Genomic DNA, 52,696 nt, shown 5'->3' with positions numbered 1-52,696 from the left:
GAGCGCGGCGTAAGTCCGATCCTGATAGGCCGCGAGGCGCCGGATGCCCTCTTCCACCGCGTCGAGGCTGGTGGTCGGATAGGCCCGACGTGCCCGCTCGATCAGATCCTCGACGCCCTGCCCCGCGGCCTGGCGCTTGCGATGCTCGCGCACCGCCTGCTCCAATTCGCCGCGTGCGTGGCCGCGGCCGAAGGCGAAGGCGGCGAGATTGGTATCGACGGACTTGCCGGCATGGCGGATCGCCGCCTCGAAGGCCGCGTCGGGAATCGGCAGCCGGCCCGAACCCGCCAGCGCGCCCAGCAGCACGGCGTTGATGACGCCGCCGGATTCCTCGGCCGCCTGGTCCATGTCGAACAGGATCTGCGCCTTGCTGCGTTCCTTCACCGCCCGCAGCAGGCGGCCGACGTCGAAGCTGCCGTCGCCCATCGCCATGCGCTCACCGATGGCCAGCACGCGGTGGGTCGAGGCGATCAGGGTCGTGCGCTCAGGCGTCACGAAACCGTTGAAGATCATGCGGCCGGCTTCCAGCAACTCGGTGGCCAGCGCCACATCGACTTCGCCGATCGCCGGATTGAGCGCCAGCACCGAGGCCTGCGGACCCGGGGCAGGCATGACTTCAAGATAATAGGTCGTGGCGCCGGTACGCTGCGCCACACCCGGGATCTGCGTCGCCTGCACGCCTAGTCCCTGGCTCTGGGCCGCGGCCACGATCCAGTCGCACAGCACGCCGCCGCCATCGCCGCCCAGTGCGCCGATGAGGATCGTGACGGGCCGGCTCATGCGGCTTTCTCCAGTCGAATATCGACCTCGCGCTCGACGAAACGCCATTCCGCGGAGGCACGAAGCTTGGCCAGCAGTTCGTCGAACAGCACCTCGTCTGTTGCCGCGAACTCGAACCAAGTGAGAAAATCGAAGATCGCGCCGGGCTGATCGCGACAATGCACGAGCTGACGCGAGATGGCAGCGAGATACTCGCTGCCGATCGCAATATGCCGGGACTGTTCCTCCAGAACAGCGCGACGCTCGTCCTGCGCCAGCGCCCACCACGCCGCCGACTTGGTGATCGGAATCAGCGCCGCCCGCCTGGCCGAAGGACGCCCGAGAACCGACGGCGTGGCATCTAGCACCCGCTTTTCGGTCGAATGCGTATAACGAAGATTGCTTGTCACGCCCGCCAGCACCCACACCGCGTCGGCGGCCGGTCGCGTACTCTTGTCGACCCGCGCAACGGACTCGAGCGGTGCGCCGCGCTCGGCAGTCTGCCGCACGACGTTCCAAGCGCCCGCAACACCGCCACAGAAGACGATCGGATCAGGCACCCGCCATCGCTCCGATGACTCTCGTGCGCACGCGCCATTTCAGGCGGTCCCACCAGGTCGCGTTCTGCACGATGTCGGCCTTGTAGAAGGACGGACAAAGCACGGCGGCATCGGCAACCTCGCCACAGAGGCCGCAGCCGACGCAGCCGTTGTTGACGTGCGCCACCGGATCGGAGCGCAACGGATCGGGACTGGGCTTCACCACCAGCGAGGGACAACCGGAAAGACGGATGCAGGAATGGTCGCCGGTACAGACCTCGTCGTCGACGCCGTAGCGTGTACGCACCACCCGCTCGCCGCGCTTGAGCTGGGCCGCGATCTCAGGCCGGATGCGGCGCTGGCGCGCCAGCTGGCATTCGCCGTCGGCGACGATGACCTTGAGGCCTTTGTCGCTAGTGTTCATCGCCTCGCGCAGGGTGCCGAGCATGGTGGCGACATTGTAGGTGCGGATGGTGCGTAGCCATTTTACGCCCATGGCCTTGAGTGTGGCCGCGATATCAGACGTCGTCTCGCCGTCGCGGCGGTTACCCGCCGTATTGGGAATGAACTGCGCGCCGGTGGCCGAGGTGTAGCCGTTCTGCATGATGACCAGGACGCGATCGCCGCGGTTGAACATCGCCGAGGCGACGCCGCTCAGGAGACCGTTGTGCCAGAACCCGCCATCACCCATGACCGAAATGGTGCGACGTTCCATGATCGGCGCCACCGCGCCGGCGGCAGCGAGCGACATGCCGAATCCCAGGATGGAATTGCCGAGGTTGAACGGCGCCAGGGTCGCGAAGGAGTGGCAGCCGATGTCGCTCGACATGTGGACCTTGCCCACTTCGCGCTCGAGCAGCTTGATCGCCGAGAATACCGGCCTTTCCGGGCAGCCAACGCAGAAGCCAGGCGGCCTGAGCGGCAGCGGCCCGCCCAGCAGGCGCTGGGCCTCGGCGCGCCCGGCCCGCGCCGCCTCGAAGCGCTCGCGCGGTTTGCTGAGATCGATGTCGTTGGCCGACAGGGCAAAGAACTTCAGCAGGCCTTCCGTTACCACCTCGGCGGTATACTCGCCGGCCATCGGCAGTACGTCCTTGCCGTAGAGTTTGGTGTCGATGTCGCGCTTGCGCAGGATGGCGTGTATCGCCTGCTCGATATAGTCGGGCGCGCCCTCCTCGACGATCAGCACGGCCCGCTTACCGCGGCAGAAATCGGCGATCTGGTCGGGCACCAGCGGATGGGTGACGTTCAGCACCAGGGTCGGTACCCGGCTTTCGAGCTCCAGCCGGTCGAGGCCGCGCACCAGAACGTTGGTGATACCGCCCTGCACGATGATTCCGAGATCGGAGCGCTCGCCGGGCAGGAATTCGTTGAGCCCATGCTCGACGATGAAGCGCTCGGCGGCGGGCTGGCGGACCTCGACCTTGATCTTCTCGTGCGCATAGGTCGACGGCGGATGAGAAATGCGGTCGTAATTGTGTGCGGCCGGATCGGCGAGGCGATGGTTGCGCGAGATGGCCGGCGGCTTGTTGTCCTTGGCCACGAACTCGCCCGTGACGTGGCAGGCGCGGATACGCAGCTCCATCATCACCGGCGTATTGGTGGCTTCCGACAATTCGAACGCCATCTCCGTGCAGCGCACGATGGTCGGCAGCGACGGCCGGGGATCCATGAGCCAGAGCGACGATTTCAGCGCGTAGGCATGGGCGCGTTCCTGGATGACCGACGCCCCCTCGCCATAGTCCTCGCCGACCACGATCAACGCACCGCCGATCACGCCGGGCGAGGCAAGATTGGAGAGCGCATCGGCGGCCACGTTGGTGCCGACGATCGACTTCCAGGTGACGCAGCCGCGGATCGGGTAGTTGATCGAGGCGCCCAAGAGCGCCGCTGCCGAGGATTCGTTGGTGCAGGTTTCCAGATGGACACCAAGCTCGTCGAGCAGGTCCTGCGATTCGACCAGCACGTCGACCAGATGCGACACCGGCGCCCCCTGGTAGCCGCCGACATAGGCAACGCCCGCCTGCAGGATCGCCTTTGTGACGGCCAGGATCCCCTCGCCGCGGAAAATATCGCCCTGTCCCAGCCGTAGCGACCGCACCTCCTCGGTGAAGGAGCGTTCCGGGTTGGTGCGTTGGGCGACGGGAAGCTGCGGCTGATCCAACATGCCGGGATTATAGGGGCTAACGACGCCGCCGACGATCCCGTTTGCCGCCCTGGATGCCGGCGGCGCGGGCCTTTGTGATCAGTTCACGGAACGGCGCCAGGAGACGTTCGCGTATCGTCTTGTCCGTCTCGACCGCCGACAAGGCGAGGGCCACCGCCTCGAGCGTCGAGACGGCGTCCGGCCGCGCCTCCTTGCGCAGATTGCCGTAAAGCGACGGCCCATCGGGCACGACCACGAAGCGGCGGAGCTTGGTCAGCCAGGCGTTGCGCCACCACAGAGCCTTGGCCTGCGCCCAGTTGCCATCGAGCACGACCAGGCCCTTCAGACCTGCAAGCGCCGCGTCCTGGTCGGGCAGCATTTCGCCCTTGCGATCGACCGCCACGAGCGGCCTCTGCCCAGCGGCATGAGCGGAGCCGAGATAGAGCACGCCCCAGTCCCGCACCTCCGCCGGCTCTCCCAGCGCATGACCGAGGTTGCGCCACGACAGGCCGACAGCGAGCCGGGCATGGGCAAGCGTCGCCGCGAGCAGGCCCGCCGTGCCCAGCGCGTGATCCTGTTCCTGCGGGTGCTGCAGGATCAGCACCCTCACCTTGTTTTCGACAGTCGGTACAGCATCCAGCATGGCCGGACATATAGACCGTTTGGCGATAAGCTGTCGCCATGAGCATTGGCCTCGTCGTCGTCCCCAGCGTTACCAAGCTCCCGCCTGAAACGGACGGTGCCGTCCTGGTGGGTGGCTCACATGGCGCAGTCTATGCCGCCTATCTTTCCGCCAAGGCCGGCGCCCGCGCCGCCATCCACAACGATGCCGGGATCGGCCTCGATGAGGCCGGCGTGAGCGGGCTAGCCTGGGCCGACCGGCACGGCATGGCCATGGCCGCCGTCGCCGCCTCGAGCGCTCGCATCGGCGACGGCGAGAGCATGTTGCGTCGTGGGGTCATCAGTCGCGCCAACAAGCAGGCCGCAGCGTGCGGCGTCGAGGCCGGCCAGAGTGTCGCCGAAGCGGTGGAACGGCTGAAGGCGGCCCCGTGGCCGCACCGCAAGCCGGAGCCGCTGGCCGAGGGCCGCGCCCTATCGGACCGTATCATGTGCGTCGATTCCATCTCTCTTGCCGATGCCCGCGACCGTGGCCTGGTGGTGGCCAGCGGCAGCCATGGCGGCGTGCCCGCGGGCGAAACGGCGGCGGCATTCCGGCCGGCGTTGGCGCTGTTCAACGATGCCGGCTTCGGCTTCGAACAGGCGGGCGTGGCTGGCCTCGCGATCCTCGACAAGGGCGGCATCGCGGGCGCCACCGTGGGCGCATTGACGGCCCGTATCGGCGACGGCCACTCGACCCTCACGCAGGGGATGCTTTCCGAGGTGAACGAAGCCGCATACCGGCTCGGCGCCCGTGTCGGTATGTCGGCGCTTGCCTTGGCGCTCTCCATGGCGGAAAAAGCTCGGTGAGCGTCATTGGGGAGAAGACCGGGGCATGGCCGTCGTCAATGTAAAATCCGAGATCGCGGGCAATGTGTGGAAGATCCAGACCAAGCCCGGCGACCGCATCGAGGTCGACGGCGAGATCATGATCCTCGAATCGATGAAGATGGAAATCCCGGTGCTCTCCCCCAAGGCAGGAACCATCAAGGAAATCAAGGTCAGCGAAGGTGAAGCGGTCGGCGAAGGCCAGCTCGTCGCCATTCTCGATGCGTAGCAGCGCCGTCGCCGTCGACCTCGCCCGCCTGTGGGCGCCGGACAATCTGCGTCGGGCGGCCCCCGGCGTCGCGCTGTGCGCCGCCATTGCGGCGGTGGCCTTCATCGCCGATACGCGGAGCCTGTTCCGCTTCGGTGCGGTCTGGGTGCCGCCGCTCATCCTCACCCTGGTCATCGGCATGGCGCTGCAGCCGCTGTCGGCACGGCCGATCCTGAAGCCCGGCCTGGAATTCGCCGGCCGCACGCTGCTGCGCGTCGGCGTCGCCCTGTTCGGTGCCCGGCTGACGTTCGGCCAGCTCATCGACGACGGCGCGATGCCGGTCCTGATCGCCCTGGCAGCCGTTGGCTGCACGATCGCTTTCGGCGCCTGGGCGGCCCGCTTCTTCGGCCTCAGCCGCGATTTTGGCCTGCTGACCGGCTGCGCCACCGGCGTGTGTGGCGCCGCGGCGGCGATGGCCGCTTCCGCCGTCCTGCCCAAGCACGAGAATTCCGACCGCGACCTCGCCTTCACCGTGATGGGCGTCAACTTCCTCAGCACGGTGGTGATGGTTCTCTATCCGCCACTGCAGCAGGCGCTGGGCTACTCCTTGTTCGAGATGGGCGTGTTCCTGGGCGGCGCGATCCACGACGTGGCGCAGGTGGCCGGCGCCGGCCAGACGATGGGCGAAAAGGTGCTGAGCGATGCCATCATCACCAAGCTCCTGCGCGTGGCGTTCCTGCTGCCGGCGATCGCCGGCATCGCCTGGTGGGTGTCGAGGAGCGGCGGGCCGGTGAGCGATGCGCGTCCGGCGCCGCCTATCTTCCTGTTCGGCTTCCTGGCGCTCGCCGCGCTCAATTCGCTGGGCGTCGTGCCGCCGGCCGTCCAGGCGGCGGTGACGCAGGTCTCGTCCTTCCTGATCATCACCGCCATCGCGGCGCTCGGCATGAAGACATCGCTGCTGGCGCTGGCGCGGATCGGCATGGGCCCGGTGCTGCTGCTGATCGCCGAGACCGCCTTCATCGGCCTGCTGGTGATCGGCCTGATCTACGGCTTGCGCGCGCTGGGCCTCTAAAGTCGTTCGAATCGACGATCGCTCAGGTGCCGGGTTTTGTTCCCGTCGCCCGCACGACCTCGCCCCAGGTGTCGATTTCCTTCTTGATGAATTCGGCGAACTGGATCGGCGAACCCGGCGCCGGGACGGCGGCACGCTGCTCGATCTGACGGATCACCGCCGGATCGTTGAGCAGGGTTTGCATGTCCCTGTTCACCTTAGCCACGATCTCGAGTGGCGTGCGCGCCGGCGCGGCAAGCCCGGACCAGCCGGCGGCATCGAAACCCGGCAACGTCTGGGCAATGGTCGGAATCTTGTCGAGCGGCGGCGGCGCGGGCTTCGCGGTGGTAACGGCCAGTGCTTTGATACGCCCTTCCTTGATGTGGTTCAGCGCAGCGGCCGTGCTGTCCATCATCAGCATGACGTGACCGCCCAGCAGATCGGCCATGGCGGGTCCGCTGCCCTTGTAGGGCACATGCACGATGTCGAGCTTCGCCCGGAGCTTGAACAGCTCCATGCTGAGATGCTGCGACGTGCCTGGCCCGGCCGAGGCATAGGAGAGCTTGCCGGGCTCCTTGCGGGCCAGCTCGATGAGCTCGCCCAGCGTGTTCGCGGGGAAGCGCGGGTTGGCCACGATGACCAGGGGCACCAGGAAAATGTTGGAGATGGGCAGGAAGTCGACCAGCGGCTTGTAAGGCAGGTCGGGAAACAGGCTGGGATTGACGCCGAACGTGCCGCTCGACACCACCATCAGCGTGTAGCCGTCGGGCGCCGCTGCCTTGCCGTACTCTGTCGCCGGAATGCCGCTGCCGCCGGCCTTGTTCTCGACGATCACCTGCTGCTTCCACACATCGGTCAGCTTCTCGGCCATCATGCGGGCGAAGATGTCGGCTGCCTGTCCTGGCGGAAATGGCACGACGAAACGCACCGTCTTGTTGGGCCACGGCGCCTGCGCCAAGGCGGGTGCTGCCAGCAGTGCTCCAGCGGCACCGGCCACGGCCAGCGCACGGCGGCGTGTCGGATTCGAACGCATTCTTGCCTCCCGTTACTTTCGGGCGACAAGCTAGCACAGCCGCTGGAAAATAACGCCCATGACGATCGCAACTGTAGGCTACGACTGTCTCAGACTCGACACAATCGGAGGCAAAATGGGAGCCGCGGCGAGCCTCTGCCGGGAGTTGGTTCTGTGACTGATCGCTACTACGAGGACTTCAAGATCGGCGACCGGTTTACGAGCGGCGGCATGACCATGACCGAGGCGGGCATCATCGAATTCGCGCGGCAATGGGACCCGCAGCCCTTTCACATCGACGCCGAGTTCGCCAGGAAATGGACGTATGGCGGCCTGATCGCATCGGGCCTGCACACGATGTCCGCAACATTGCGACTGTGGCTCGACCTTGGGATCTTCCGCGCCAGCAGCCTGGGGTCGCCCGGCATCGGCGAGGTCCAGTTCCCACGACCGGTTCGGCCAGGCGATACCTTGCGGGTGGTTACCGATATCACCGAACTGAGGCCGTCGTCGTCCAAGCCCGACCGGGGTGTCGCACGCATCCGCCAGGTGACGATCAACCAGCGCGACGAACCCGTGCTGGAACAGGAAACCACCGTCTTCCTGAAGCGCCGGCCGGCCTCGGCGGTCACCCTCAGCGCGCGATCCTAGCCGAACGGCTTAGCGCCAGGCGAAGACCGGCTGCTCGAAATGGTCGACGCGCGTGTCGCGCCCGGCCAGCGCCACCTCGCGAAACTGATAAAGCACGGCCGCCGTCGGCGCATTGACCGTGGCGACCGGCAGCGGCAGGCGGATGATCGGCCGATCCGACTCCTCGATTGCCACGATCTCGGGTGAGCCTTCGCGGAAAAGCTCGGCGCAGCGGATACGGTAGGCGGCAGCGACTTCCGCCGGATTGGGCGTCACCCGCACGCCACCGGGAATCCACACCACGACGGGCGCGATGAGATAGCCCGACCGCGTCGGATAGTCGTCGAGCGTGCCCAGGATATCGGCGGAAGCAGCCGCGACACCCAGTTCCTCTTCCAGTTCACGCAACGCCGCTTGTTCGATCGTCTCGCCGGGATCGAGGCGGCCACCCGGCAAGGCCCACTGCCCGCCGTGCGCGCGCAGCCGCGGCGTGCGCTTCGTCAGCAGAAACGCAGCCTCACCGGGCGTGTCGGATTCGACCACCACGATGGCCACCGCCGCGTGCTTGAGTTCCCCGGTATCCTCGTGGCGACGCCGATCGAAACGGCTGAGGCGGTCAATGATCGCATCTCGCAGCGAGACGTCGAAGCGGAAAGGTGTCACGCCGTCGGTGGCTTTCTGAAGGTCCAGACGACGGCGGGCGGTACGTTGCGCCAGATACGCGCGCCGCGGGTGCCGACCAGACGCAAACCCTGACGCAGGGCGCGCGGCACGGGCGGCGTCGGGCCATAGGTGAACTGGATGAGCGCGGCGCCGCGCGGCAGCGCATCGAACACGCCGTGCACGATGCCGTTCACGACATCCGTCGGCAGTGACAGAAGCGGCAGGCTCGATACTACGGCGGCAACGGGGGCGACACCGTGGTCGGCCAGAAGACGCGGCAGGCGCGCCGCGTCACCCTCGATGATCTGCGGTTCCGAGAAATGGCGGCGCAGGAAGGCCGCCAGCTCGGGCTCTCGTTCGATCAGCGCCAACCGGGTCGGGGCAATGCCGGCAGCCAGCAGCGCCTTGGTGACCTCTCCGGTGCCGGCGCCCAGTTCGACGACATGACCCGACCGGCCTTCCAGAGCCTGCAGCGTCGCCTGCGCCATTGCCTCGGCCAGCAGGCGGCCACTCGGAATCACGGCCCCCATCGAGAAGGGCCGGCGCAGCCAGCGTTTCAGGAAAAGGGCAGTGCCGGCACGTGAATCGAGGCCGTGGCGTGACTCGAACGTAGGCATGATTCAACGCTAGCAGATTACTGAGCGGGCTGCATCGACGGGCCGCTGACCCGGGGCGCGGGTGCGGCCTCGAACACGGTCCGGGTGTGGCGCATCTGCTCGAGCGCGTTCACGACCGACACGTAGACCGCAGCGGCGAAGGGCAACGACTGCACGACCATGAAAACGGCCCAAAGTCTTGCCTCGGGATCGACGACGCCATTGTTGACCCACAGGGCCGCCGCCCCGAGCCACAGCAGGATCGCGAGCACCGCCTCGCCGCGCGCCATGCCGAGCGCCATGCCCAAGGTGGCGCGCTCGTCCATTTTCGGCGTGCGCATGAAGGGAAGCCGGCTGGTCGCCAGGCCGTAGATCACCGCGCGACCCACGGTGTAGGTGAGTGCGAGGCCGGCGAGCGACGCGCCCACGCTTTGGCGGAACGTGCACTTCACGCGATCGAAGTAGAGGCCGAAGGAATAGAGCAGCTTGAAGACGAAGATGCCGACCGTGGGCAGGATGAACTCGGCCGGCGGCAGGCCGACTGGCTTGATGCCGAACAGCGGCGGCAGCAGCACGGCCAGCAGCCAGGCGAGACCCGCCCACGTAAAAATGAGGTTGAGCGCGTCGGCGAACCACGGCGCCCAGCCGGCCACGAAGTGATACTTCTGCCCCAGAGTGAGCTTGGTGCTGTTGTTCAGCATCTTGCCGGCGTGCGCCTTCATGATCTGCATGGCGCCGTAGGCCCAGCGGAAGCGCTGCTTCTTGTAGCCGGCGAAATGGTCGGGCGTCAGCCCCTTGCCGAAGCGCTCGCGGCTGTACATGGCGCCGTAGCCCTGCTCCATCAAGCGCAGGCCAAGCTCGGTATCCTCGGTGATGCACCAGGTCGCCCAGCCGCCCATCTCTTCCATCAGGTCGCGGCGCACCAGCGTCATGGTGCCGTGCTGGATGATGGCGTCGTACTCGTTGCGCAGGCACATGCCGATGTCGAAGAAGCCGGCATACTCCCAGTTCAGCATTTCCTTGAAGCGATCGCCGGTCCAGTCGCGATGGTCCTGTGGCGCCTGGACATAGCCGATCTTGCGATCGTCGAAATACGGCACCAGCGCCTTCAGCCAGTCGGCGCGTACCATGTAGTCGCTGTCGATGACGCCGATCACCTTCGCGTCGGGCGCGGTCTGGCTCAGCACGTAGTTGAGAGCGCCGGCCTTGAAGCCCTTCATGACGTCGAAATGGAAGAAGCGGAACCGCTCGCCCAGCGACGCGCAATAATCCTGGACCGGCCGCCACACCGCCGGATCCTTGGTGTTGTTGTCGATGACGATGACTTCGTAGTCGGGATAGTCGAGCTTCGCGAGCGACTCCAGCGTCTGGATCACCATCGCCGGCGGCTCGTTGCAGATGGCCAGATGCAGCGAGACCTTCGGCCACTCCCGGTTCGCCGGCTGGCGCGCGATCATCTCTGTCGCCGGCAAAGCTTCGCGCGACCAGCGCCGCCGCCAGATCGTCTCGACCATCTCGAGCGCCTGCATCAGGGCCATGCCGAGGCTCAGCACCAGGAAGAAGGCGAGCACGCCCCAGCCCACCATCTCGGCCACCACCATGTAGCTGCCGGCCGCGACCGACCCGCCATAGACGACTGCGCTGGTCGACAGCGCCACCAGGCCACAGAAGGCGATCTGGCCCCACGTCTCGAGGTTGCGCCAGCGCCACAGGAAGAACAGCATGAGCGGCAGCGCCGCTGCCACCGACCAGGCGGCACAGCTTGCCCACTGCGGGAAGCGCTCGATGGTTCCCGTCCAGTTGAACTTCTGCTGGCGGTCGGCGTTCCACAGGCCCCAGTAGCCACCGGCCTTGCCCTCGAGATCGTAGGACTTCCAGGGCTGGTCGACCGCTTCGACGACGAAATGCTCGATGTTCTGGGTGCGCAACCACGCCACGGCGTCACGGATGTTCTTGGCCTGCTCGGCCGGCGTCGCATGCTTGACCAGGCCGCTGCCGGGACTGCGACGTGAAGCGCCGTTCGACGGCCAGCCGACCTCCGTCACGATGATGTTCTTGTTCGGATAGGCCTGCTTCAGCATGCCGATCCGGCTCTTGAGATACTGAAGCGGCGTCTCGTCCGATTTCTCGTCCCAGTAGGGCAGGATATGGACGGCGAGGTAATCGACCTCGCGCGCGAGCTCGGGATAGTGCAGCCAGACATGCCACGGCTCGGCGGTGCTCACGGGCACCTTGACGTTGCGCTTGACGTTGCGGATCTCGCGGATGAGCTGGGCCGGGCTGGTGGCATTGGGATCGCGCAGGTCCTTCTGGCCGTCCCATCGCAGGATGTTCTCGTTGCCGACCAGCACGCGCTCGACGCTGGGATTCTGGTTGGCCATGCGGATCAACGCCCGGGTTTCCTCGGCATTTACCGCGCTCGCCTCGCGGCCGAACTGCTGCTTGGCCTCGCTGGCGCTGTAGATCCACGCGCCAGGCACCAGCTTCAGCCCGTTCCTGGCGGCGAGTTCCGGCATGACGTCGCCGCCGTCCGTCGTGCGGTAGGTGCGCACGTACTTCACCTTGCCGCCCAGCATCGCGAAGTCGCGCTCGATCTGCTCCTTGCGCGGCTTGACGGCGGCGGCGGGTGCGTCGGTGAAGGCGGTGCGCAGGAAGCTCCAGATGCCGCTCGACTTGGCTTCGATCGGATCCTGGTCCTTGGCCCATGGCGCATAGGTGACGCCGTGCAGGGGCCCTTCGACGTTGGCCGCCTCGATCTGGCCGTCGAGCAGACGCCAGCCCGCGATCGTGGCCGCGACAGCAAGCAGAAGAACCAATCCCTGACGGATCATTATTTGACGATCACTCCGACAAGCCGCCGGTGGTGCATACCGTCGTCGGGATCGCGGTCGCATGTCTCCTGCGGACGATGAACGTCGACGCAAGGACCGTGCCGGATCAGCTCAACCGACGAGCCGATTACCACGCAGTGCGGCGGACCTCTTGGAGGCTTCCTTGCGCCCGATTTCCTCGTCTGCGACCCTTCGCAGACGATGCGGCGACCGGGGCGATCTATAGCCGTGCCTCCCGAAACGGTAAAGGGACTGCCGGCGAAGATGGCCAAATTGCCCAAATCTCCACTGGCAACCGGCGCCGGCCTTCGCCAAAACGCCACAGCGCATGACTGATCAAGATCCCTCGGCAGCCCCCGTGGCCGTGCCGGCCGACCTGGCCGCCCGCTATCGCCCGGCCGACCGCTACGGATTCGTGGGCGCCGCCGGGGCGCGTTTGCGCTATGCGGTCTGGAACGTCCCGGGAACTCCGCGCGGGACGGTCGTCGTCCTGACGGGCCGTGGCGAGTTCATCGAGAAATACGCGACCGAGATCGTGGGCGAGCTGCTGGACCGCGGCTTTGCGGTCTATGCCGTGGACTGGCGCGGCCAGGGCCTCTCCGACCGGCCCCTGCCCGACCGCGGCAAGGGTCATATCGACAGTTTCACGACCTACATGGCCGACCTGGCGCTGTTCCTGGAGACGATCGTCGCCCCTGCGGCCCCCCGGCCGGTCCTGGCGCTCTGCCATTCCATGGGCGCCCATATCCTCCTGCGGCACCTGGCCGAGAACGGATCGGGACCGCTGTCGGCCGGGGTCTTCGTGTCGCCGATGACCGCGCTCCGGCGCGAAGCCATGCTGCGCTCGATCCTGATGCTGATGCCCGAGGTACCGGCCGTCGAGGACCGCTACCTCTTCGGCACCGGCCCGTTCATCCTGCTGGCCCGCGAGTTCGCCTCGAATTTCGTCACCCACGATGAGCGGCGTTACCGGTTCACCGACCAATGGTTCACCGCCGATCCCCGCCTCACCCTGGGCGGCCCGACGATCGGCTGGTCGCGCCAGGCCGTGCGCTCGATGACGGCGGCGCTCGCCCCCGGCTACCTCGAGCGCGTCGACCTGCCGCTGCTCGTGATGACGGCCGGCGAGGATCGCCTGATCGACCCCGCGAACCACGGTCCCATCGTCGCCCGCATGCGTCACGCCGAGCATTTCACCATCGCGCAGGCGCGCCACGAAATCATGATGGAGACCGACGACATCCGCGCCCTGTTCTGGGAAGCCTTCGACCGGCTGGCGAGAAGCGTGCCCGGCGGATGACCGAACTGCAGATGCTGGTGGTCGCCGGTGCCTTCATCGTCGCCGGCATCGCCAAGGGCGCGATCGGCGTCGGCCTGCCGCCGATCGCCATCGGCCTGATGACGCTCGCCCTGCCGCTGGGCGATGCGCTGGCGATCATGACCATCCCGACCCTGACCACGAACGTCTTCCAGGCCCTCTATGGCCGCCGGTTCCTGGCGCTGCTGCGCCGCTTCGGCACGATGGCCGTGGCGGCGGTGATCGGCGTGATCGGCATGGCGGTCTTCATCGGCAAGCTCGGCTCACCCGGCACCGCCGGCTGGCTCGGCCTGTTGCTGATGCTCTACGCCCTGCTCGCCCTGTTCGCCTGGCGTCCCGTCATGCCGCGTGCCGCCGAACCGTGGGCCAATCCGCTGGCCGGCCTGGCGACCGGCGCCGTCACCGGCATCACCGGCATCGCGGCGGTGCCGTTCCTGCCCTACATGCAGTCGCTGCAGATCTCGAAGAACGAGCTGATCCAGGGCCTCGGCATCCTGTTCGTGGTCATCACCGGCGCCCTGGCCGCGGCCCTCGTCCAGCAAAACGTCTTCGACACCGCCAACATGATCGGGGGCGTCGCCGCCATCGTTCCCACCTTCATCGGCGTCTGGCTCGGCCAGAAGGTGCGCCATGCGGCCTCGCCCGAAACCTTCCGCAAGATATTCCTGTTCGGCATGCTGGCGCTTGGCCTGCACATGGCGCGCGGCTTGCTGTAGGGTCTCCGGCCATGCCCCTGCTCACCCACAAGGTCACCATCTGCGGCATCCCCGAGCTGCCGCTCCATTGCTCGACGGGCGTCAGCCACGTGCTGTCGATCATCGACACCCACGAGCCGCGCCCGCGCGCCCTCGACGGTTTCTCGAAGATCGACCACGAACTGATCCGCTTCGACGATGTCGTGGCGGAGTACCCGGGCTTCGAAGCCTGTACGCCGGCGCACATCGAGAAGCTGCTGGCGTTCGGCGAGAAGGTGCACGCCCATCCGAAGGGCCATGTCCTGGTCCATTGCCACGCCGGCATCTCGCGCTCGACCGCGGCAGCGGCCATCCTCATGACCCAGCACGCGCCCGGGCAGGAGGAAGCGGCCTTCCTGAAGCTGCTCGGCCTGCGCAAGCACGGCTGGCCGAACACCCGCATGGTCGAGTTCGCCGACCAGCTGCTGAAGCGCGACGGCGCGATGCTGCGCGGCCTCGTCGCCTACCGCCGCGCCCTGATCGAGGCCAAGCCGCACCTGAGCGAGGTCGTCCGCAACATCGGCCGCGGCCACGAGCTGCCGACGTAGCACAAATCGTGGGCCGGGCATCGGCACACGAAGTGTTCCGCGAAATCGCGCCAGCTGTGCCGAAGCGTGTGCCGCGCACCGCCGGAACCAACGTCGCTTCAACGACTTGGCAGTCCCCTCCGGCACAACGCCGATGCCGCTCCGGCGTGGCGCCGAATCGCGGAGCTGTTCGATAATTCACACCGTCGCGAACACCATGACCCGGGCTGCCATCGGCCACGAAAAAGGCCGCTCCGGGTATTTGAACCGGGCGGCCCTGCAGCAGATGCACGTCGTGGCGACGATAGAGGAAATATAGTGCGAATCCGGCTGAAGCTGTGAATCGCCAATCGCAAATCAGCCTCGCACATTTCGCCGGGCTGCTAGCACTGCCAGCATAGAGCCCTACCTCATGCTGAGGAGCCACGCGTAGCGTGGCGTCTCGAAGCATGGGCTACAGCATTGTTGTCGCCACCCTTCGAGACGGCGCTACGCGCCTCCTCAGGGTGAGGTATTACCGCCCCTTCATCGGCAGGCCGCCGAGATGGGTGCCGGCATCGACGATCAGGAATTCGCCGGTGATGTTGCTGGCGCTGGTGAGGAAGAAGATCACCGCCTCGGCCATCTGCTCGGGCGTGCCGGCCTGGCGGAGCGGCGTGGTCTCCTCCTGGGCATCGCGCAGCTTCTCGTAGTTCTCCTGGCCGAGCGCGCCCAGCAGCCAGCGGGTCTGGATGAAACCCGGGCACACCGTGTTCACGCGCACCGCTGGCCCGAACCAGCGCGCCAGCGACAGGGTCAGCGTGTTGAGCGCACCCTTTGAGGCCGCATAAGGGATCGAGGTGCCGACGCCCATGACGCCCGCGATCGAGGAAATGTTCACGATCGAGCCGCGGTCCTGGTGCTCGTCCCACTGCTTCTTCATCGTCGGATAGACGGCGCGGCTCATCATGTAGGGGCCGGTGACGTTGACGCGCAGGATGCGGTCGAAGTCCTCGGGCGTGACTCCGTCGAGATCGCCCTGGCTCTGGAACTTGGTCGTGCCGGCATTGTTGACCAGGCCATCGATGCGGCCCCACTTCTTCAGGGTCTCGGCCGCGAGCTTGCGGCAGTCGGCATCCTGGCCCATGTCGGCCTGCACCAGGATCGCCTCGACGCCCTTGGCCCTCACCGCGGCATAGGTCTCGTCGGCTTCCTTCTTGCTCTTGGTGTAGTTGATCGCGACGTTCCAGCCGCGGCCCGCCAGGTCGACCGCGCATGCCGCGCCCAGCCCGGTGGCCGAGCCCGTCACGATCGCCACCTTGTTCGTCTTCGCCCCGTTCGACTTCGCCCTGTTCGTCGTCGCCATGTCGTTTTCTCCCGATATCTCGCGGCACCCTTCATAGGCTAGGATGGCACCCCATGGCAGACCTGTTTTCGCTGAAGAACCGCGTGGTGTTGCTGACCGGGGCCTCGCGCGGCCTGGGCCGCGACATGGCCCTCACCCTGGCCGGCGCCGGCGCCACGGTGCTCTGCGCCGGCCGCACCGTGAAAGAGCTCGAGGCCACGGCCCGGGCCATCGCCAGGAAGGGCGGCAAGGCCCATGTCGTGCCGCTCGACATCACCGACGAAGACGCCGTGCGCGCCCAGGTGCGGGCGATCATCCGCAAGCACCGCCGCATCGACGTGCTGGTGAACAATGCCGGCGTCATCCACCGCCAGGACATCGTCGACACCGAGACCGCTGATTTCCGCAAGGTGATCGAGACCGACCTGATCGGGCAGTTCGTCCTGTCGCGCGAGGTCGGCCGGCACATGCTGGCGCGCGAGTACGGGCGCATCGTCAACATCTCCTCTGTGATGGCGATCCTGGGCCGCGCCTCGGTGGCGGGCTATGTCGCGGCCAAGCACGGGCTGGTCGGCCTCACCAAGAACCTCGCCGCCGAGTACGGCCCGCACGTCACCGCCAACGCCATCGCGCCGGGCTACATCCGCACCGAGCTCAACATTCCGCTGCAGCGGAACAAGGATTTCAACGCCATGCTGGAACAGCGCACCGCCGCCCAGCGCTGGGGCAAGCCGGAGGATCTGCGCGGCGCGCTGCTGCTGCTCGCCTCCGACGCCGGCGCCTACATCACCGGCCATACGCTGGTGGTCGACGGCGGCCTGACGACGATTCTGGCGTGAAACTGAGGGCGTAGGCACCATGTCGGGCATTCCGCGTTGGGTATTCCTGCTGCTGGGCGCCGGCCTGATCCTGTTCGGCATCGCCGCCTCGCAGGGCTGGATCCGCGATCCGTCGCTCGCCAAGGCGGATTATCTCGGCACCACCGACGTCTCGGCCGAGGACGCCAGGCTCTACCGCGCGGTGCCGTTCGAATGGCGGGTGACCAGCGCCGCCGGCGCCTTCAAGGGCAACGACACGGCCCATATCCGCATCGACAGTTCGGGCGAGCGCGCCATCCTCTGCGGCTGGATCAGGCTCGACAAGGCCGGCGCCTCGATCCGCGCCACGCGCTGGCTGAGCGAGGCGCGGCTTGCGGTCGGCGACCTCAAGGTGACGGCGCTGTTCATCGCCCCGGTCGACAAGACGCCGGGCGACGGGCTGAACGCCGGTTGCCTGCGCCTCGACGACGGCGCCAAGCCGGCACAGGACGCGCCGCTCGCGCTTGAAGGCCAGCCGGTGCGCGAGTAGCGCGCCATGCCTCGCATTTTCCCGATGAACGACTGAACTGGTCCGTGCCTGTTTCAATTGGGCTATAAGATCGACCAGGCGATGTCCGGACAGGACCATAAAGTTTGAGGGGGGAGAATCGTGACAAGTGGCTTCCAGAATGCAGACCGTTACGAACAACTCATGGGTCGCTGGAGTCGCCGGCTGGCGCCGTCGCTGATCAGGTTTGGTGGCCTTGGCGAAGGCGACCGTGTGCTCGACATGGGCTGCGGTACCGGCAGTCTGACTTTCGCGCTGCCGGCCTTTGCCAACGTCGCGTCGGCCACCGGGATCGACCTGACGGAGTCCTACATCGCGGCCGCTCGCGCGAGAAGCACCGATGCCCGCTTCACCTTCGACGTCGGCGACGCCTGTGCCTTGCCATATCCGGATTCGTCGTTCGATCGCGCCTTCTCGTTGCTGGTGCTGCACTTCATTCCCGAAACGCGAAGGGCAGTCGAGGAAATGCGCCGGGTCGTCCGGCCCGGCGGCACGATCACGGCCGCCGTATGGGACGGTTATGGCGGGCAACCTTTCGCGCGCATCCTTTGGGACATCGCCGGCGTGCTTGACCCGACGCTGCAGCGGCCCCTTTTTCGGCCCCTCAACGGACCCGGCGAGATGGAAAAGCTGTGGCTAGATCTCGGCCTGCGCGATGTCGAGCAGGTCAGCTTGCTGACCCACATGGAGTTCCAGTCCTTCGAGGACTATTGGGCGCCATTCGCCAGTGGCGAGGGACCCCATGGCCAGTATGTCGTTAAGCTGCCGGATGAGAAGCGCGAAATCCTGCGGGAGCATGTGCGCCGCGCCTATATCGCTAATCGTCCCGACGGCCCTCGTTCCATGGTGGCTGTCGCCTGGGCCTGTCGTGGCACGGTGCCGGACTGAGCGACCAAGACGCGCGGGCGCGGGCGCTCTACACGGCGCAATGTCGGAAGGGTCGCGATATCTACAATGACCGCTCTTCATCAGGCATGGGCGGCCGTACAGCCCAGGCTAAAGATACTGGAGCCATTGCCTCTTTCTTCCGGACAGTGGTCTCTCATTAAACGCTTGCATGACAATTTCAATGATCGCGAAGCGCATACGCACTTGCCGATACCCATTGCCCGCTTCTGCGAGGCTGCACGCAAAGCGATCCATGAACAGGCGAAGCAGTTCGACGATGTCACCACCGTAGCCGTCGATGACAGCTGGCGTGTTGAAAAATTTGGCGGCGGCACGCCCGACACGATGGCCAATCATGCCCGCCTCTATAACGACGACGTCGATGAGATGATGGGCGTCCTCGTTCCGGCGGCGCGCTATCGCAAGGGGCATTATTCTTACGGCAAGTTCACGGCGCCCCAACCGCATGGCCTGCACAGCGACCATAGTGCGGAGGATCCTGCAGCCGCGGGAGAACCGATCTGTATCGGCCGGATCGAAACCCTGGGAACGCACTACCTTGCCGGTGACTACAAGGCGTATGACGCCGAAACGCAGAGCATGCTCACGGCATTGAGATACTGGATTGCCGTTCCCGAGGGCGAGCCGGAAAGTGTCTTTGATGAGCTGTTGAAGCGGGAGACGTTAAAAACCATTCCGGTCAATCACGTCATGCTGATGGTTGCGGGGAACGGTTCGGGAAAGTCTCAAGTCACGCAACATATCGCCGCCAGGCCGCCCGACGGCGGATTGCATTCGGCTTTTTTTCAGAGGCAACACAAGCTCACCTAAGCCTTCATCACCCAACGCGCCATCTCTTTCGAGGTTCCGGTTACGCGTCGACGTTGGAACGCTTCGAGACTGGATGCGGGGACCCTAAAGAAACACCGCCGGCTTGCCGCCGAGCAGGACGTGGCCCACCGCCTCGCAGTGCGCGCCGCGCGACTGGATCTGCTGGCTGAGCGTATGCCCGGCACGCGCCACCGGAGTCGCGCGCGCCGGGTACCTCCCGCAAAACGCCACCATCTTGCCGATTGACCCTATGGCACCAACGGCTTGATCACTTCCTGGCCCTTGATCGAGAACTTGACGATGTCCTTCGCATCGAGATTCATCTTCATCAGGTCGACCGAGCGGATCTGGCTGTTGGCGCGGGTCCGGATATAGAAGCGCCTGGCCTTCAGGTCGTTGGCGCTCGTCCACAGCGTATAGTCGGCCACGACGTTGCCCTGCGCGTCCTTCTTCTCGTCGCGCGCTGCCCCCTTGGGAATGTCGAAATTGTTGAGGATGTGGAAGGCTTCCAGGACGGCCTCGCCGCCCGTCGCCGATTCCAGGATCGACTGGGTGAAGGCCACCGCGCGGACGAAGCGCGAAGGCGGCGTGAAGTCGCCCGGTATGCCCAGCATGCCCGACCCCTGGCCGAGGGGCTCGAGCTTGACCTTTCCCAGCATGACCGGTGGCGCGTTGTAGATGGAGAAGTTCAGGTAGTTCCGGAGATTGGTCATGTGCCAGTCGAAGGCCGGCGAATTGGTGATGACACCTAGCGGATTGTCGGAAACGGTGAGCTTGCCGCCCACGTATTCGATCACGATGCTCTTGCCCGAGGCGTCGTGCACGATGTAGTGGACCGGCGGTGCGAAGCCCCAGGCCTTCAGCACCACGGCCGGCAACACGATCTTGGCGACCGCTGCGCGCGCCTCGTCGACCGAGGCCGCGGTTTCCAGCAGCCACGAGCCGATCTGCCACGGCGCCATCGTCTTGGCGGCGTCGGCCGCGGTGTAGGGCATGTAGCCGGCCGTGCCGGGGAAGTAGAAGAGGCCGACGGCCAGCCCCTTTTCGTTCAGCCCGTCGAAGATGTAGGGCAGGCCGGCGCCGTTGGCGCCGACACTGGCATACTTCGTCGTCCACTCGAGTCCGGCCTTGCCGTCCGGCGTGTCTCCTCTGCGGGCGAAGCCGCGCGGCACGACAATGACTTCCGAGTCGAGATCCAGGGCGAATTCGAGCGTCCGCGCATGGACGACCGACCCGTCCGTGGCCTTGAGAAAGATGCCGGTGCAGGCTTCGGCCGCCGGCGCAAAGGTCGGGAACAGCAGGCTCACGATGCCGGCCGCCGCGCTCAGGCGTTTCATGCTCGAACTGGGCCGCATGGCTTTTCCTTTCCGTGGACTTCCAACACCCCTTTGTAGTCGATTGGACCCTACGGGAACACCGCCGGTTTGCCGCCGAGCAGGACGTTGCCTACCGCCTCGTAGTGCGGGCTAAAATATCTCGCGGGGGAGAGGAACATGACGGGTAGTCACGGAATGCCATTGCGGCCGTGCTTCAGGAAGGCCGGACGCGTGCTGAGGCGCTCGTAGTAGGCGTCCACCGCCGGGAACGACGGCCGCTCGATCGGCGTCATGAACCAACGGTTGACCGACAGGCCGATCGGGATGTCGGCCAGGGTGAAGCCGGCACCGGTGACGAACGCGCCCGTCGCCACCAGTCGCTCATCGAGGATGGCGAGCATCCGGGTCCAGTCCTTGATCGAAGCCGCGATCTGGCGCGGATCATCGAAGGCCGGGTTCTTGCGCACCACGGCCATGAAGGCGTAGCGCCACGCCGAGTTGAACTCAGTCGCCTGCCAGTCGATCCACTTTTCGACCTCGGCCCGCGCCCGCGGCTCGTGCGGCAGCAGCGCTGCCGATCCGTAGCGGCCGGCGAGGTAGCGCAGGATGGTGTTGGATTCCCACAGCACGAAGTCGCCGTCGACGATCACCGGCACCAGGCCGTTGGGATTCTGCGCAAGCTCCGCCCCCTGCTCTTGATGCTCATAGGGCAGGTCGATCTCCTCGCAGGTCCACAGGATCTTGCGGACGTTGATCGAACTCGCCTTGCCGAGAATCCGCAGCATCAGACCTCGTCGACGCCGTACGCCCGGCGCATCGCCTTCACGCCTTCCTGATGCGGCGTCCACAGCCGGCCGCCGACCACGCCACCGTCGACCACCAGGTCATGGCCGTTGATGAAACTCGAGTCGTCGGAGGCGAGGAACACCGCGGCGTTGGCGATGTCGTCGGTGATGCCGGCACGCGGGATCGGCTGCATGGTGGCCATCATCTTCTTGGCCGCCTCGGCGTAGCCGTCGGCCTTGTCGGGTGCGACGCCCAGCGCCTTGGCGAAGATGCCGGTGGCGATGCCGCCCGGCGAGATCGAGTTCACCCGCACATTCTTCTCGCCGAGCTGCATGGCGGTGCAGACCGTGAGGTGGTTCACCGCCGCCTTGGCGGCGCCATAGATGATCGAGGTCGAGTAGCCGGCGCGGCGGCCGGCGATGCTGCCGTTGTTGATGATGCTGCCCGAGCCCTGCTTCATCATGATCGGGGCCGCGTGCTTGATGCCCAGCATCACCGAGCGCACCAGCGTCGCCATCGCGGCGTCAAAGCCCTCGACCGGCACGGTCTCGATGCCGCCCACCGGCGCCGGTCCGCCGGCATTGTTGAACAGGCAGTCGAGCCGGCCCCATTTCGAGAGGCAGGCCGCGAACATCGCCTTGACGTCGGCTTCCTGGGTGGCGTCGGTCCTCAGGAACAGGCAGTTGTCCTTGCCGAGCGACGCTTCGAGCGTGCGCCCCAGCTCCTCGCGGCGGCCGGTCGCCAGGACCTTGGCGCCCTCCTTCACGAAGATCTCGGCGGTCCTGCGGCCGATGCCGCTGGTCGCGCCTGTCACGATGGTGATTTTGCCGTCGAGCCTGCCCATGGTGTTTCCTTCACTTGCACATCATTGCCTCAAGGCTATCGCATATAGCCTTCCTCTGCCCCCGCGAAGCGGGGGAAGTGCCCCCGCAGGGGGCGAAGGGGGGTCAGAAGCATCAATGCATCGCGCGCCTATGACCCCCTCCGGCCTTCGGCCACCTCCCCCGCAAGCGGGGGAGGAGAAGTGAAGAGCCATAGCCCTGCGGGGGAGGAATATCGATTTCGAGCATGATACACCATCGCCAGCAAGGAGAAGCGGATGACAGTATTAGGCATTCTTGGCGGCAGCGGCGTTTACGATATTGCGGGCCTCAAGAACGCCGAGTGGCGCAGGGTCGCCTCGCCCTTCGGCGAGACATCGGACGAATTCCTGTTCGGTGTCCTCGACGGGCTCGATGTCGTGTTCGTGCCGCGCCATGGCCGCGGCCATCGCCATTCGCCGAGCTCGATCAACTACCGCGCCAATATCGATGCGCTGAAGCGCTCCGGCGTCACCGACATCCTCTCGCTGTCGGCCTGCGGGTCGCTGCGCGAGGATCTGCCGCCCGGGCATTTCGTCGTGGTCGACCAGTTCATCGACCGCACCTTCGCGCGCGAGAAGAGCTTCTTCGGCGAAGGGCTGGTGGCGCATGTCTCGATGGCGCATCCGACCTGCAACCGGCTGGCCGAGGCGGTCCACGACTGCGCGCAGAAGGCGGGCTTTCCCATAAAGTTCGGCGGCACCTATCTGGCGATGGAGGGGCCGCAATTCTCGAGCCTCGCCGAATCGAAGCTCTACCGGAGCTGGGGCTGCGACGTCATCGGCATGACCAACATGCCGGAGGCCAAGCTCGCCCGCGAAGCGGAGATTTGCTACGTGACCGTGGCCATGGTCACCGATTTCGACTGCTGGCATCCCGACCACGGCCATGTGCAGGTGGCCGACATCGTGCGCGTGCTGCTCGACAATGCCGAGAAGGCCAAGACGCTGGTCAGCATGGTGGCCCCGCGGCTCAAGGCAACAAGGCCCGCGCCCTGCCCGCACGGCTGCGACCGCACGCTCGACCATGCCCTGATCACGGCGCCTGCGGCGCGCTCGGCCGAGATGGTGGGCAAGCTCGATGCCGTCGCGGGACGTGTGTTGAAGCAATAGACCTCATGCTGAGGAGCGAGCGACGCGAGCGTCTCGAAGCATGGGCAACAGCATGACTGGTCCCACCCTTCGAGACGGGCGCTGCGCGCCCTCCTCAGGGTGAGGTGAGTTCGTGTCGACCGGAAGAAATCAAATCACCGGCGCCAGCCGGTGGGCGACCTGCGAGGCGTAGCGCGCCGCCACGGCCAGGAAGGCGCGGAAATCGAGATGGCTTTCGGCGCCGGCGAGGTCGCTGAGGCAGCGCACGTTGACGACCGGAATGTCGGCACCCCAGCGATGCGCGACCTGCGCCACCGCGCCGCCTTCCATCTCGACGGCCTGCGCCTTGAACTCGGCATGCAGGCGCTGCCGCGTGCGCTCGGAATTGACGAAAATATCGCCGGTCAGGATCGTGCCGAAATGGATCGCGGGCGTGCGGCGGCCCGCGCCCACGGTTTCCGGCAACGGCTCCAGCACGAGGCCCGTCAGCGCCTCGCGCAGGCGCGCCGCCAACGGCCCGGCCAGCGGATAGCCCGGCGTGGGATCCTCGCCCAGCGACGGCCGGCTGCCGGGCTGGATGGTGAGGAAGCTGTCCTCTTTCAGCACGCCGTAGTCGTGCTGGGTGTTGCCGATGCCGACCACGACATCGCCGACCCCCAGCGCCGGATCGAGGCCGCCGGCCACCCCGCACAGCATCAGCGCCCGGCAGTCGAAACGGTCGAGCAGCAGCGTCGTGGCGATGGCGGCATTGACCTTGCCCGCCCCCGATTCGACGAACACCGCGTCGCGGTCGGCGATCCGGCCGCGCCAGAAGGGCAGCCCGCCGATCAGGCTCTGCTCGCCCGAGAGGTCGGAGAGATGGGCCAGCTCTTCGGGAAGGGCTGAAATGACGCCCAAAAGCCTGTTTGCCATGGTCGAATGGGTTATAAGGTCGCCGCTCCCATGTCCATGACCCTCCCCGACCTCACAACTCTTCGCGACGCCTGCACAGTCTTTGCCCGCGATGCCGCCCGCGAGATCATGCGCATCTATGCCGGCGACCTCGGCGAACGCACAAAGGCCGACAAGAGTCCGGTCACCGACGCCGACCATGCCGCGGAAGTCATCATCGTGGCCGGCCTGCGCGCCCTCACACCCGGCCTCCCGGTCGTGGCCGAGGAGGAGATGGCCGCGGGCCACGTGCCGAAGATCGACACCAGTCAATCGGGGGGTGGTCCCTTCTGGCTGGTCGACCCGCTCGACGGCACCAAGGAATTCATCAAGAGGAACGGCGAGTTCACGGTGAACATCGCCCTGATCGAGAAGGGCCGGCCGACGCTCGGCATCGTGCTGGCGCCCGCCACCGAGACGCTGTGGCGCGGCGCGGCGGGCCTCGGCGCCGACAAGCGCGAGCGTGATGGCGCCTTCACGGCGATCACCACGCGCCCGCCGCCGCCGCAGGGCCTGACGGCCTGTGCGAGCCGCAGCCACGCGATCTACAGCGACCTCGACATCTGGTTCCGCAACAACAACCTCACGGTCGCCGACCGCGTGCAGGCCGGCTCCTCGCTGAAATTCTGCCTGATCGCCGAAGGCAAGGCCGACATCTATCCACGCTTCGGCCCGACCAACGAATGGGATACTGCCGCGGGCCAGGGTGTGCTCGAAGCTGCGGGCGGCGAAGTGGTCACCACCGACGGCCGCCCCCTGCTCTACGGCAAGCCGCGTTTCTCCAATCCGCATTTCATCGCCCGGAGCACGGCGGCGCGATGAAGCTCGTCGCGCCGACCGCGCAGTCGGTCGCCGAGGCGGCGCAGTTGCTGCGCGACGGCCGGCTCGTCGCCTTCCCGACCGAAACGGTCTACGGCCTGGGCGGTGACGCCACCAACGAGCGCGCGGTCGCGGCGATCTTCGAGGCCAAGGGTCGGCCCGAGTTCAATCCCCTGATCAGCCATGTGCTTGGATCGAATGAAGCCAAGCGCTTCGTCCGCTGGAACGACACCGCCGACCGGCTCGCGGCGCGCTTCTGGCCGGGACCGCTCACGCTGGTGCTGCCGCGCAGCGAAGGCTCGCCCATTTCCCTGCTGGCGACGTCCGGGCTCGACACGGTGGCGATCCGCGCGCCGTCGCATCCCATCGCACAGGCGCTGATCCGCGCCGCCGATCGGCCGATTGCCGCGCCTTCGGCCAACCGCAGCGGCGCCATCAGCCCGACACGCGCCGAGCATGTCGCCGAATCGCTGGGCGAACGCGTGCCGCTGATCCTCGATGGCGGACCCTGCCTGGTCGGCGTCGAATCGACGGTGCTCGATCTCACCGGCCCGACGCCCACCCTGCTGCGACCGGGCGGCGCCACCCGCGAGGCGATCGAGGCGGTGATCGGACCCATCGCCGTGAGCGATGCCCTCCCTTCCGGCGACTCGGCGCGCAAATCGCCCGGCCAGCTCGAAAGCCACTACGCGCCGGCGCGTCCGGTGCGGCTGGGGGCCAGCACCGTCGGCGCAGATGAGGGCCTGCTGGCCTTCGGGCCCACGGTGCCCCAGGGCGCGATGCTCACCTACAATCTCAGCCCGTCGGGCGATCTCGCGGAGGCAGCCGCCAACCTGTTTGCCCAGATGCGGCTGCTCGACCGGCCGGGCATCGGCCGCATCGCGGTCATGCCCATTCCGGAAACGGGCCTCGGCCTTGCGATCAACGACCGGCTGCGCCGGGCGGCAGCGGGTGACGGCACCGGCCGGCGCGGCTAGTCTGGGACAAAATCAGAGGAAACGATGCCCGATACCATCATTGCGCCCGTCATTCCGACCGCTCCGGTGACCCCCGCCGTCCTGGAAGCGCTACGTACCATCGTGGGCGACAAGGGCCTGATCCTCGACGAGCAGGGCAAGCAACCCTTCGTCACCGACTGGCGCGGCACGAACATCGGTACCGCCGCCGTCGTGGTCCGCCCGGCCAACACCGAGGAAGTCTCCAGGGTCGTAAAACTCTGCTTCGACAACGGCATCGCCATCGTGCCCCAGGGCGGCAACACCGGCCTGATGGGCGGCGCCACGCCGTGGCCGACCCACTCGGGCATCCTGCTGTCGCTCGGCCGCATGAACCATGTGCTCGACGTCGACCCGGTCGGCTATTCGATGACCGTCGAGGCGGGCTGCGTGCTGCAGACCCTGCAGGAGACGGCGGCCGGCCACGACCGCTTCTTTCCGCTCAGCCTGGGCGCCCAGGGCTCGTGCATGATCGGTGGCAACCTATCGACCAACGCCGGCGGCGTGCAGGTGCTGCGCTACGGCAACGCCCGCAACCTAGTGATGGGCCTGGAAGTCGTGCTGCCCAACGGCGACGTGTGGAACGGGCTCCGCTCGCTCAAGAAGGACAATACCGGCTACGACCTGAAGCACCTGTTCATGGGCGCCGAGGGAACGCTCGGCATCATCACCAAGGCGGTGTTGAAGCTGTGGCCCGCGCCCAAGGACGTCTGCACCGCCTGGCTTGCCATCCGCGACCCGCAGGCGGCCATCGAGATCCTGTCGGAGGCGCATGCCGCATCGGATGACAACGTCGGCTCGTGCGAGCTGATGAGCCGCGCCTGCACCGACATGGTGCTGCGCCACATTCCCGGCACGCAGGACCCGCTGAAGGCCGACACGCCGTGGTTCCTGCTGCTCGAATGGTCGTCGTCGCGGCCCAAGGCCGAGGGCGCGGAGGGCATGTCGGACAAGATGGAGCAGTTCCTGGGCGAGCAGCTCGAGTCGGGTCGCGTGCTGGATGCGGTGATCGCGCAGAGCGAGGCGCAGGCGCGCAACATGTGGGTCATCCGCGAATCGGTGGCGCCCGCCTCGCGCGCCGAGGGGCCGGGCCTCAGCTACGACATCTCGGTGTCGATCTCCAAGATCCCGGCCTTCATCGAAAAGGGCATAAAAGCCTCGCTCGATATCCTGCCCTCGATCCGGCCCTACCCGCTCGGCCATATCGGCGACGGCAACCTGCATTTCTCGTTCATGGGGCCGAAGGGCATGGACCGCGAGACGCTGAAGCAGTATTCGCCCGCCATCACCCGCGCGGTGAACGACCTGGTGCGCGACATGGCGGGTTCGATCTCGGCCGAGCACGGCATCGGCATCGACAAGATCGACGAGCTGGCGCACTACCGCTCCAGGATCGAGCTCGACACGATGCGTTCGCTGAAGCGCGCGCTCGATCCGAAGAACATCATGAACCCAGGGAAGATTCTCCGGTTGTGAGCGACTTTGTCGACAAGCTGCGCGCCCTCGTCGGCGACAAGGGCCTGATCACCGACGACGCCGCCAAGCATCCCTATCTCACGGACTGGCGCGACAATTATCTCGGCACTGCGCTTGCCGTGGTGCGGCCCGGCTCGACCGAGGAGGTCGCAGGAGTGGTCAAACTCTGCGCCGCCGAAAAGGTCGCCATCGTGCCGCAGGGCGGCAACACCGGCCTGGTCGGCGGCGGCATGCCGCATGAGGACGGCCGCGAGATCGTGCTGTCGCTCACCCGCATGAACCGCATCCTCGAGATCGACGAGATCGGCTACTCGATGACGGTCGAGGCGGGCGTGGTCCTGAAGACGATCCAAGAGACGGCCGCCGCCCACGACCGCCTGTTTCCGCTCAGCCTCGCCGCCGAGGGAAGCTGCACCATCGGCGGCAATCTCTCGACCAACGCCGGCGGCGTGCAGGTGCTGCACTATGGCAACACGCGCCATCTCGTGCTCGGCCTCGAGGTCGTGACGCCGTCGGGCGAGGTCTGGAACGGCCTCAGGGCGCTCAAGAAGGACAATACCGGCTATGACCTGCGCGATCTTTACCTGGGCGCCGAGGGCACGCTCGGCATCATTACCAAGGCGGTGCTGAAACTCTGGCCCAAGCCCAAGGACGTGGCGACCTCGTGGATCGCCGTGCCGTCGCCCCAGGCCGCCGTCGACCTGCTGAGCGGCGCCCATGCCGCCAGCGAGGACAACGTCACCTCCTGCGAGCTGATGGCGCGGCAGGGCGTCGATTTCGTCCTGAAGCACATTCCCGGAGCGAACGATCCGCTGGCCGAACGCCACGACTGGTACGTGCTACTGGAATGGTCGTCGACCCGCGCCCGCCGCGAGGGCGCCAACAAGACCGGCCTCAGGGAAAAGATGGAGACCTATCTCGGCGAGGCCATGGAACAGGGCCTCGTGCTCGACGCCGCCATCGCCCAGAACGAGGCCCAGGGCCGCGCCTTCTGGGCGCTGCGCGAAAACCACTCCGAGGCCCAGAAGCGCGAGGGCCCGTCGATCAAGCACGACATCTCGGTCGCGGTGAGCAAGATCCCCGCCTTCATGACCGAAGGTCTCGCCGCCATGAAGAAGGCCCTGCCCGACTGCCGGCCGGTGCCGTTCGGCCATGTCGGCGACGGCAATCTCCACTTCAACTGCCAGTCGCCGCCGGGCTGGGACAAGAAACGCTTCAGCGACTACGGCGAGGCGATCAGCGGGGCGGTCTACGATCTCGTGGTCGGCTACGGCGGCTCGATCTCGGCCGAGCACGGCATCGGCCGGCTGAAGGTCGACGAACTCGCCCACTACCGCAGCAGGATCGAGCTCGACACGATGCGGTCGATCAAGCGCGCGCTGGATCCGCAGAACCTCATGAACCCGGGCAAGATCGTCCGCGTCTAGGGCTCAGCGCGGCGGGGTTTCGTCCCGCTTGTCGACGATCTCGTATTGCACGTCGGTCACCTGACGCATCTCGCGCGGCGGCGCTTCGGCCGGCGGCGTGCGGCCGAACAGGCCGGCGATCCAGGTCTTGGCCTTGAAGGCCAGGATGGCGACGAGCACGACCGCCGCCACACCCGCGATCACGGCGAAGCCCAGAACGGCCAGCACGACGAAGCCGATCAGCCCGATGATTGCCTGCAGCCACACCCGCGCCGGCAGCCGCGCCAGCAGTTCGAGGAACTGCTTGCCGTTCATCCTGCCGTTCACGGCGCCCAGCGCTTCTCGAAGTCCCAGACCTCGGGGAAGCCCATCAGCTCATGCATGTCGCGGTACTGCGGCGTGGCCACGTCGATGCTGGTGCCCTTGGCCTTGAGATGCGACCAGGCAAGGCGCATGGCCTCGGCGGCAACGCTGAAGCCCAGGCCCGGATAGATCGCAAGATCGAAGCCCCATTTCTTGAGTCGCGCCACTTCCACCCGCGGCGTCTTGCCGAACTCGACCATGTTGGCGAGCAGCGGCTTGCTCACCTCCTTGCCGATGCGCTCGAGCTCGGCCTCGCTCTCGGGCGACTCGACGAAGATCACGTCGGCGCCGGCCGCCTCGTAGAGCGCGGTCCGGCGCAGCGCCTCATCCAGACCATGCGCCGTGCGCGCATCGGTGCGCGCCACGATCATCGTTTCCTCGTGGCGGCGCGCCTCGACCGCGACCCGGATCTTGAGCACCATCTCCTCAGCCGGCACGACGCGGCGGCCCGGCGTATGGCCGCACTTCTTCGGCATCTCCTGGTCCTCGATCTGGATCGCGGCGACGCCGGCCGCCTCGTAGCCGCGCACCGTGCGCCGGACATTGAGCAGCCCGCCGTAGCCGGTATCGGCGTCGGCGATCAACGGCGTGGCCGTGATCGAGCAGATCATCTCGGCGCGGCCCACCATGTCGGAATAGGTGGCGAGCCCCGCGTCGGGCAGGCCCAGCATCGAGGCCGTGGCGCCGTAGCCCGTCATGTAGAGGGCGGGAAAATCCATCTTGTCCGCCACGCGGGCCGAGATGCCGTCGTAGATACCGGGGGCCAGGATAAATTCGCCCTTCGCCAGCCGATCGCGCAGCGCGCGCGCCTTCTCATTGCCCGCCATGTCGGCCTCCTCGCGCGCGAATTCGAAAACGACCGGGGAGCAGCGATCGGCGGTCGTCTGACCCGTCGACCGCCGCTTCGCGGATCAGACCGTGACCGGCTTCAGATCGCTGGACCCGGAGGCCTTGCAGAAGGTCGTGGTCTCGGTCGTGGTCTGGCCGTTCTTCGTTGCGGTGAGCTCGATCGGCCGGCAGGTGCTACCGTCGGCACGGCTGGCCGGCGGGCCGACGGGCTTGGCGGCGACCACAGTCGCCGGCGTCGATGCGGATTGATTGGAGGTCTTCTCGACCGTGTAGGTGGTCGGCACGTTGGTTTCGGCTACGAAGGCGGTTTGTGTCGCTTGCGCGAGCCGCGCCCGCTCCTGGTTGTCGAGCGCCCGGCCAACGAGATTGCCGGCCAGCGCACCCACCAGAGCGCCGCCCACGATGCCGCCGGCGCTGCCGAAGGCCAGACCGCCGACAGCACCACCGACCGCGGCCCCCATGACGGTGCCCATGGCCTGGTTGGACGGACCGCCGCTTTCGCTGGTCGTGCAGCTTGTCACGAGACCGAGCGCCGCCACGACGCCGATCAGCTTGACGAGGAATCGCGACCGCATGGCCGCACGGGGGCTCGGCATGGCAACTACAGCATTCATCGCGCGCATCTCCGTCGGTATTCAGGTGGCTTTATCATAGCCCATAAGTTCTGGTTCTTGCCACGGGCTTCATCCTCGGCGTCGGCATAGGCCCGCGGCGCGTCGCAGGAGGCCAGGACCAGCCCGCCGCGGACCAGCGCCAAGGCGAGATCGACCCGATCCGAGTCCGGAATGTCGGCCAACGGATCCTTGGCGTCGAGCTTGGTGACCAGGCAGCGATAAAGCGGCGTGCCGTCGGTCAGGCGGTCGGTCTGGCGGCAGCGCAGGTTACGCGGCTTGGCGGCCAAGGCGTTGACCCCGGCCTGGCGCAGGCCGGGCTCATCCACGACATCGACGCCCTGCAGCCGGATCTCGGCGGGATTGTTGCGCAAGGTCAGCAACATCAGCGTCTTGCCGAAATGATCGAACTGGCCGGCAACCAGCTCGGCCGCCTTGCGTGCGTCGTCCTCGGCCTTGCGCTGGGCCGCGGCTTCGGCCGCAGCCTTCTGCTGCGCTTCGTCGTCGGCCCGCTTCTTCTCCGCAATCTCGGCCTCGACCTTGCGCCGAGCGTCGTCCTCGAGCTGGCGCTTTGTCGCGGCGTCGGCCTCGGCCTTCTGGCGCGCCTCCTGCTCGGCCTTGAGCTTGGCGTCTTCCTCGGCCTTGCGTTGTTCCGCAGCTTCCTTTTCGGCGCGGAGCTTCTGCGCTTCCTCCTGGAACTTGCGTTTCTCCTCTTCGGCCGCTTCGGCGGCCGCTCGCGCCTTGGCCATCTCAGGATCCGGCCCGCGCATGGCCGTCGCGTAGTAGCCGCCGCCACCCAGGGCAGCGACCAGAACCACGGCCAGAGCGATCCAGAGGCCCGTACGAGACTTGGGCGCCGGCCCCCCAGCAGATGCCTCGCCCGACGTTGGCGTCAGCACGGACTGGCGGCCAGGCACGGGCGGTGGCGTTTTTGCCATCATCATCGTGGCGTCCGCAGCCGGCGCCGCGGTCATCCCGAGGATAGGTCGCCAGCCGGCGATCGACTGTGGCCGGTCGCGGGCAGCCACAGTAAGGCCGGCGTCGATACCGGCCAGGAGGCCCGGCGGGAATCCCTTGGGCATCAGCCGGACGAGCGGCTCGTAGCCGTCGTCCAGCATGCGGTCGAACGCGCTGGGCGGCGTCTTGCCGGCAATGGCGTGATAGAGCGTGGCGGCGAGACCGTAGATGTCGGTCCATGGCCCCTGCTTGGCCGACGTCATCTGCTCGGCGGCGGCATAGCCCGGCGTGAAGATCGCCGTCATCGCCGAGGTCCGCCCGACCATCGCCTCGCGTGCTGCGCCGAAATCGATCAACGTCGGGTCGCCGGCAGCATTGAGCAGGATGTTGGCGGGCTTGATGTCACGGTGCAGGAAGCCGGCACTATGGACCTGCTCCAATCCGTCGAGCAGCGGCCACAGGATGCGGTCGACTTCGTCAGGCGTGAGCGTGCCCTGGCGCTGCAGCCGATCCTCGAGCGTTTCACCGCTCAACAACTCCATGACGATGTAGGCGGTGCCATTGGCTTCGAGGAAGTCGAACACATGCACGATGGCCGGCACGCGGTGCAGCGTCGCCAACGTCCGGCCCTCGGTGACGAAGCGATCGCGGCCCCAGCCGAAGTCGTCGGCCATCTTGGTCGTTCGCGGCAGGACCGTGGCGCCATCCTGGCGGACGGCCAGCGCCGAGGGCAGGTATTCCTTGATCGCAACTTCGCGGCCGAGCTGGATATCGCGCGCGCGATAGGTGATGCCGAAGCCGCCCTGGCCGAGGACGGAGACGATCTCGTAGCGGCCGATGGTCTGCCCGGCGCGGAGTGCGACGTAGTCGATGTCGGGCACTTCGCCCGTCTGCGGGGTCACGGGATCGGTCATGGCCGGTGCCTGCCCTAGACCTGCCGGATCACGAGGTCGACGTCGCCGATGCGAAGCTTGCTGCCGGCATGAAGCGCCACCGGCGCACCGGCCGCCAACGCCACGCCATTGATGGCAGTGCCGTTGGTCGAGCCGAGATCCTCAACCTGCAGAGCCTCGCCCGCGAGGCTGAGCCGGGCGTGACGGCGCGACACCGTGGCGTGCGGCACGACGAGCTCGCACTGGTCGGCGGAGCGGCCGATCACCATGCCCTGTGGTTGGGTCACCAGCTTGTCGAGGGCGACGTCGAAGGCATGCTTGCGACCGGCCGAATCGGGCCCTTCGAAGCGCAGCGTGATCTGCGGCACCATCCGGGTCGTCGTGCCGACCGGCGCCTGCCGGGCGTGGCGCACATGGAAGATCTGGACGGCGCGGCTCACGTTCTTCAGCTGCTGGTCGCCGCCGTCGGCGAAAGTGTACTCGACCTTGAGTTCGACCAGGTCACGTACGGCGCGAGACACGGCGATGCCGCCGGGCTCGGCCAGTGCCTGGATGCGGGCGGCGAGATTGACGCCGTCGCCGAAGATATTCTGGTCCTCCTCGTCGATGATCACCTCGCCCAGGTGAACGCCGATGCGGAACATCATGCGCTGGTCGGCCTGCAGGGCCTCGTTGAAACGCGCCATCCGCTCCTGGATGTCGATGGCGGCCCCGACGGCGGTCACCGCCGAGGCAAACTCGGCCAGCATGGCATCCCCCGCCGTGCCGACCAGCCGCCCCTGCGACGCCTCGATGGCCGGCCGCCAGACCTCGATCTGAGCCGATTTCAGGTGCCGGAAAGTACGCGTCTCGGCACCCTCCATCATGCGGGTGAATCCGGCGAGATCGGCATGGACGATGGCAGCGAGGCGGCGTTGCATGATGGGCTCAGTTTAGCGGCCAAATCTCGACTGCGCGCGCCTCGGCGAGATATTTGGCCGTCTGCGGCGCCACGTCGCCGAGCGGCGCCATGGCCGGGCCGGCGGGCTCGAGGGCGACATATTGCCGGGCCTGCGCGCGTACCGTCCGTTCGCCCGGCCGGGCGGGCAGATCGACACCGAGAACGGCGTGGCCCGGCATCACGATGACCGCCAGCTTGCGCCACGGCGTGTAGGTCCGCAGGACCGCCGCCAGCGCCACGGCCTTGCTGTCGCAATCGCCGCGGTTCTTCGCCAGCAGGGCGGGACCGGGCAGGAAGTCGCCACCACGCCGCCCGGCGTCTCCCAGGGCGGCATAGGGGACCTGCTGGAAGAAGGCGAGCGCCAGGGCCACCCGGGCCCGGTCATCGTCGGCGATGCCCGGTGTGGCCCCCAGAGCCTTGGCAACCGTACGCATTGGCTCCTGCAGGGCACGGGTGGCCGCGGCGAAATCGACCATGATGCGGCCCTCGTCGAGGCGCTGGCGCAGATGCCGGGCGAGATAGGCCTTCTGCGACCGAGTGAAGCGCTCGTTGAGGTTCCTGACCAGGGCTTCCTGGGAAGCCGGGTCGCGCGCCTTCACGCTCCAGCTCAGACGGTCGCCCGTCCGGCGGATCTCGATCTGCGCGCCATTGCCGAACCGGGCCGTCTCGTCGCGCAAATTCGTCGCGATATCGTCCCACATACCGTCGAGGCTGAAATCCTTGAACGAGGTTTCGGCCTCCCTGATGTCCTGGCGGGTGAGAGTAAAGGCCGTGGCCTGCTCGCGGCGCTCGAGATCGCGCCAGCGGTAGCTCAGGCGTTCGTCGCCGCTGCGCGTGACGCGCGAGAAATCGAGCTGCTGTGCCTCGGCGACACCGCTCCACAGGATCGACAGGACGAGGGCAAGCCGGCCCAGCCGCATGTCAGCGTCCCTTGAAAGCCGGCGTGCGACGCTCGCGCAGCGCCGCCAAGCCCTCCTGCAAATCTTCCGAGCTGGCGCAGGTCTGTGCGCTCTCGCGGATCGACGGCATGTCCGGCGCTGCCTGGGCGAACTGCTCGATCGCGCGCTTCATGCCCGCCATGGAGAGCGGCGCCAGCGAAGCGAGCTTGGCGGCCTTCTCGTCGACTTTGGCCGTGAATTCCGCGCGTTCGACCAGCCAGTCGAGATAGCCGACGGCCAGCAACTCCGTGTCGGCGAAATCCTCGGACAGCAGAAAGGCGCGCTTGGCGAAGCTCGGGCTCACCTTCTGGGTATAGCGACGCAGGCCACCCGGATAGTAATGCAGGCCGAAACGGGCTGCCGGCATGAAGAACTTCATGCCTCGGACGCCGAGACGGAAATCGCAGGCCAGCGCCAGGTCGGTCGCGCCGCCATAGACGCCGCCATTCAGCGCGCAGAGCGTCGGCATGCGCATCGCCTCGAGGCGGTCCATGACCTTCTCGAAACTGTCGTCGTTGGCCGACTGCGAGCGCCGCTCGTTGGCCGAGATCGAGCCGAGGTCGTAGCCCGAACAAAAGGTCTTCTCGCCCGCGCCGGTGATCACGGTCACGCGCACGGCCGGGTCGGAATCGGCCTTTTCGATGGCTGCGCGCAATGCCCGCAGACCGGCCGGATCGAGTCGGTTGTGCTTGGCGGGATCGTTGAGCGTGATGGTGGCCCGGGGACCGTCGATGGTGAGCAGGACGGTGGCAAGCTGAACGGTATCGGTCATGTTGCCCTCAAGGTACCTGAGCCGGTCGCCAAAAGCGACGGGGCGCGGCATATTGCGGCCCGGAGGAAAACACATGACTTACACCGCCCCGCTCGCCGACATGCGTTTCGCGCTGCGCGAAGTGGCCGGTCTGGCACGCGTTTCGACGCTGCCCGGTTACGAGCACGCCACCGACGACACGGTCGATGCCGTGCTGGAGGAGGCCGCCAAGCTCGCCGGCAACGGCCTGGCGCCACTCAACCGGGATGGCGACAAGGTCGGCGCCAGGCTGGAGAACGGCATCGTCCGCACCGCGCCGGGCTTTACCGGCATCTACAAGGAATTCGTCGCCGGCGGCTGGAACTCGCTGCCCTTCGACCCGGAATTCGGCGGTCAGGGCATGCCGTGGCTGCTTGCAACCACGGTGCAGGAGATGTGGCAGGCGGCCAACATGGGTTTCGGCCTGGTACTGCTGCTGAACCAGGGCGCGATCGACGCCATCCATCATCACGGTTCACCCGAACAGCGAACCATCTACCTGCCAAAGATGATCTCCGGCGAGTGGACCGGAACGATGAACCTGACCGAACCGCAGGCCGGCTCCGATCTTGGCCAGCTCAAGAGCCGGGCGGTCCGCGATGGCGATCACTACCTCGTCACCGGCCAGAAGATCTTCATCACCTATGGCGAGCACGACCTGACGGAGAACATTGTGCACTTGGTGCTGGCCCGCACGCCCGATGCGCCGGCCGGGGTTCGTGGCATCTCGCTGTTCATCGTACCGAAATTCCTGGTCGGCGCCGACGGCGCGCCCGGCAAGCGCAACGATCTGCGCTGCGTGTCCCTCGAACACAAGCTCGGCATCCACGCCAGCCCGACCTGCGTGATGTCGTTTGGCGACGACGGCGGGGCGGTGGGCTACCTGGTCGGCGAGGAAGGCCGTGGACTGTCCTACATGTTCACCATGATGAACAACGCCCGCCTGTCGGTCGGCATCCAGGGACTGGCGATCGCCGAACGTGCCTATCAGCAGGCCGCAGCCTTTGCCCGCACGCGCGTGCAATCGAAGGACGACGGCAGCCCCAGACCGGAATCGGTGCCGATCGTCCATCACGCCGACGTGCGGCGCATGCTGATGACCATGCGCGCCCAGATCGAGGCGATGCGGGCGTTGGGCTATTACGCGGCGGCCGGCATCGACGGCGCCCTGAGGCACCCCGACAAGGAGGCCTCCCGGAAGACGCAGGACCGGGTCGACCTGCTGATCCCGATCGTCAAAGCCTGGTTCACCGACCTCGGTAACGAGATCGCCTCGACCGGCGTGCAGATCCATGGCGGCATGGGCTTCATCGAGGAGACCGGCGCGGCGCAGCACCTGCGTGATGCCCGCATCCTGCCGATCTACGAGGGCACCAACGGCATCCAGGCGCGCGACCTGGTGGGTCGCAAAGTGGCCAAGGACGGCGGTGAGACCATGTTGGCGCTGGTGGCCGAAATGCGCGGCCTGGCCGACGAGATGAAGGCCGCCCCAGGCGACGATCTGGCCGCGATCCGCGCGGGTTTGCTTGCCTCGGCTGATACTCTTGAAGACGCCACGAGGTGGGTGGCGCAGTCAGTAAAGGCAGATCTGGTGACGGCGCTCGCGGGTTCGGTGCCGTTCCTGCGGCTGGCCGGCACGGCGCTCGGCGGCTGGCTGCTGGCCCGCAGTGCCCTGGTTGCCCAAACCAGGCTCGCCACGCGCGATGGCGATCCCGCCTTCCTTGAAGCCAAACTGATCACGGCGCGCTTCTACGCCGAAGTCATCCTGCCGCCGGCGCTGGCCCAGCTCGGACCGCTCAAGGCCGCCGGCCGGACGGTGTTCGCGCTCAAGGAGGATCAGTTCTGACTCCGGGCCTGATCGAGCTGACGCCGGACGAAGCCCGCGCCGTCGCCGGGCGCTTCGACCTGGCCGCGCTGGAGCGCGCCTTCCTCGACGATCCCTTCCCCACCTATCACGCGCTGCGCCGCTTCGCGCCGCTGAAGCGCCTGCCCGACGGCAGTGTCTTTCTCTCACGCTACGCCGATGTCGCGGTCTGCTACCGCGATGTCCGCATGAGCTCCGACAAGAAGGCCGAGTTCGGCCCCAAGTTCGGCGTCGGCACTCCGCTCTACCGCCATCACACGACCAGCCTGGTGTTCAACGACCCGCCGCTGCACACACGGGTGCGCAAGCTGCTGGCCGCCGCCTTCACGCCGCGCGCGCTGGCGGCCATGCAGCCTAGGATCGAGGCAGTGGTCGACGGGCTCATCGTCCGGCATGCCGACAGCGGCCGCATGGATCTGATCGAGGACTTCGCCTTCCGCCTTCCCGTCGAGGTGATCTGCGACATGCTGGGCGTGCCGGCCGGTGAGCGCACGCCCTTTCGTCGCTATTCGTTGGCCATCCTGGGGGCACTGGAGCCGGTCGCCGGACCGGAACGGCAGGCGGCGGGCAACGCCGCGGTAGCCGAGTTCTCCGCCTATCTCGACGCGCTGATCGCCGAGCGACGCAAGCGGCCGGCCGACGATGGGGACGTCCTGGGCGTCCTGGTCCACGGCGAGGTCGATGGCGAGCGGCTCACCCACGACGAGCTGGTGCAGAACTGCATCTTCCTCCTGAACGCCGGCCACGAGACCACGACCAACCTGATCGGCAACACGGTCGATGCGCTCCTGCGCTTTCCCGACGAGCTTCAGCGGCTGCGGCATGACTCGTCACTGCTCAAGAGCTGCATCGAGGAAGGACTGCGCTTCGAGAGCTCCAACCAGCTCGGCAACCGCCGGCTCACGGCCGACCTCGAGATTGGCGGCGAGCTCCTTGCCGCCGGCACCTACCTGCATATTGGCATCGGCGCGGCCAACCGCGATCCCACGCGGTTCCCCGAGCCCGACCGCTTCGACATCGGTCGCGATCCCAACCGCCATTTTGCCTTCGGCTCGGGCGTCCACATGTGCCTGGGCGCCGTCCTGGCCCGGCTGGAGGGCACGATCGCCATCGGGAGGCTGGTTGGCCGCCTGAAGGGGCTGCGTCGCGACGGCGCGCCGGAACGCGGCGGCCGCGCCCGCTTCCGCGGTTTCAACAGGTATCCGATCGCCTGGACTGCCTAGAGCGGCTTCACCATGAAAACCCGGGTATGCGCGTCCATGCCGTGCGAGGGCAGGCCGCGGCGCACGATCTCGAAGCCATGCCGGCGATAGAGCCGGACGTTGCCTTCCGCCATCTCGGCCGTCTCGAGCGACAGTTCCTTGAGGCCGCTCGACCGCGCGATTTCCTCGACCCGCTCCAGGAGGAAGCTCCCCAGACCTGTACCCTGGCGCGTCGGCGCAACACCCAGCCGGTCGATGTAGATGCCGTCGCCGCGCCGCTCGGTCGCGGCGACGGCCACGATCTCTCCGTCCTCCACCGCGAGGTAGACATCGCCGCGCTCGATGGCGGCGGCAAGGAACCTGTAGTGGTGGGCTGTGATCTCGCGGCCGAGGTTGCGGACATACGGTGTGAACGCCGTGCACAGGATCCGCTGGGCATCATCCCGCTCCGACGGAACGGCCTTCCTGAACGTCAAAGCCATGACGGAAAGTTTATCAAAGAAAAACGCCCGGGGCAGTGCCACCGGGCGTTTTCGAAGATCGTGGGGGAGAGGCTTACGCCGCTTCCTGCTGCTCGGCCGGCTCGGACGACGGGCCGCTGTCCTGGCCCTTGGCGGCGGTGTCGCGCTCGATGAACTCGATCACGGCCATTGGCGCCGCGTCACCGAAGCGGTAGCCCGCCTTCAGAACCCGCAGATAGCCGCCGGCGCGCTTGGAATAGCGCGGGCCGAGCGTCGTGAAGAGCTTGTCGGCAACGTAAGGATCGCGCAGGAAGCCGATCGCCTGGCGGCGGGCATGCAGCCCGCCTTTCTTGCCGAGCGTGACCAGCTTCTCAACGATCGGACGCAGGTCCTTCGCCTTGTGAAGCGTGGTCGTGATCTGCTCGTGCTTGATGAGAGCACCAGCGAGATTCATGAACATCGCCTTGCGATGCTCGGAGGTGCGGTGGAATTTCCGACCGCGATTGGCGTGACGCATGACCTAAATCCTTCCAGCCGGCCTAGTACGGCTCTTCCAGCCGCTTTGCCATTTCTTCGATGTTGTCCGGCGGCCAGCCCGGGATTTCCATGCCCAGGTGGAGGCCCATGCCAGCCAGCACTTCCTTGATCTCGTTCAGCGACTTGCGGCCGAAGTTCGGCGTCCGCAGCATCTCCGCCTCGGTCTTCTGCACGAGGTCGCCGATGTAGATGATGTTGTCGTTCTTCAGGCAGTTGGCCGAGCGCACCGACAGCTCGAGTTCGTCGACCTTGCGCAGGAGGTTGCGATTGAACGGGAAGTCGTCCTGCTGCTCTTCCTTTCGGACCTCGCGCGGCTCCTCGAAGTTGATGAAGAGCTGAAGCTGGTCCTGCAGGATGCGGGCGGCGAGCGCCACCGCATCGGCCGGCATCGTCGTACCGTTGGTCTCGACCGTCATCGACAGCTTGTCGTAGTCGGTGACCTGACCGACGCGGCTGTTCTCGATCTTGTAGGAGACGCGCTTGACCGGGCTGAACACCGAATCGACCGGGATCAGGCCGATCGGCGCATCTTCCGGACGGTTGGCCGAGGCCGGGATGTAGCCCTTGCCGGTGGCGACCATCAGTTCCATCGAGATCGAGGCGCCGTCGTCGAGCGTGCAGATCAGGTGCTTCGGATCCATGATCTGGACATCGCCGGGCAGTTCGATCATGCCGGCGGTGACTTCGCCGGGGCCGACAGCGCGCAGGTAAAGACGCTGCGGGCGATCGCCCTGCATCTTCACGGCCATCGCCTTGATGTTGAGGACGATGTCGACCACGTCTTCGCGGGCGCCGGGAATCGACGAGAACTCGTGCAGCACGTTGTCGATCTTGATCGACGTAACGGCGGCACCCTGAAGCGACGACAGCAACACCCGGCGCAGCGCATTGCCGAGCGTGAGGCCGAAGCCGCGCTCGAGCGGCTCGGCGACGATGGTCGCGGTGCGGCCGGGGTCGACGCCAGCCTCGGTGACAAGCTTCTCCGGCTTGATCAGATCCTGCCAGTTCTTCTGAAGCACGGGGGCTACCTCTCTAGACCGGTGTTCTGCGGACCAACCCACTCATGCCGGGGGCCCGCGACTGTATCTTTCGGAACCGGCGACGAATGCCGCGGTTCACTGGACGGCCCGTCTCCCGCGAGGGAGACGGCCGCCCGGTAAGAAAATCAGACCCGCCGACGCTTGGGCGGACGGCAACCGTTGTGCGGGATCGGCGTCACGTCACGAATCGAGGTGACGGCGAGTCCAACGGCCTGCAGCGCGCGCAGCGCCGACTCGCGCCCCGAACCCGGACCGCGCACCTGGATCTCCAGGGTACGCATGCCATGCTCCATGGCCTTGCGTCCGGCACCTTCGGCCGCCATCTGGGCGGCGAACGGCGTCGACTTGCGCGACCCCTTGAAACCCTGCTGGCCCGACGACGACCAGGCGATGGTATTGCCCTGCGCGTCGGTGATGGTCACGATCGTGTTGTTGAACGAGGCGTTCACGTGCGCGACGCCCGCGATGATGTTCTTGCGTTCCTTGCGACGGGGACGCGCCGTGGTAGCGGCGGCGGTGCCGCTCGCGGCGGCTGCAGGCTTGGCCATGATCCGATTTCCCTCGACTTACTTCGTGACTTTCTTCTTGCCGGCAATCGGCTTGGCCGGGCCCTTGCGGGTGCGCGCATTGGTATGCGTGCGCTGCCCGTGGACCGGCAGGCCGCGGCGGTGCCGCAAGCCCCGGTAGCAGGCGAGGTCCATCAATCGCTTGATGTTCATCGCCACTTCACGACGCAGGTCGCCCTCGACCGTGTAGTCGCGGTCGATCGCCTCGCGGATGCGGATGACCTCATCGTCGCTCAGCGTGTTCACGCGGCGCGCAAGATCGATCCCCACTTTTCCACAGATCTCCTTGGCTTTCGCCGGACCGATCCCGTGGATGTATTGCAGTCCGATTTCCACCCGCTTGGCGGTCGGAATGTTCACACCGGCTATACGAGCCAAAATCCCAACTCCTTCAAAGACTTACGGCGCGCTTGCGCGCGCCCGTCAGATGTTCCGCTGGCCCCGGAAAAGCGCGCGATTATAGGTACCTGCGCCCCCGAGTCAACGGAACTCACGCTTGTCAAGTCCCTGCCAAAACGGCGGAGATTTGACGGAAAACAGTATCCATTGGCGCCATCCCATCGACCTTCCGAAGCACCCCCCGGACGCCGTAGTAGGGCAACAGGGGCTCCGTCTGGGCCCGGTAGGCGGCCATGCGGGTCTTCACCGTCTCGGCATTGTCGTCCTTGCGCCGGGTGAATTCCTTGCTGCCGCAGACGTCGCAGACACCCTCGACCTTGGGCCGCTTGAAACTGTCGTGGTAGCCCGTACCGCACTTGGCGCAGCTGAATCGGCCGACGATGCGCTCGGTCAGCGCCTTTTCGTCGACCTCCATCTCGACCACCCGGTCGAGCTTGGCGCCGCTGGTTGCCAGCATGCGATCGAGCGCCTCGGCCTGGGCCTGTGTTCGCGGGAAGCCGTCGAGGATGAAGCCCTTGGCGCAATCCGGCTGGGCGATACGGTCCTCGATAAGGCCCACGATCAGTTCGTCCGGCACCAGATCGCCGCGTTCCATGATGCCCTTGGCCTTCTTGCCGAGCTCGCTGCCCGACGCGACGGCGGCGCGCAGCATATCGCCGGTCGAAAGCTGGACCATGCCGAGCTCCTGCTGGAGCCGCTGGGCCTGGGTGCCCTTGCCCGCGCCGGGGGGACCAAGAAGGATGATGTTCATCGAGCCTTACCGCGCAGCCGGGCCTTCTTGATGAGACCCTCGTACTGGTGAGCGAGCAGATGCGACTGCACCTGGGTCACGGTGTCGAGCGTGACGGAAACCACGATGAGGAGACTGGTGCCGCCGAAGTAGAACGGCACACCGCCACGGGCGATCAGGAGCTCCGGCAGAATGCAGACCGCCGAAAGATAGAGGGCGCCGATCACCGTCAGCCGGTTGAGGATGTATTCCAGGTACTCAGCCGTATTCTTGCCCGGCCGGATGCCGGGTACGAAGCCGCCGTTCTTCTTGAGATTGTCGGCGGTGTCGACCGGATTGAAGACGACGGTGGTGTAGAAGAAGCAGAAGAAGACGATCAGGCCGACATAGGATAGCAGATAGAGCGGCTGTCCGTGCCCGAGCCAGGTGGCGATCCACTGTACCCATCCGGCCTCGCCGGTGTTGCCCTGGAACGAGGCGATGGTCGCCGGAAAGAGCAGCAGCGACGACGCGAAGATCGGGGGAATGACGCCCGACGTGTTGATCTTGAGCGGCAGGTGCGAGGCCTCGCCACCATACATGCGGTTGCCGACCTGGCGCTTGGGATACTGCACCACGATCCGTCGCTGCGCCGTCTCGACGAACACGACGACGGCCACCACCACCACCACGCCGACGATGAGCGCGATGATGAACAGTGCCGAGAGCGCGCCGGTGCGGCCGAGTTCGAGGGTCTGGATCAGGGCGCCAGGAAGGGCCGCCACGATGCCGGCGAAGATGATCAACGAAACCCCGTTGCCGACGCCGCGGGCAGTGATCTGCTCGCCCAGCCACATCAGGAAGAGCGTCCCGCCGACCAAGGTGACCACGGTGACGAAGCGGAAAAACAGGCCGGGATCGATCACGACCGGCCCTGCCGTGGCGACCTGGCTCTCCAGGCCGGCGGAAATGGCGTAGGCCTGAAAGGCCGCCAGGATCACCGTGCCGTAGCGCGTGTATTGATTGATCTTCTTGCGGCCCGCCTCGCCTTCCTTCTTCAGCGCCTCGAGCGACGGCACGACCGTCGTCAGGATCTGCATGATGATGGAGGCCGAGATATACGGCATGATCGAAAGTGCCAGCACCGACATGCGCCCGATCGAACCGCCGGAGAACACGTCGAGAAGGCCGGCGATGCCGCCGGCGTTCTGGGCGAAGATCTCGGCCAGCGCCGCGGGATCGACACCGGGTACCGGAATGTAGGCACCGAGACGGAAAACGACGAGCGCACCCAAGGTAAACCACAGGCGCTTCTTCAGCTCGGTCGCCTTACCGATCGCGCCCCAGTTCAGGTTGGATGCAAGTTGCTCGGCGGCGGATGCCATGAAACCTCACGCGTGAACGACACAAGGGGGAGACGACGCCCCCATTGACGCCGTCTGGCTCAGGCCGCCTCGGCGACGGGCTTGGGCGGCAGTTCGATCTTGCCGCCGACCTTTTCGACCGCGGCGATCGCCGACGCCGAGGCGCCCGCGACCTTCACTTCGATCTTGGTCTTGAGCTCGCCCTTGCCAAGTAGGCGGACGCCGTCTGACGCATTCTTGAACAGACCGGCGGCCACCAGCGCGGCGGCGTCGATCAGCTTGCCGGCATCGAGCTTCTTGTCGTCGATCGCCTTCTGCAGCGTGCCGAGGTTCACCACCTGCCAGGTCTTCTGGTGCGGCGGACGGAAGCCGCGCTTGGGAATGCGGCGATAGAGCGGCATCTGGCCGCCCTCGAAGCCCTTGATGGCAACGCCGGTGCGGGACTTCTGTCCCTTGACGCCGCGGCCGGCAGTCTTGCCCTTGCCGGAGCCGATGCCGCGGCCGACGCGCATGCGGCCCTTGCGGGAGCCGGGATTGTCAGCGATTTCGTTCAGTCTCATCGTTCGGTCCTCCGCGCCACAACCGCCAATCGGCGGTTAGCGCGCTTCCTCGTCGATGCGCAGGAGATGACGCACCTTGTTGATCATGCCGCGCACCTCGGGCGTATCCACGAGTTCGCGGCTGCGATGGCGCTTGTTCAGTCCCAGGCCGATCAGCGTTGCGCGCTGATCCTCGGTGCGGCCGATGTGGCTACCCGTCTGGGTGACTTTGATCTTCTTGCTGTCAGCCATGGTCGTATTCCTTACGCCGCCTCGACGACGGTCTCGTCGCGACGGCCGAGCAGGTCACCGACCTTCTTGCCGCGGCGGGTGGCGACCATGCGCGGCGAGTTGAGCTGCTCGAGCGCCTTGAACGTCGCCTTGATCATGTTGTGCGGATTGGACGTGCCAACCGACTTGGCGACGATGTCCTTGAGACCGAGCGTCTCGAACACGGCGCGCATCGGGCCGCCGGCGATGATGCCGGTACCGGCCGGAGCCGAACGCAGCGTCACCTTGCCGGCGCCGAACCGGCCCTTGACGTCGTGATGCAGCGTGCGGCCGTCGCGCAGCGGCACGCGGATCAGCGCACGCTTGGCGGCTTCCGTCGCCTTGCGAATGGCCTCGGGAACTTCACGGGCCTTGCCGGCGCCATGGCCGACACGACCGCGCTGGTCGCCGACGACGACGATCGCGGCAAAGGCGAAGCGACGACCGCCCTTCACCACCTTCGCGACGCGATTGATGGTGACCAGCTTGTCGGTCAGTTCGTTGTCCTCGTCGCGGTCACGGCCCCGATCGCGATCACGTGGGGAACGGCCGGAACCGCCGGGTGAACGAGCCATGTGCTAACTCCCGATCAGAACGACAGGCCGCCCTCACGGGCGGCGTTGGCCAGCGCTGCAACGCGGCCGTGATACATGTAGCCGCCGCGGTCGAAGACGACTTCCTTGACGCCGGCGGCGACGGCGCGCTGGGCGATCAGCTTGCCCACTTCGGCGGCCGCGCCCTTGTCGGCGCCGGTCTTGAGCTTGCCCTTGACGTCCTTGTCGAGCGACGAGGCGGCGGCCAGGGTCAGGCCCTTCCGGTCGTCGATGACCTGGGCGTAGATGTGCTTGCCCGAGCGGAACACGCTGAGGCGAGGGCGGCCGCCGGCGGCCTGGCGCAGCGCGTAGCGCGTGCGCCGCTGGCGGCGGGCGAATAGAGCGTTGCGATCGGACATGTTGGGTCTCGCCTCTACTTCTTCTTGCCTTCTTTGCGCCGGATCTTCTCGTCGGCATACTTGATGCCCTTGCCCTTGTAGGGCTCGGGCGGGCGCAGGCTGCGGATATTGGCCGCGAGCTGCCCGACCTTCTGACGATCGGCGCCGCTGATCTCGACCTCGGTCGGCTTCGGCGCCTTGATCTGGATGCCGGCCGGAATCGGGACCTCGACGTCGTGGCTGTAGCCGAGCTGCAGCTTCAGCATCTTGGCATCGGCCTGGGCACGATAGCCGACGCCGTTGATCTCGAGGTTGATCGTGAAGCCTTCCGACACGCCGCGAACGACGTTGCTCGCGAGGTTGCGCGCCGTGCCCCACTGCATGCGGGCGCGGCGGCTCTCGGTGCGCGGCTTGAAGACGAGCGCTTCGCCCTCCTTGGCGACCGACACATCGTCGTGCACCGTAAGCTGAAGCTCGCCCCGCTTGCCCTTGGCCTTCAGATGCTGGCCCTTGAGCTCGATGGTGACACCGGCGGGAATGGGAACCGGGTTTTTGCCGACGCGCGACATGGCTAGAACACCTTGCAGATGACTTCGCCGCCGACATTGGCGGCGCGCGCCTCGGCGTCGGACATGACACCGCGCGGCGTGGACAGGATCGAGATGCCGAGGCCGTTGAAGTGGCGCGGCAACTCGCGGATCTTCGAGTAGACTCGGCGACCAGGGGTGGAGACGCGCTTGATCTCCTTTATCACCGGCTTGCCGTTGTCGTACTTCAGCTCGATGCGAAGCTCCTTCACGCCAGGGCGAAGCTCTTCCTCGAACCAGCCGCGGATATAGCCCTCGCGCTGGAGCACATCGAGAACGTTCGAGCGCAGCCGCGAGGCAGGCGCGGTCACGCTGTCTAGGCGTGCCGACTGGCCGTTGCGGATGCGTGTCAGCAAATCGCCGACGGGATCTGTCATCATGGTCTACGGTCCCCCGTTACCAGCTCGACTTCACGACGCCGGGCAGGGCGCCCGACGAGGCGAGCTCACGCAGCGCAAGGCGCGAGAGCTTGAACTTGCGATAGACGGCCCGCGGACGGCCCGTGAGCTCGCAGCGATTGCGAATGCGCGTCGGCGAGGAATTGCGCGGCAGCTTGGCAAGCTTGAGCCGGGCGCCGAAGCGATCCTCCGGTGACAGCTTGTCGTCGACCGCCATCGCCTTCAGCTTGGCGCGCTTGCCGGCAAATTGCTTCGCCATCCTGGCGCGCCGGTTGTTCTTCTCGACGGAACTTGTCTTGGCCATTTGATTCTCCGGCCTCAGTTCACGAACGGGAAGTCGAAGCCGCGGAGAAGCGCTCGGGCTTCCGCGTCCGTCTTCGCAGTCGTGCAGATGATGATGTCCATGCCGCGCACCTGGTCGACCTTGTCGTAATCGATCTCGGGGAACACGATCTGCTCCTTGAGGCCCATGGCGAAGTTGCCGCGGCCATCGAACGACTTGCCGTTGAGCCCGCGGAAATCGCGGACGCGCGGCAGGGCGATGTTGATCAGCCGATCGACGAACTCGTACATGCGGTCGCGGCGCAGCGTGACCTTGGCGCCGATCGCCATGCCCTCGCGCAGCTTGAAGGTCGCGATCGAGATGCGCGACTTGGTGACGACCGGCTTCTGGCCGGTGATCGCCGTCAGGTCGGCAACCGCGCCGTCGACGGCCTTGCGGTCGTTGACCGCCTCGCCGACGCCCATGTTGATCACGATCTTCTCCAGCTTCGGCACCTCGAAGGGGTTCTTGTAGGAGAACTCCTTGGTCAGCGCTTCGCGGAGGGTCTTGGCGTAGTGTTCTTGCAGTCGCGCGGGCATGGCCCGTTCTCCTAGCGGTCGATGGTCTCGCCGGAGGCGCGCGCAAAGCGCACCTTACGGCCGTCTTCAAGGAACCGGAACCCGACCTTCGTCGGCTTTTCCGATTTGGGATCCAGCAGGGCCACGTTGGAGACGTGGATCGTGGCCTCGCGTTCGATGATTCCGCCGGACTCAGTCCGGCTCGGCTTGGTGTGGCGCTTGATCATGTTGACGCCGGAGACGACGACGCGCTGCTCCTTCGGAAGCACGCGGAGCACATCTCCCACCTTGCCCTTGCTGCCACCGGTGATGACTTTCACCCGGTCGCCCTTCTTGATCTTGAGTTTGTTGGCCATGGCTAGAGCACCTCAGGCGCAAGCGAGATGATCTTCATGAACTTCTTGGCGCGCAGTTCGCGCGTCACCGGTCCGAAGATACGGGTGCCGATCGGCTCATCCTGCTTGCTGATGAGGACCGCGGCATTGCGATCGAAGCGGATGGCGCTGCCGTCGGCGCGGCGCAGCGCGAACGACGTACGAACGACGACGGCGCGATGCACCTCGCCCTTCTTCACGCGGCCGCGTGGAATGGCTTCCTTGATCGACACGACGATGACGTCGCCGACGCTGGCGTACTTGCGGCGCGAGCCGCCGAGCACCTTGATGCACTGGACCCGACGGGCGCCTGAATTGTCGGCGACCTCGAGATTGGTACGCATCTGAATCATGATCTTTGCTCCGTTCCGCTAGGCCTTCACAGCCTCGACTAGAACTTCCCAGCTCTTGGTCTTGGACAGCGGGCGGCACTCGCGGATGCGCACGATTTCGCCAACCTTGCCCTTGAAGACGTTGGCTTCGTCGTGCGCGTGATACTTCTTCGATCTACGGATGAACTTCTTGTAGATCGGGTGCTGAATACGCCGCTCGACCTTCACGACGATGGTCTTGTCCATCTTGTCGCTGACGACGACGCCTTCCAGGATACGCTTCGGCATTTATATGGCTCCCTAACCGGCGGCCTTTTCGCCCAGCACCGTCTTGATGCGGGCGATGTCGCGGCGCACGTGGCGCGCGCGGGCAGTCTTCTGCAGTTGGCCACCGGCCTTCTGGAAACGCAGGTTGAACGCCTCCTTGCGGAGGTTGCCCATCTCGCTCTTGAGCTCGTCCTTGGTCTTGGGACGCAGATCGCTGGCTTTCATGTCCAACTCCCTCAGCTTCCGGCGCCGGCGCGGGCGACGAAGCGCGTCTTGATCGGCAGCTTGGCCGCGGCCAGCGCCAGGGCTTCCTTGGCGACGATCACCGGCACGCCTTCGAGCTCGAACAGGATGCGGCCGGGCTTGACCCGCGCCGCCCAGAACTCGGGCGCGCCCTTGCCGGAGCCCATGCGGACTTCAGCCGGCTTCTTCGACACCGGCACGTCCGGGAACACGCGGATCCACACGCGGCCGGCACGCTTCATGTGACGCGTGATGGCACGGCGGGCGGCCTCGATCTGGCGCGCCGTCAGGCGGTCCGGCTCCATCGCCTTCAGCCCGTAGGAACCGAAGTCGAGGTTGAAGCCGCCCTTGGCAGCGCCGCTGATGCGGCCCTTGAAGGCCTTGCGGTACTTGGTGCGCTTTGGTTGCAGCATGGCGTCTTACGCGTCCCTCTGCTCGGTGCGCTCGACCCGGGCCGGCGTACGCTGCGGCGCGGCCTCTTCGGCGCGCTTGTCGTGGGCCATCGGGTCATGCGCGAGAATCTCGCCCTTGAACACCCAGACCTTCACACCGCAGGTGCCGAAGGTCGTGAAGGCGGTGGCGATGCCGTAGTCGATGTCGGCGCGCAGCGTGTGCAGCGGCACGCGGCCCTCGCGATACCACTCCATGCGCGCGATCTCGGCGCCACCCAGGCGGCCCGAGCAGTTGATGCGGATGCCCTGGGCACCCAGGCGCATGGCCGACTGCACGGCGCGCTTCATGGCGCGACGGAAGGCGACACGACGCTCGAGCTGCTGGGCGATGTTCTCGGCGATCAGCGTGGCGTCGATCTCGGGCTTGCGGATCTCGACGATGTTCAGGGCCACTTCACCCTTGGTCATCTTGGCGAGATCGCCGCGCAGCTTCTCGATGTCGGCGCCCTTCTTGCCGATCACCACGCCCGGACGGGCGGTGTGGATCGTGACGCGGGCGCGCTTGGCCGGACGCTCGATGACGATCTTGGCGACACCCGCCTGGGCCAGCCGCTTGCGCAGCACCTTGCGGATGTGGATGTCCTCATGGAGCATCTTCGAATATTCGTCGCCCTCGGCGTACCAGCGCGAGTCCCAGGTCCGGTTGATGCCGAGCCGCAGGCCGATCGGATTGACCTTCTGACCCATTTACTTGTCCTCCGCCTCGGCGCGCTCGCGCACCACGATGGTCAGATGAGCGAACGGCTTGATAATCCCGGCCGAACGGCCGCGGCCGCGCGTCTGGAACCGCTTCATGACCAGCCCCTTGCCGACCGACGCCTCGGCGACGATCAGGCGATCGACGTCGAGATTGTGGTTGTTCTCGGCGTTGGCGATGGCCGAATTCAGCGCCTTCTTCACGTCGATGGCGATGCGCTTCTTGGAGAAGGTCAGCTCGTTCACGGCCAACGATGCCTTCTTGCCGCGGATCGTGGCGGCCACGAGATCGAGCTTGCGCGGGCTGACGCGCACGGCGCGCAACACGGCCTTGGCCTCGTTGTCCGCCTCGCGGCGTGGGGTGGGCTGCTTGCTCATCGCATCTAATCCCTGGAAACCTTCTTGTCTCCCGAATGGGACGTGAAGGTCCTGGTCGGCGAGAACTCGCCGAGCTTGTGACCGACCATCTCCTCGGAGACGTTCACCGGAATGAACTTCCGGCCGTTGTAGACGGCGAACGTCAGGCCGACGAACTGCGGCAGGATCGTCGAGCGGCGCGACCAGGTCTTGATCACTTCGCTGCGCACGGTCTGGCTCGCCTTTTCGACCTTCTTGATCAGGCTCCCGTCAACGAACGGGCCCTTCCAAACGGAACGTGCCACTTTCTTGCCTCCTACCGTCAGCGCGTCGAGTGACGGCTGCGGATAATGTACTTGTCCGTCGCCTTGTTCTTGCGTGTCTTCTTGCCCTTGGTCGGCTTGCCCCACGGCGTGACCGGATGGCGGCCGCCCGAGGTGCGGCCTTCGCCGCCGCCGTGCGGATGGTCGACCGGGTTCATGGCGACGCCGCGGACGTGCGGGCGGCGACCGAGCCAGCGCTGGCGGCCGGCCTTGCCGATGACGATGTTCTGGTTGTCGGGGTTGCTGACCGCGCCGACCGTGGCCAGGCACTCACCCGACACGAGGCGCAGTTCGCCCGAGCTGAGCTTGATCTGGGCGTAGCCCGCATCCTTGCCGACGAGCTGGGCGTAGTTGCCGGCCGACCGGGCGAGCTTGCCGCCGGCGGACTTCTTGAGCTCGACGTTATGGACGATCGTGCCGACCGGCATGTTGCCGAGCGGCATGGCGTTGCCCGGCTTGATGTCGACGCGCTCGCCGGAGACGACCTGGTCGCCCGCCTTCAGGCGCTGCGGCGCCAGGATGTAGGCGATCTCGCCGTCGGCGTACTTGAGCAGCGCGATGTAGGCTGTCCGGTTGGGATCGTACTCGATGCGCTCGACCGTGGCCGCGACATCGAACTTGCGACGCTTGAAGTCGATGGTGCGCAGGCGGCGCTTGTGACCACCGCCCATGTGATGGCTGGTGATGCGGCCGTGATTGTTGCGCCCACCGGTGTTGCTCTTGCCCTGCGTCAGCGCCTTGACCGGCTTGCCCTTCCACAGGCCCGTACGGTCGACGATGACCAGCTGTCGAAGCGACGGCGTGATCGGCTTGTAAGTTTTAAGTGCCATGTCTCGTTCCCCCGTCCTACAAGCCCGTGGTCACGTCGATCTTGTGACCATCGACCAGCGAGACGATCGCTTTCTTCCAGTCGCTCCGCACGCCCGGACGGCCGCGGAATACCTTGCTCTTGCCCTTCACCGTCACGGTGTTCACGGCCTTCACCTTGACCTTGAACAGGCCTTCGATGGCCTGCTTGATCTCCGGCTTGGTCGCATCCTTCGAGACGCGGAAGGTCACCTGGCTGTGCTCGGAGCCGTTGGTGGTCTTTTCCGTGATCAGCGGCGAACGGATGACTTCGTACATCCGCGCGCGCGAGACGGCTTCGACCGGATACCGCTTGGCGCTCATTGCAGACGCTCCTCGAGATGCTTGACGGCATCGCGCGTCAGCACGAGCGTGTCGCGGCGCAGGATGTCGTAGACGTTGGCGCCCTGCTGCGGCAGCACGTCGATGTGGGCGATGTTGGACGCCGCGCGTGCGAAATTGGTGTCGACCTCGGCGCCGGCGATGATCAGCGCGCTCGAGATGCCGAGCTTGCCGAAATGGGCCGTCAGCTTGGCCGTCTTCGGCTCTGCCAGGGCGGCCTGGTCGACGATGATCAGCTTGCCCTCGGCGGCCTTGGCCGACAGCGCCGACCGAAGCGCGAGCTTGCGCACTTTCTTCGGCAGGTCGCTGGCATGGCTGCGCACGACCGGGCCGAACGCCTTGCCGCCGCCGCGGAACTGCGGGGCCGCCTCGTTGCCGTGACGGGCGCGACCGGTGCCCTTCTGGGCGTACATCTTCTTGGCCGTCGCCGTGATCTCGGCGCGCCCCTTGGTCTTGTGCGTGCCCGCCTGACGGCGCGACAGCTGCCACACGACACAACGATGCAGGATGTCCTTGCGGACGGGAACGGCGAACACCGCATCGGCGAGATCGATCTCGCCGGCGCTGCCGCCTTCAATGGTTTTGACCGTGAGCTTCATGATCCTATCCTCAGGCCGACGGAGCCGCATCGGCCGCGGGCGCGGCCGGCTCGGCGGCAGCCTTGCGCAGGCCGGCCGGGTACGGGGCATCCTTCGGGCGGGCGCGCTTGGAGGCGTCCTTGACGATGACATAGCTGTTGTTCGCGCCGGGGACGGCGCCGGAGACCAGCAGCAGACCCTTCTCGTCATCGACGGCGACGACCTTCAGGTTCTGCGTGGTCACGCGCTCGTTGCCGTAGTGACCGGCCATCTTCTTGCCGGGGAACGTGCGGCCGGGATCCTGACGGTTGCCGGTCGAACCGTGCGAACGGTGCGAGACCGAGACGCCGTGGCTGGCTTCGAGGCCGTGGAAGTTCCAGCGAACCATCGAGCCGGTGAAGCCGCGGCCGATCGTGGTGCCGACGACGTCGACGAACTGGCCAGCCACGAAATGGCTGGGCACCAGCTCGGCGCCGACCTCGAGGACGGCGTCCTTGGCGACGCGGAATTCGACGAGCTTCTTCTTCGGCTCGACCTTGGCCTTGGCAAAGTGACCGCGCATCGGCTGGGTCACGTTCTTTACCTTGGCCTTGCCGTAGCCGAGCTGCACCGCGGTGTACTTGTCCTTCTCTTCCGAGCGGACGGCGACAACCTGCAGCGTTTCCACCTTCAGAACGGTGACGGGCACGTGTTCGCCTGCGTCGTTGAAGACGCGGGTCATGCCGACCTTCTGGGTGACGAGACCGCAACGCATGGTCTGTTCCTCTTCCCTTATCCCTGTTCGCTCAGGCGCCGAGCTTGATTTCGACGTCGACACCGGAGGCGAGGTCGAGCTTCATCAGCGCGTCCACCGTCTGCGGCGTCGGATCGACGATATCGAGCACGCGCTTGTGCGTACGGATCTCGAACTGCTCGCGCGACTTCTTGTCGATGTGCGGCGAGCGGTTGACCGTGAACTTCTCGATGCCGGTCGGCAGCGGGATCGGCCCGCGCACCTGCGCGCCCGTCCGCTTGGCCGTGCTCACGATCTCGCTGGTCGACGAATCGAGCACGCGATGATCGAAGGCCTTCAGCCGGATCCGGATATTGGTGTTGTCCATGGCCATGATGTCTACTCGCCTGTCGTCGGTATGTTTACTTCACGACTTTGGTGACGACGCCTGCGCCGACGGTCCTGCCGCCCTCGCGGATGGCGAAGCGCAGGCCCTCGTCCATGGCGATCGGCTGGATCAGCTCGACGATCAGCCGCGCGTTG

At 66.5% G+C, this 52,696-nt stretch carries 68 protein-coding genes (1 of these 68 cut by a window edge); 18 read left to right on the top strand and 50 right to left on the bottom strand.

The window, feature by feature from the left end:
- The 4 genes in view from EPO55_RS11830 to EPO55_RS11815 are tightly spaced (at most 16 nt apart) and all read right to left on the bottom strand, a layout consistent with a single transcriptional unit that may run on beyond the window.
- Positions 1 to 780 carry the 5' portion of an indolepyruvate oxidoreductase subunit beta family protein gene (locus tag EPO55_RS11830; protein WP_296337013.1) on the bottom strand. It extends 726 nt beyond the left edge of the window, so only the first 780 of its 1,506 coding nucleotides appear in the window; it begins with the start codon at positions 778 to 780; the stop codon falls past the left edge of the window.
- Positions 777 to 1,319, bottom strand: a complete 543-nt coding sequence (locus EPO55_RS11825) for a chlorite dismutase family protein (protein WP_296337011.1) — start codon at positions 1,317 to 1,319, stop codon at positions 777 to 779. Before EPO55_RS11825 ends, EPO55_RS11830 begins: the two co-directional genes overlap by 4 nt.
- On the bottom strand, positions 1,312 to 3,462 hold the full coding sequence (locus EPO55_RS11820; RefSeq protein WP_296337009.1) for an indolepyruvate ferredoxin oxidoreductase subunit alpha: 2,151 nt from the start codon (positions 3,460 to 3,462) through the stop codon (positions 1,312 to 1,314). The genes EPO55_RS11825 and EPO55_RS11820 overlap by 8 nt, the downstream gene beginning before the upstream one ends.
- A 16-nt stretch (positions 3,463 to 3,478) precedes the next feature.
- Entirely contained in the window at positions 3,479 to 4,084 is a 606-nt protein-coding gene (locus tag EPO55_RS11815; RefSeq protein ID WP_296337008.1) for a tRNA-uridine aminocarboxypropyltransferase, read from the bottom strand.
- A 38-nt stretch (positions 4,085 to 4,122) separates the two neighbouring features.
- Between EPO55_RS11815 and EPO55_RS11810 the strand changes: the two genes are divergently transcribed.
- Genes EPO55_RS11810 through EPO55_RS11800 form a run of 3 tightly spaced genes read left to right on the top strand, consistent with a single transcriptional unit; the run spans position 4,123 to position 6,206 of the window.
- Entirely contained in the window at positions 4,123 to 4,908 is a 786-nt protein-coding gene (locus tag EPO55_RS11810) for a hypothetical protein (protein ID WP_296337006.1), read from the top strand.
- A gap of 25 nt (positions 4,909 to 4,933) precedes the next feature.
- Positions 4,934 to 5,155 (top strand): biotin/lipoyl-binding carrier protein, encoded by a 222-nt coding sequence (locus EPO55_RS11805; protein WP_296337005.1) that lies wholly within the window; start codon positions 4,934 to 4,936, stop codon positions 5,153 to 5,155.
- Positions 5,148 to 6,206 (top strand): putative sulfate exporter family transporter, encoded by a 1,059-nt coding sequence (locus EPO55_RS11800; RefSeq protein WP_296337004.1) that lies wholly within the window; start codon positions 5,148 to 5,150, stop codon positions 6,204 to 6,206. The genes EPO55_RS11805 and EPO55_RS11800 overlap by 8 nt, the downstream gene beginning before the upstream one ends.
- Before the next feature lie 22 nt (positions 6,207 to 6,228).
- Here EPO55_RS11800 and EPO55_RS11795 read toward each other — a convergent pair whose 3' ends face one another.
- Positions 6,229 to 7,218 carry a tripartite tricarboxylate transporter substrate binding protein gene (locus tag EPO55_RS11795; RefSeq protein WP_296337003.1) on the bottom strand — a complete coding sequence of 330 codons (990 nt, stop codon included), beginning with the start codon at positions 7,216 to 7,218 and terminating at the stop codon, positions 6,229 to 6,231.
- A gap of 153 nt (positions 7,219 to 7,371) precedes the next feature.
- Here EPO55_RS11795 and EPO55_RS11790 point away from each other — a divergent pair, with 153 nt between their 5' ends.
- On the top strand, positions 7,372 to 7,848 hold the full coding sequence (locus EPO55_RS11790) for a MaoC family dehydratase (protein WP_296337002.1): 477 nt from the start codon (positions 7,372 to 7,374) through the stop codon (positions 7,846 to 7,848).
- A gap of 9 nt (positions 7,849 to 7,857) precedes the next feature.
- Here the strand turns inward: EPO55_RS11790 and EPO55_RS11785 are convergent, their stop codons facing one another.
- Genes EPO55_RS11785 through EPO55_RS11775 form a run of 3 tightly spaced genes read right to left on the bottom strand, consistent with a single transcriptional unit; the run spans position 7,858 to position 11,902 of the window.
- Positions 7,858 to 8,490, bottom strand: coding sequence for a CoA pyrophosphatase (locus EPO55_RS11785; RefSeq protein WP_296337001.1), 633 nt, complete (start codon positions 8,488 to 8,490; stop codon positions 7,858 to 7,860).
- Positions 8,487 to 9,107 carry a phospholipid methyltransferase gene (locus tag EPO55_RS11780; protein ID WP_296337000.1) on the bottom strand — a complete coding sequence of 207 codons (621 nt, stop codon included), beginning with the start codon at positions 9,105 to 9,107 and terminating at the stop codon, positions 8,487 to 8,489. The genes EPO55_RS11785 and EPO55_RS11780 overlap by 4 nt, the downstream gene beginning before the upstream one ends.
- Positions 9,108 to 9,124: 17 nt before the next feature.
- Positions 9,125 to 11,902 (bottom strand): glycosyltransferase, encoded by a 2,778-nt coding sequence (locus tag EPO55_RS11775; protein WP_296336998.1) that lies wholly within the window; start codon positions 11,900 to 11,902, stop codon positions 9,125 to 9,127.
- Between the two features lie 343 nt (positions 11,903 to 12,245).
- Between EPO55_RS11775 and EPO55_RS11770 the strand changes: the two genes are divergently transcribed.
- Genes EPO55_RS11770 through EPO55_RS11760 form a run of 3 tightly spaced genes read left to right on the top strand, consistent with a single transcriptional unit; the run spans position 12,246 to position 14,517 of the window.
- Positions 12,246 to 13,217: an alpha/beta hydrolase gene (locus EPO55_RS11770; RefSeq protein WP_296336997.1), complete on the top strand. Its 972-nt coding sequence runs from the start codon at positions 12,246 to 12,248 to the stop codon at positions 13,215 to 13,217.
- The gene (locus EPO55_RS11765) at positions 13,214 to 13,951 is read left to right on the top strand and encodes a sulfite exporter TauE/SafE family protein (protein WP_296336995.1); all 738 of its coding nucleotides are present in this window, start codon (positions 13,214 to 13,216) and stop codon (positions 13,949 to 13,951) included. The genes EPO55_RS11770 and EPO55_RS11765 overlap by 4 nt, the downstream gene beginning before the upstream one ends.
- 11 nt (positions 13,952 to 13,962) lie before the next feature.
- Positions 13,963 to 14,517, top strand: a complete 555-nt coding sequence (locus EPO55_RS11760; protein ID WP_296336994.1) for a protein-tyrosine phosphatase family protein — start codon at positions 13,963 to 13,965, stop codon at positions 14,515 to 14,517.
- Between the two features lie 493 nt (positions 14,518 to 15,010).
- Here EPO55_RS11760 and EPO55_RS11755 read toward each other — a convergent pair whose 3' ends face one another.
- Positions 15,011 to 15,841 carry an SDR family oxidoreductase gene (locus EPO55_RS11755; RefSeq protein ID WP_296336992.1) on the bottom strand — a complete coding sequence of 277 codons (831 nt, stop codon included), beginning with the start codon at positions 15,839 to 15,841 and terminating at the stop codon, positions 15,011 to 15,013.
- Between the two features lie 53 nt (positions 15,842 to 15,894).
- On the opposite strand from EPO55_RS11755, the gene EPO55_RS11750 reads away from it, so the two are divergent.
- The 4 genes from EPO55_RS11750 to EPO55_RS11735 all read left to right on the top strand — a co-directional run bounded on the left by EPO55_RS11750 (position 15,895) and on the right by EPO55_RS11735 (position 18,904).
- The gene (locus EPO55_RS11750) at positions 15,895 to 16,659 is read left to right on the top strand and encodes an SDR family oxidoreductase (protein ID WP_296336990.1); all 765 of its coding nucleotides are present in this window, start codon (positions 15,895 to 15,897) and stop codon (positions 16,657 to 16,659) included.
- 19 nt (positions 16,660 to 16,678) lie between these two features.
- Entirely contained in the window at positions 16,679 to 17,167 is a 489-nt protein-coding gene (locus EPO55_RS11745) for a hypothetical protein (RefSeq protein WP_296336989.1), read from the top strand.
- Positions 17,168 to 17,287: 120 nt separating this feature from the next.
- Positions 17,288 to 18,073, top strand: a complete 786-nt coding sequence (locus EPO55_RS11740) for a class I SAM-dependent methyltransferase (protein ID WP_296336988.1) — start codon at positions 17,288 to 17,290, stop codon at positions 18,071 to 18,073.
- A 66-nt stretch (positions 18,074 to 18,139) separates the two neighbouring features.
- Positions 18,140 to 18,904, top strand: coding sequence for a hypothetical protein (locus EPO55_RS11735; protein WP_296336987.1), 765 nt, complete (start codon positions 18,140 to 18,142; stop codon positions 18,902 to 18,904).
- Between the two features lie 84 nt (positions 18,905 to 18,988).
- Here the strand turns inward: EPO55_RS11735 and EPO55_RS11730 are convergent, their stop codons facing one another.
- From EPO55_RS11730 to EPO55_RS11715, 4 genes are all read right to left on the bottom strand, one after another.
- Positions 18,989 to 19,138, bottom strand: coding sequence for a hypothetical protein (locus EPO55_RS11730; RefSeq protein WP_296336986.1), 150 nt, complete (start codon positions 19,136 to 19,138; stop codon positions 18,989 to 18,991).
- A 14-nt stretch (positions 19,139 to 19,152) separates the two neighbouring features.
- Positions 19,153 to 20,259, bottom strand: a complete 1,107-nt coding sequence (locus tag EPO55_RS11725; protein ID WP_296336985.1) for a choloylglycine hydrolase family protein — start codon at positions 20,257 to 20,259, stop codon at positions 19,153 to 19,155.
- 149 nt (positions 20,260 to 20,408) lie between these two features.
- Entirely contained in the window at positions 20,409 to 21,005 is a 597-nt protein-coding gene (locus EPO55_RS11720; protein ID WP_296336984.1) for a glutathione S-transferase N-terminal domain-containing protein, read from the bottom strand.
- Positions 21,005 to 21,850, bottom strand: a complete 846-nt coding sequence (locus EPO55_RS11715) for an SDR family oxidoreductase (RefSeq protein ID WP_296336983.1) — start codon at positions 21,848 to 21,850, stop codon at positions 21,005 to 21,007. The genes EPO55_RS11720 and EPO55_RS11715 overlap by 1 nt, the downstream gene beginning before the upstream one ends.
- A 255-nt stretch (positions 21,851 to 22,105) precedes the next feature.
- Here EPO55_RS11715 and EPO55_RS11710 point away from each other — a divergent pair, with 255 nt between their 5' ends.
- Positions 22,106 to 22,978 (top strand): S-methyl-5'-thioadenosine phosphorylase, encoded by an 873-nt coding sequence (locus EPO55_RS11710; protein ID WP_296336982.1) that lies wholly within the window; start codon positions 22,106 to 22,108, stop codon positions 22,976 to 22,978.
- Positions 22,979 to 23,107: 129 nt separating this feature from the next.
- On the opposite strand, the gene EPO55_RS11705 is transcribed toward EPO55_RS11710, so the two are convergent.
- A complete protein-coding gene (locus EPO55_RS11705; RefSeq protein WP_296336981.1) occupies positions 23,108 to 23,869 on the bottom strand; it encodes a 5'-methylthioadenosine/S-adenosylhomocysteine nucleosidase in 762 nt (253 codons plus the stop codon).
- A gap of 30 nt (positions 23,870 to 23,899) precedes the next feature.
- Between EPO55_RS11705 and cysQ the strand changes: the two genes are divergently transcribed.
- The 4 genes from cysQ to EPO55_RS11685 are packed head-to-tail and all read left to right on the top strand — an operon-like array spanning position 23,900 to position 28,604.
- Positions 23,900 to 24,709, top strand: a complete 810-nt coding sequence (cysQ, locus tag EPO55_RS11700; RefSeq protein ID WP_296336980.1) for a 3'(2'),5'-bisphosphate nucleotidase CysQ — start codon at positions 23,900 to 23,902, stop codon at positions 24,707 to 24,709.
- A complete protein-coding gene (locus tag EPO55_RS11695; RefSeq protein ID WP_296336979.1) occupies positions 24,706 to 25,683 on the top strand; it encodes an L-threonylcarbamoyladenylate synthase in 978 nt (325 codons plus the stop codon). Before cysQ ends, EPO55_RS11695 begins: the two co-directional genes overlap by 4 nt.
- 24 nt (positions 25,684 to 25,707) lie before the next feature.
- Complete coding sequence (locus EPO55_RS11690) at positions 25,708 to 27,177, top strand: FAD-binding oxidoreductase (RefSeq protein ID WP_296336978.1); 1,470 nt, start codon at positions 25,708 to 25,710, stop codon at positions 27,175 to 27,177.
- Positions 27,174 to 28,604 (top strand): FAD-binding oxidoreductase, encoded by a 1,431-nt coding sequence (locus EPO55_RS11685; protein ID WP_296336976.1) that lies wholly within the window; start codon positions 27,174 to 27,176, stop codon positions 28,602 to 28,604. The genes EPO55_RS11690 and EPO55_RS11685 overlap by 4 nt, the downstream gene beginning before the upstream one ends.
- 3 nt (positions 28,605 to 28,607) lie before the next feature.
- On the opposite strand, the gene EPO55_RS11680 is transcribed toward EPO55_RS11685, so the two are convergent.
- The 7 genes from EPO55_RS11680 to EPO55_RS11650 all read right to left on the bottom strand — a co-directional run bounded on the left by EPO55_RS11680 (position 28,608) and on the right by EPO55_RS11650 (position 34,906).
- The gene (locus EPO55_RS11680) at positions 28,608 to 28,910 is read right to left on the bottom strand and encodes a hypothetical protein (protein ID WP_296336974.1); all 303 of its coding nucleotides are present in this window, start codon (positions 28,908 to 28,910) and stop codon (positions 28,608 to 28,610) included.
- Positions 28,907 to 29,773 (bottom strand): isocitrate lyase/PEP mutase family protein, encoded by an 867-nt coding sequence (locus EPO55_RS11675; RefSeq protein ID WP_296336973.1) that lies wholly within the window; start codon positions 29,771 to 29,773, stop codon positions 28,907 to 28,909. The genes EPO55_RS11680 and EPO55_RS11675 overlap by 4 nt, the downstream gene beginning before the upstream one ends.
- A gap of 84 nt (positions 29,774 to 29,857) precedes the next feature.
- Positions 29,858 to 30,391: a glycine zipper domain-containing protein gene (locus EPO55_RS11670; RefSeq protein WP_296336972.1), complete on the bottom strand. Its 534-nt coding sequence runs from the start codon at positions 30,389 to 30,391 to the stop codon at positions 29,858 to 29,860.
- Positions 30,392 to 30,405: 14 nt separating this feature from the next.
- Positions 30,406 to 32,277 (bottom strand): protein kinase, encoded by a 1,872-nt coding sequence (locus EPO55_RS11665; RefSeq protein ID WP_296336971.1) that lies wholly within the window; start codon positions 32,275 to 32,277, stop codon positions 30,406 to 30,408.
- 14 nt (positions 32,278 to 32,291) lie between these two features.
- Positions 32,292 to 33,176 carry an adenylate/guanylate cyclase domain-containing protein gene (locus tag EPO55_RS11660; protein ID WP_296336970.1) on the bottom strand — a complete coding sequence of 295 codons (885 nt, stop codon included), beginning with the start codon at positions 33,174 to 33,176 and terminating at the stop codon, positions 32,292 to 32,294.
- A 7-nt stretch (positions 33,177 to 33,183) separates the two neighbouring features.
- The gene (locus EPO55_RS11655) at positions 33,184 to 34,116 is read right to left on the bottom strand and encodes a hypothetical protein (protein WP_296336969.1); all 933 of its coding nucleotides are present in this window, start codon (positions 34,114 to 34,116) and stop codon (positions 33,184 to 33,186) included.
- A 1-nt stretch (position 34,117) separates the two neighbouring features.
- On the bottom strand, positions 34,118 to 34,906 hold the full coding sequence (locus EPO55_RS11650; protein ID WP_296336968.1) for an enoyl-CoA hydratase/isomerase family protein: 789 nt from the start codon (positions 34,904 to 34,906) through the stop codon (positions 34,118 to 34,120).
- Between the two features lie 73 nt (positions 34,907 to 34,979).
- On the opposite strand from EPO55_RS11650, the gene EPO55_RS11645 reads away from it, so the two are divergent.
- Together EPO55_RS11645 and EPO55_RS11640 are read left to right on the top strand one after the other, a co-directional pair.
- Complete coding sequence (locus tag EPO55_RS11645) at positions 34,980 to 36,770, top strand: acyl-CoA dehydrogenase (protein WP_296336967.1); 1,791 nt, start codon at positions 34,980 to 34,982, stop codon at positions 36,768 to 36,770.
- A gap of 206 nt (positions 36,771 to 36,976) precedes the next feature.
- A complete protein-coding gene (locus EPO55_RS11640) occupies positions 36,977 to 38,011 on the top strand; it encodes a cytochrome P450 (protein ID WP_296336966.1) in 1,035 nt (344 codons plus the stop codon).
- Here the strand turns inward: EPO55_RS11640 and EPO55_RS11635 are convergent.
- The 29 genes from EPO55_RS11635 to EPO55_RS11495 all read right to left on the bottom strand — a co-directional run.
- A complete protein-coding gene (locus EPO55_RS11635; protein ID WP_296336965.1) occupies positions 38,008 to 38,472 on the bottom strand; it encodes a GNAT family N-acetyltransferase in 465 nt (154 codons plus the stop codon). The genes EPO55_RS11640 and EPO55_RS11635 overlap by 4 nt on opposite strands.
- A 73-nt stretch (positions 38,473 to 38,545) precedes the next feature.
- Positions 38,546 to 38,968 (bottom strand): 50S ribosomal protein L17, encoded by a 423-nt coding sequence (gene rplQ / locus EPO55_RS11630; RefSeq protein ID WP_296336964.1) that lies wholly within the window; start codon positions 38,966 to 38,968, stop codon positions 38,546 to 38,548.
- Positions 38,969 to 38,990: 22 nt separating this feature from the next.
- A complete protein-coding gene (locus EPO55_RS11625; protein WP_296336963.1) occupies positions 38,991 to 40,007 on the bottom strand; it encodes a DNA-directed RNA polymerase subunit alpha in 1,017 nt (338 codons plus the stop codon).
- A gap of 146 nt (positions 40,008 to 40,153) precedes the next feature.
- Positions 40,154 to 40,576, bottom strand: a complete 423-nt coding sequence (gene rpsK, locus EPO55_RS11620; RefSeq protein ID WP_296336962.1) for a 30S ribosomal protein S11 — start codon at positions 40,574 to 40,576, stop codon at positions 40,154 to 40,156.
- Positions 40,577 to 40,594: 18 nt separating this feature from the next.
- Complete coding sequence (gene rpsM, locus EPO55_RS11615) at positions 40,595 to 40,972, bottom strand: 30S ribosomal protein S13 (RefSeq protein ID WP_296336960.1); 378 nt, start codon at positions 40,970 to 40,972, stop codon at positions 40,595 to 40,597.
- A 121-nt stretch (positions 40,973 to 41,093) separates the two neighbouring features.
- Entirely contained in the window at positions 41,094 to 41,744 is a 651-nt protein-coding gene (locus EPO55_RS11610; protein WP_296336959.1) for an adenylate kinase, read from the bottom strand.
- The gene (secY, locus tag EPO55_RS11605) at positions 41,741 to 43,087 is read right to left on the bottom strand and encodes a preprotein translocase subunit SecY (protein WP_296336958.1); all 1,347 of its coding nucleotides are present in this window, start codon (positions 43,085 to 43,087) and stop codon (positions 41,741 to 41,743) included. The genes EPO55_RS11610 and secY overlap by 4 nt, the downstream gene beginning before the upstream one ends.
- A 59-nt stretch (positions 43,088 to 43,146) precedes the next feature.
- Positions 43,147 to 43,626: a 50S ribosomal protein L15 gene (rplO, locus tag EPO55_RS11600; RefSeq protein WP_296336957.1), complete on the bottom strand. Its 480-nt coding sequence runs from the start codon at positions 43,624 to 43,626 to the stop codon at positions 43,147 to 43,149.
- A gap of 36 nt (positions 43,627 to 43,662) precedes the next feature.
- A complete protein-coding gene (rpmD, locus tag EPO55_RS11595) occupies positions 43,663 to 43,857 on the bottom strand; it encodes a 50S ribosomal protein L30 (protein ID WP_296336956.1) in 195 nt (64 codons plus the stop codon).
- A gap of 11 nt (positions 43,858 to 43,868) precedes the next feature.
- Positions 43,869 to 44,450: a 30S ribosomal protein S5 gene (gene rpsE / locus EPO55_RS11590; protein WP_296336954.1), complete on the bottom strand. Its 582-nt coding sequence runs from the start codon at positions 44,448 to 44,450 to the stop codon at positions 43,869 to 43,871.
- 14 nt (positions 44,451 to 44,464) lie between these two features.
- A complete protein-coding gene (gene rplR / locus EPO55_RS11585) occupies positions 44,465 to 44,827 on the bottom strand; it encodes a 50S ribosomal protein L18 (RefSeq protein WP_296336953.1) in 363 nt (120 codons plus the stop codon).
- Between the two features lie 14 nt (positions 44,828 to 44,841).
- The gene (rplF, locus tag EPO55_RS11580) at positions 44,842 to 45,375 is read right to left on the bottom strand and encodes a 50S ribosomal protein L6 (RefSeq protein ID WP_296336952.1); all 534 of its coding nucleotides are present in this window, start codon (positions 45,373 to 45,375) and stop codon (positions 44,842 to 44,844) included.
- A gap of 2 nt (positions 45,376 to 45,377) precedes the next feature.
- A complete protein-coding gene (rpsH, locus tag EPO55_RS11575) occupies positions 45,378 to 45,773 on the bottom strand; it encodes a 30S ribosomal protein S8 (RefSeq protein WP_296336951.1) in 396 nt (131 codons plus the stop codon).
- A gap of 16 nt (positions 45,774 to 45,789) precedes the next feature.
- Positions 45,790 to 46,095, bottom strand: coding sequence for a 30S ribosomal protein S14 (gene rpsN / locus EPO55_RS11570; protein ID WP_296336950.1), 306 nt, complete (start codon positions 46,093 to 46,095; stop codon positions 45,790 to 45,792).
- 14 nt (positions 46,096 to 46,109) lie between these two features.
- Positions 46,110 to 46,652 carry a 50S ribosomal protein L5 gene (gene rplE, locus EPO55_RS11565; protein ID WP_296336949.1) on the bottom strand — a complete coding sequence of 181 codons (543 nt, stop codon included), beginning with the start codon at positions 46,650 to 46,652 and terminating at the stop codon, positions 46,110 to 46,112.
- 11 nt (positions 46,653 to 46,663) lie between these two features.
- Entirely contained in the window at positions 46,664 to 46,987 is a 324-nt protein-coding gene (gene rplX, locus EPO55_RS11560; RefSeq protein ID WP_296336948.1) for a 50S ribosomal protein L24, read from the bottom strand.
- Between the two features lie 2 nt (positions 46,988 to 46,989).
- On the bottom strand, positions 46,990 to 47,358 hold the full coding sequence (gene rplN, locus EPO55_RS11555) for a 50S ribosomal protein L14 (RefSeq protein WP_296336947.1): 369 nt from the start codon (positions 47,356 to 47,358) through the stop codon (positions 46,990 to 46,992).
- Between the two features lie 18 nt (positions 47,359 to 47,376).
- Positions 47,377 to 47,625 (bottom strand): 30S ribosomal protein S17, encoded by a 249-nt coding sequence (gene rpsQ, locus EPO55_RS11550; RefSeq protein WP_296336946.1) that lies wholly within the window; start codon positions 47,623 to 47,625, stop codon positions 47,377 to 47,379.
- 12 nt (positions 47,626 to 47,637) lie between these two features.
- On the bottom strand, positions 47,638 to 47,829 hold the full coding sequence (gene rpmC, locus EPO55_RS11545) for a 50S ribosomal protein L29 (protein WP_296336945.1): 192 nt from the start codon (positions 47,827 to 47,829) through the stop codon (positions 47,638 to 47,640).
- 11 nt (positions 47,830 to 47,840) lie between these two features.
- Positions 47,841 to 48,260, bottom strand: a complete 420-nt coding sequence (gene rplP, locus EPO55_RS11540; protein WP_296336943.1) for a 50S ribosomal protein L16 — start codon at positions 48,258 to 48,260, stop codon at positions 47,841 to 47,843.
- 6 nt (positions 48,261 to 48,266) lie between these two features.
- A complete protein-coding gene (rpsC, locus tag EPO55_RS11535; RefSeq protein WP_296336942.1) occupies positions 48,267 to 48,986 on the bottom strand; it encodes a 30S ribosomal protein S3 in 720 nt (239 codons plus the stop codon).
- Positions 48,987 to 49,373 carry a 50S ribosomal protein L22 gene (gene rplV, locus EPO55_RS11530; protein ID WP_296336940.1) on the bottom strand — a complete coding sequence of 129 codons (387 nt, stop codon included), beginning with the start codon at positions 49,371 to 49,373 and terminating at the stop codon, positions 48,987 to 48,989. It abuts the gene before it with no gap.
- A 5-nt stretch (positions 49,374 to 49,378) separates the two neighbouring features.
- Complete coding sequence (gene rpsS / locus EPO55_RS11525; protein ID WP_296336939.1) at positions 49,379 to 49,657, bottom strand: 30S ribosomal protein S19; 279 nt, start codon at positions 49,655 to 49,657, stop codon at positions 49,379 to 49,381.
- 17 nt (positions 49,658 to 49,674) lie between these two features.
- Entirely contained in the window at positions 49,675 to 50,505 is an 831-nt protein-coding gene (gene rplB, locus EPO55_RS11520; RefSeq protein WP_296336938.1) for a 50S ribosomal protein L2, read from the bottom strand.
- Positions 50,506 to 50,521: 16 nt separating this feature from the next.
- Complete coding sequence (locus EPO55_RS11515) at positions 50,522 to 50,845, bottom strand: 50S ribosomal protein L23 (protein WP_296336937.1); 324 nt, start codon at positions 50,843 to 50,845, stop codon at positions 50,522 to 50,524.
- Positions 50,842 to 51,462 (bottom strand): 50S ribosomal protein L4, encoded by a 621-nt coding sequence (rplD, locus tag EPO55_RS11510; protein WP_296336936.1) that lies wholly within the window; start codon positions 51,460 to 51,462, stop codon positions 50,842 to 50,844. Before rplD ends, EPO55_RS11515 begins: the two co-directional genes overlap by 4 nt.
- A 10-nt stretch (positions 51,463 to 51,472) precedes the next feature.
- Positions 51,473 to 52,195: a 50S ribosomal protein L3 gene (gene rplC, locus EPO55_RS11505; RefSeq protein ID WP_296336934.1), complete on the bottom strand. Its 723-nt coding sequence runs from the start codon at positions 52,193 to 52,195 to the stop codon at positions 51,473 to 51,475.
- Positions 52,196 to 52,226: 31 nt separating this feature from the next.
- Complete coding sequence (rpsJ, locus tag EPO55_RS11500; protein ID WP_068198221.1) at positions 52,227 to 52,541, bottom strand: 30S ribosomal protein S10; 315 nt, start codon at positions 52,539 to 52,541, stop codon at positions 52,227 to 52,229.
- 34 nt (positions 52,542 to 52,575) lie between these two features.
- On the bottom strand, positions 52,576 to 52,696 hold a 121-nt coding region (locus EPO55_RS11495), incomplete at its 5' end, for a hypothetical protein (RefSeq protein ID WP_296337064.1).

Source organism: Reyranella sp., assembly GCF_004296935.1.
In the GTDB taxonomy this organism is placed as follows: Bacteria; Pseudomonadota; Alphaproteobacteria; order Reyranellales; family Reyranellaceae; genus Reyranella.
The sequence above is the reverse complement of the archived record's forward strand: the minus strand, read 5'-3'. Positions and strand labels throughout refer to the sequence as shown.

Bases quoted from the DNA above. Each gene is read 5' to 3' on its own strand.
- rplB (WP_296336938.1), bottom strand. From the start codon at position 50,505: ATGGCACTTAAAACTTACAAGCCGATCACGCCGTCGCTTCGACAGCTG.
- EPO55_RS11660 (WP_296336970.1), bottom strand. From the start codon at position 33,176: ATGCAACGCCGCCTCGCTGCCATCGTCCATGCCGATCTCGCCGGATTC.
- EPO55_RS11745 (WP_296336989.1), top strand. From the start codon at position 16,679: ATGTCGGGCATTCCGCGTTGGGTATTCCTGCTGCTGGGCGCCGGCCTG.
- rpsN (WP_296336950.1), bottom strand. From the start codon at position 46,095: ATGGCCAAGACAAGTTCCGTCGAGAAGAACAACCGGCGCGCCAGGATG.
- rplX (WP_296336948.1), bottom strand. From the start codon at position 46,987: ATGGCCAACAAACTCAAGATCAAGAAGGGCGACCGGGTGAAAGTCATC.
- rpsC (WP_296336942.1), bottom strand. From the start codon at position 48,986: ATGGGTCAGAAGGTCAATCCGATCGGCCTGCGGCTCGGCATCAACCGG.
- EPO55_RS11675 (WP_296336973.1), bottom strand. From the start codon at position 29,773: ATGGCGGGCAATGAGAAGGCGCGCGCGCTGCGCGATCGGCTGGCGAAG.
- rplR (WP_296336953.1), bottom strand. From the start codon at position 44,827: ATGTCCGATCGCAACGCTCTATTCGCCCGCCGCCAGCGGCGCACGCGC.
- rpsK (WP_296336962.1), bottom strand. From the start codon at position 40,576: ATGGCCAAGCCTGCAGCCGCCGCGAGCGGCACCGCCGCCGCTACCACG.
- EPO55_RS11750 (WP_296336990.1), top strand. From the start codon at position 15,895: ATGGCAGACCTGTTTTCGCTGAAGAACCGCGTGGTGTTGCTGACCGGG.
- EPO55_RS11735 (WP_296336987.1), top strand. From the start codon at position 18,140: ATGACCGCTCTTCATCAGGCATGGGCGGCCGTACAGCCCAGGCTAAAG.
- EPO55_RS11515 (WP_296336937.1), bottom strand. From the start codon at position 50,845: ATGAGCGCCAAGCGGTATCCGGTCGAAGCCGTCTCGCGCGCGCGGATG.
- rplN (WP_296336947.1), bottom strand. From the start codon at position 47,358: ATGATTCAGATGCGTACCAATCTCGAGGTCGCCGACAATTCAGGCGCC.
- rpsH (WP_296336951.1), bottom strand. From the start codon at position 45,773: ATGATGACAGATCCCGTCGGCGATTTGCTGACACGCATCCGCAACGGC.
- EPO55_RS11820 (WP_296337009.1), bottom strand. From the start codon at position 3,462: ATGTTGGATCAGCCGCAGCTTCCCGTCGCCCAACGCACCAACCCGGAA.
- rpsJ (WP_068198221.1), bottom strand. From the start codon at position 52,541: ATGGACAACACCAATATCCGGATCCGGCTGAAGGCCTTCGATCATCGC.
- EPO55_RS11610 (WP_296336959.1), bottom strand. From the start codon at position 41,744: ATGAACATCATCCTTCTTGGTCCCCCCGGCGCGGGCAAGGGCACCCAG.
- EPO55_RS11760 (WP_296336994.1), top strand. From the start codon at position 13,963: ATGCCCCTGCTCACCCACAAGGTCACCATCTGCGGCATCCCCGAGCTG.
- cysQ (WP_296336980.1), top strand. From the start codon at position 23,900: ATGTCCATGACCCTCCCCGACCTCACAACTCTTCGCGACGCCTGCACA.
- EPO55_RS11715 (WP_296336983.1), bottom strand. From the start codon at position 21,850: ATGGGCAGGCTCGACGGCAAAATCACCATCGTGACAGGCGCGACCAGC.
- secY (WP_296336958.1), bottom strand. From the start codon at position 43,087: ATGGCATCCGCCGCCGAGCAACTTGCATCCAACCTGAACTGGGGCGCG.
- EPO55_RS11810 (WP_296337006.1), top strand. From the start codon at position 4,123: ATGAGCATTGGCCTCGTCGTCGTCCCCAGCGTTACCAAGCTCCCGCCT.
- EPO55_RS11665 (WP_296336971.1), bottom strand. From the start codon at position 32,277: ATGACCGATCCCGTGACCCCGCAGACGGGCGAAGTGCCCGACATCGAC.
- EPO55_RS11815 (WP_296337008.1), bottom strand. From the start codon at position 4,084: ATGCTGGATGCTGTACCGACTGTCGAAAACAAGGTGAGGGTGCTGATC.
- EPO55_RS11635 (WP_296336965.1), bottom strand. From the start codon at position 38,472: ATGGCTTTGACGTTCAGGAAGGCCGTTCCGTCGGAGCGGGATGATGCC.
- rpmD (WP_296336956.1), bottom strand. From the start codon at position 43,857: ATGGCTGACAGCAAGAAGATCAAAGTCACCCAGACGGGTAGCCACATC.
- EPO55_RS11705 (WP_296336981.1), bottom strand. From the start codon at position 23,869: ATGGCAAACAGGCTTTTGGGCGTCATTTCAGCCCTTCCCGAAGAGCTG.
- EPO55_RS11755 (WP_296336992.1), bottom strand. From the start codon at position 15,841: ATGGCGACGACGAACAGGGCGAAGTCGAACGGGGCGAAGACGAACAAG.
- EPO55_RS11695 (WP_296336979.1), top strand. From the start codon at position 24,706: ATGAAGCTCGTCGCGCCGACCGCGCAGTCGGTCGCCGAGGCGGCGCAG.
- EPO55_RS11720 (WP_296336984.1), bottom strand. From the start codon at position 21,005: ATGCTGCGGATTCTCGGCAAGGCGAGTTCGATCAACGTCCGCAAGATC.
- EPO55_RS11780 (WP_296337000.1), bottom strand. From the start codon at position 9,107: ATGCCTACGTTCGAGTCACGCCACGGCCTCGATTCACGTGCCGGCACT.
- rpsE (WP_296336954.1), bottom strand. From the start codon at position 44,450: ATGGCTCGTTCACCCGGCGGTTCCGGCCGTTCCCCACGTGATCGCGAT.
- EPO55_RS11765 (WP_296336995.1), top strand. From the start codon at position 13,214: ATGACCGAACTGCAGATGCTGGTGGTCGCCGGTGCCTTCATCGTCGCC.
- EPO55_RS11770 (WP_296336997.1), top strand. From the start codon at position 12,246: ATGACTGATCAAGATCCCTCGGCAGCCCCCGTGGCCGTGCCGGCCGAC.
- rplV (WP_296336940.1), bottom strand. From the start codon at position 49,373: ATGAGCAAGCAGCCCACCCCACGCCGCGAGGCGGACAACGAGGCCAAG.
- rplF (WP_296336952.1), bottom strand. From the start codon at position 45,375: ATGTCGCGCGTCGGCAAAAACCCGGTTCCCATTCCCGCCGGTGTCACC.
- rpsQ (WP_296336946.1), bottom strand. From the start codon at position 47,625: ATGCCGAAGCGTATCCTGGAAGGCGTCGTCGTCAGCGACAAGATGGAC.
- rplP (WP_296336943.1), bottom strand. From the start codon at position 48,260: ATGCTGCAACCAAAGCGCACCAAGTACCGCAAGGCCTTCAAGGGCCGC.
- EPO55_RS11800 (WP_296337004.1), top strand. From the start codon at position 5,148: ATGCGTAGCAGCGCCGTCGCCGTCGACCTCGCCCGCCTGTGGGCGCCG.
- EPO55_RS11655 (WP_296336969.1), bottom strand. From the start codon at position 34,116: ATGCGGCTGGGCCGGCTTGCCCTCGTCCTGTCGATCCTGTGGAGCGGT.
- rplO (WP_296336957.1), bottom strand. From the start codon at position 43,626: ATGAGACTGAACGAAATCGCTGACAATCCCGGCTCCCGCAAGGGCCGC.
- rplE (WP_296336949.1), bottom strand. From the start codon at position 46,652: ATGCCCGCGCGACTGCAAGAACACTACGCCAAGACCCTCCGCGAAGCG.
- EPO55_RS11645 (WP_296336967.1), top strand. From the start codon at position 34,980: ATGACTTACACCGCCCCGCTCGCCGACATGCGTTTCGCGCTGCGCGAA.
- EPO55_RS11725 (WP_296336985.1), bottom strand. From the start codon at position 20,259: ATGCGGCCCAGTTCGAGCATGAAACGCCTGAGCGCGGCGGCCGGCATC.
- rplQ (WP_296336964.1), bottom strand. From the start codon at position 38,968: ATGCGTCACGCCAATCGCGGTCGGAAATTCCACCGCACCTCCGAGCAT.
- rplD (WP_296336936.1), bottom strand. From the start codon at position 51,462: ATGAAGCTCACGGTCAAAACCATTGAAGGCGGCAGCGCCGGCGAGATC.
- rplC (WP_296336934.1), bottom strand. From the start codon at position 52,195: ATGCGTTGCGGTCTCGTCACCCAGAAGGTCGGCATGACCCGCGTCTTC.
- EPO55_RS11670 (WP_296336972.1), bottom strand. From the start codon at position 30,391: ATGCCGAGCCCCCGTGCGGCCATGCGGTCGCGATTCCTCGTCAAGCTG.
- EPO55_RS11640 (WP_296336966.1), top strand. From the start codon at position 36,977: ATGAGCTCCGACAAGAAGGCCGAGTTCGGCCCCAAGTTCGGCGTCGGC.
- EPO55_RS11730 (WP_296336986.1), bottom strand. From the start codon at position 19,138: ATGGTGGCGTTTTGCGGGAGGTACCCGGCGCGCGCGACTCCGGTGGCG.
- EPO55_RS11710 (WP_296336982.1), top strand. From the start codon at position 22,106: ATGACAGTATTAGGCATTCTTGGCGGCAGCGGCGTTTACGATATTGCG.
- EPO55_RS11650 (WP_296336968.1), bottom strand. From the start codon at position 34,906: ATGACCGATACCGTTCAGCTTGCCACCGTCCTGCTCACCATCGACGGT.
- EPO55_RS11690 (WP_296336978.1), top strand. From the start codon at position 25,708: ATGCCCGATACCATCATTGCGCCCGTCATTCCGACCGCTCCGGTGACC.
- rpmC (WP_296336945.1), bottom strand. From the start codon at position 47,829: ATGAAAGCCAGCGATCTGCGTCCCAAGACCAAGGACGAGCTCAAGAGC.
- EPO55_RS11805 (WP_296337005.1), top strand. From the start codon at position 4,934: ATGGCCGTCGTCAATGTAAAATCCGAGATCGCGGGCAATGTGTGGAAG.
- EPO55_RS11795 (WP_296337003.1), bottom strand. From the start codon at position 7,218: ATGCGTTCGAATCCGACACGCCGCCGTGCGCTGGCCGTGGCCGGTGCC.